55 protein-coding genes and 1 pseudogene (1 of these 56 running past the window's edge) are annotated in these 55387 nt (G+C 65.9%); 32 read left to right on the top strand and 24 right to left on the bottom strand.

What is annotated here, in order from left to right:
• Window positions 1-555, top strand: partial view of a hypothetical protein gene (locus tag ACXYMR_RS07415; protein WP_458942181.1) — the 3' portion only. 240 nt of this gene lie to the left of the window's left edge; 555 of the gene's 795 nt are visible here — the last part of the coding sequence; its start codon lies beyond the left edge, outside the window; it ends in the stop codon at window positions 553-555.
• Here the strand turns inward: ACXYMR_RS07415 and ACXYMR_RS07410 are convergent.
• Both ACXYMR_RS07410 and thiS read right to left on the bottom strand, forming a co-directional pair.
• Window positions 552-1355, bottom strand: coding sequence for a thiazole synthase (locus ACXYMR_RS07410; RefSeq protein ID WP_458942180.1), 804 nt, complete (start codon window positions 1353-1355; stop codon window positions 552-554). The two genes, ACXYMR_RS07415 and ACXYMR_RS07410, sit on opposite strands and share 4 nt — an antisense overlap.
• On the bottom strand, window positions 1355-1555 hold the full coding sequence (gene thiS / locus ACXYMR_RS07405) for a sulfur carrier protein ThiS (protein WP_458942518.1): 201 nt from the start codon (window positions 1553-1555) through the stop codon (window positions 1355-1357). Before thiS ends, ACXYMR_RS07410 begins: the two co-directional genes overlap by 1 nt.
• Before the next feature lie 73 nt (window positions 1556-1628).
• Between thiS and aroQ the strand changes: the two genes are divergently transcribed.
• From aroQ to aat, 4 genes are read left to right on the top strand one after another with little or no spacing between them, the layout of a single operon-like run.
• Window positions 1629-2069, top strand: coding sequence for a type II 3-dehydroquinate dehydratase (gene aroQ / locus ACXYMR_RS07400; protein WP_458942179.1), 441 nt, complete (start codon window positions 1629-1631; stop codon window positions 2067-2069).
• 21 nt (window positions 2070-2090) lie between these two features.
• A complete protein-coding gene (gene accB, locus ACXYMR_RS07395; protein WP_458942178.1) occupies window positions 2091-2579 on the top strand; it encodes an acetyl-CoA carboxylase biotin carboxyl carrier protein in 489 nt (162 codons plus the stop codon).
• A 27-nt stretch (window positions 2580-2606) separates the two neighbouring features.
• Window positions 2607-3959, top strand: coding sequence for an acetyl-CoA carboxylase biotin carboxylase subunit (gene accC / locus ACXYMR_RS07390; RefSeq protein ID WP_458942177.1), 1353 nt, complete (start codon window positions 2607-2609; stop codon window positions 3957-3959).
• A gap of 10 nt (window positions 3960-3969) precedes the next feature.
• Complete coding sequence (gene aat / locus ACXYMR_RS07385; RefSeq protein ID WP_458942176.1) at window positions 3970-4620, top strand: leucyl/phenylalanyl-tRNA--protein transferase; 651 nt, start codon at window positions 3970-3972, stop codon at window positions 4618-4620.
• Here the strand turns inward: aat and ACXYMR_RS07380 are convergent.
• Together ACXYMR_RS07380 and ACXYMR_RS07375 are read right to left on the bottom strand one after the other, a co-directional pair.
• Window positions 4587-5072 carry a DUF2155 domain-containing protein gene (locus ACXYMR_RS07380; protein ID WP_458942175.1) on the bottom strand — a complete coding sequence of 162 codons (486 nt, stop codon included), beginning with the start codon at window positions 5070-5072 and terminating at the stop codon, window positions 4587-4589. The two genes, aat and ACXYMR_RS07380, sit on opposite strands and share 34 nt — an antisense overlap.
• A gap of 50 nt (window positions 5073-5122) precedes the next feature.
• Window positions 5123-5533, bottom strand: coding sequence for an NADH:ubiquinone oxidoreductase subunit NDUFA12 (locus ACXYMR_RS07375; RefSeq protein WP_458942174.1), 411 nt, complete (start codon window positions 5531-5533; stop codon window positions 5123-5125).
• 154 nt (window positions 5534-5687) lie between these two features.
• On the opposite strand from ACXYMR_RS07375, the gene ACXYMR_RS07370 reads away from it, so the two are divergent.
• From ACXYMR_RS07370 to ACXYMR_RS07360, 3 genes are all read left to right on the top strand, one after another.
• A complete protein-coding gene (locus tag ACXYMR_RS07370) occupies window positions 5688-8588 on the top strand; it encodes a TSCPD domain-containing protein (RefSeq protein ID WP_458942173.1) in 2901 nt (966 codons plus the stop codon).
• A gap of 56 nt (window positions 8589-8644) precedes the next feature.
• Window positions 8645-9133 (top strand): pentapeptide repeat-containing protein, encoded by a 489-nt coding sequence (locus ACXYMR_RS07365; RefSeq protein ID WP_458942172.1) that lies wholly within the window; start codon window positions 8645-8647, stop codon window positions 9131-9133.
• 103 nt (window positions 9134-9236) lie between these two features.
• Entirely contained in the window at window positions 9237-10535 is a 1299-nt protein-coding gene (locus tag ACXYMR_RS07360) for a pentapeptide repeat-containing protein (protein ID WP_458942171.1), read from the top strand.
• 68 nt (window positions 10536-10603) lie between these two features.
• Here ACXYMR_RS07360 and aspS read toward each other — a convergent pair whose 3' ends face one another.
• Complete coding sequence (aspS, locus tag ACXYMR_RS07355) at window positions 10604-12418, bottom strand: aspartate--tRNA ligase (RefSeq protein ID WP_458942170.1); 1815 nt, start codon at window positions 12416-12418, stop codon at window positions 10604-10606.
• Between the two features lie 187 nt (window positions 12419-12605).
• Here aspS and ACXYMR_RS07350 point away from each other — a divergent pair, with 187 nt between their 5' ends.
• Window positions 12606-13013 carry a hypothetical protein gene (locus tag ACXYMR_RS07350; RefSeq protein WP_458942169.1) on the top strand — a complete coding sequence of 136 codons (408 nt, stop codon included), beginning with the start codon at window positions 12606-12608 and terminating at the stop codon, window positions 13011-13013.
• Window positions 13014-13100: 87 nt separating this feature from the next.
• Here ACXYMR_RS07350 and ACXYMR_RS07345 read toward each other — a convergent pair whose 3' ends face one another.
• Entirely contained in the window at window positions 13101-13925 is an 825-nt protein-coding gene (locus ACXYMR_RS07345) for a flagellin (protein WP_458942168.1), read from the bottom strand.
• A 544-nt stretch (window positions 13926-14469) separates the two neighbouring features.
• On the opposite strand from ACXYMR_RS07345, the gene ACXYMR_RS07340 reads away from it, so the two are divergent.
• The 6 genes from ACXYMR_RS07340 to rnd all read left to right on the top strand — a co-directional run bounded on the left by ACXYMR_RS07340 (window position 14470) and on the right by rnd (window position 20671).
• Window positions 14470-14892: a hypothetical protein gene (locus ACXYMR_RS07340; RefSeq protein ID WP_458942167.1), complete on the top strand. Its 423-nt coding sequence runs from the start codon at window positions 14470-14472 to the stop codon at window positions 14890-14892.
• A 679-nt stretch (window positions 14893-15571) separates the two neighbouring features.
• The gene (locus ACXYMR_RS07335; protein WP_458942166.1) at window positions 15572-16198 is read left to right on the top strand and encodes a TetR/AcrR family transcriptional regulator; all 627 of its coding nucleotides are present in this window, start codon (window positions 15572-15574) and stop codon (window positions 16196-16198) included.
• A gap of 29 nt (window positions 16199-16227) precedes the next feature.
• A complete protein-coding gene (locus ACXYMR_RS07330) occupies window positions 16228-17022 on the top strand; it encodes a lysophospholipid acyltransferase family protein (RefSeq protein WP_458942165.1) in 795 nt (264 codons plus the stop codon).
• Between the two features lie 28 nt (window positions 17023-17050).
• Complete coding sequence (locus ACXYMR_RS07325; protein WP_458942164.1) at window positions 17051-17803, top strand: lysophospholipid acyltransferase family protein; 753 nt, start codon at window positions 17051-17053, stop codon at window positions 17801-17803.
• On the top strand, window positions 17800-19122 hold the full coding sequence (locus ACXYMR_RS07320; RefSeq protein WP_458942162.1) for an MFS transporter: 1323 nt from the start codon (window positions 17800-17802) through the stop codon (window positions 19120-19122). The genes ACXYMR_RS07325 and ACXYMR_RS07320 overlap by 4 nt, the downstream gene beginning before the upstream one ends.
• A gap of 388 nt (window positions 19123-19510) precedes the next feature.
• The gene (gene rnd / locus ACXYMR_RS07315) at window positions 19511-20671 is read left to right on the top strand and encodes a ribonuclease D (protein ID WP_458942161.1); all 1161 of its coding nucleotides are present in this window, start codon (window positions 19511-19513) and stop codon (window positions 20669-20671) included.
• A gap of 540 nt (window positions 20672-21211) precedes the next feature.
• Here the strand turns inward: rnd and ACXYMR_RS07310 are convergent.
• The 4 genes from ACXYMR_RS07310 to ACXYMR_RS07295 are packed head-to-tail and all read right to left on the bottom strand — an operon-like array spanning window position 21212 to window position 26705.
• On the bottom strand, window positions 21212-22759 hold the full coding sequence (locus tag ACXYMR_RS07310) for a Ppx/GppA phosphatase family protein (RefSeq protein ID WP_458942160.1): 1548 nt from the start codon (window positions 22757-22759) through the stop codon (window positions 21212-21214).
• Window positions 22752-24923: an RNA degradosome polyphosphate kinase gene (locus tag ACXYMR_RS07305; RefSeq protein WP_458942159.1), complete on the bottom strand. Its 2172-nt coding sequence runs from the start codon at window positions 24921-24923 to the stop codon at window positions 22752-22754. The genes ACXYMR_RS07310 and ACXYMR_RS07305 overlap by 8 nt, the downstream gene beginning before the upstream one ends.
• On the bottom strand, window positions 24920-25630 hold the full coding sequence (locus tag ACXYMR_RS07300; RefSeq protein ID WP_458942157.1) for a P-loop NTPase family protein: 711 nt from the start codon (window positions 25628-25630) through the stop codon (window positions 24920-24922). Before ACXYMR_RS07300 ends, ACXYMR_RS07305 begins: the two co-directional genes overlap by 4 nt.
• 13 nt (window positions 25631-25643) lie before the next feature.
• Entirely contained in the window at window positions 25644-26705 is a 1062-nt protein-coding gene (locus ACXYMR_RS07295; RefSeq protein WP_458942156.1) for a DUF2066 domain-containing protein, read from the bottom strand.
• 132 nt (window positions 26706-26837) lie between these two features.
• Here ACXYMR_RS07295 and purM point away from each other — a divergent pair, with 132 nt between their 5' ends.
• The 3 genes from purM to arfB are packed head-to-tail and all read left to right on the top strand — an operon-like array spanning window position 26838 to window position 28983.
• On the top strand, window positions 26838-27881 hold the full coding sequence (purM, locus tag ACXYMR_RS07290; RefSeq protein WP_458942154.1) for a phosphoribosylformylglycinamidine cyclo-ligase: 1044 nt from the start codon (window positions 26838-26840) through the stop codon (window positions 27879-27881).
• 17 nt (window positions 27882-27898) lie between these two features.
• Window positions 27899-28549 (top strand): phosphoribosylglycinamide formyltransferase, encoded by a 651-nt coding sequence (purN, locus tag ACXYMR_RS07285; RefSeq protein ID WP_458942153.1) that lies wholly within the window; start codon window positions 27899-27901, stop codon window positions 28547-28549.
• A 17-nt stretch (window positions 28550-28566) separates the two neighbouring features.
• Window positions 28567-28983 (top strand): alternative ribosome rescue aminoacyl-tRNA hydrolase ArfB, encoded by a 417-nt coding sequence (gene arfB / locus ACXYMR_RS07280; RefSeq protein ID WP_458942152.1) that lies wholly within the window; start codon window positions 28567-28569, stop codon window positions 28981-28983.
• A 319-nt stretch (window positions 28984-29302) separates the two neighbouring features.
• Here arfB and ACXYMR_RS07275 read toward each other — a convergent pair whose 3' ends face one another.
• The 3 genes from ACXYMR_RS07275 to ndk all read right to left on the bottom strand — a co-directional run bounded on the left by ACXYMR_RS07275 (window position 29303) and on the right by ndk (window position 31548).
• On the bottom strand, window positions 29303-29923 hold the full coding sequence (locus tag ACXYMR_RS07275; protein WP_458942150.1) for a LysE family translocator: 621 nt from the start codon (window positions 29921-29923) through the stop codon (window positions 29303-29305).
• Between the two features lie 26 nt (window positions 29924-29949).
• Window positions 29950-30966 (bottom strand): adenosine deaminase, encoded by a 1017-nt coding sequence (locus ACXYMR_RS07270; protein ID WP_458942149.1) that lies wholly within the window; start codon window positions 30964-30966, stop codon window positions 29950-29952.
• A 159-nt stretch (window positions 30967-31125) separates the two neighbouring features.
• Window positions 31126-31548, bottom strand: coding sequence for a nucleoside-diphosphate kinase (gene ndk, locus ACXYMR_RS07265; RefSeq protein WP_458942148.1), 423 nt, complete (start codon window positions 31546-31548; stop codon window positions 31126-31128).
• Between the two features lie 112 nt (window positions 31549-31660).
• Here ndk and ACXYMR_RS07260 point away from each other — a divergent pair, with 112 nt between their 5' ends.
• Window positions 31661-33541 carry an ABC-F family ATP-binding cassette domain-containing protein gene (locus ACXYMR_RS07260; protein ID WP_458942146.1) on the top strand — a complete coding sequence of 627 codons (1881 nt, stop codon included), beginning with the start codon at window positions 31661-31663 and terminating at the stop codon, window positions 33539-33541.
• Window positions 33542-33765: 224 nt separating this feature from the next.
• Window positions 33766-34104 carry a hypothetical protein gene (locus ACXYMR_RS07255; protein WP_458942145.1) on the top strand — a complete coding sequence of 113 codons (339 nt, stop codon included), beginning with the start codon at window positions 33766-33768 and terminating at the stop codon, window positions 34102-34104.
• Window positions 34105-34115: 11 nt separating this feature from the next.
• On the opposite strand, the gene ACXYMR_RS07250 is transcribed toward ACXYMR_RS07255, so the two are convergent.
• From ACXYMR_RS07250 to ACXYMR_RS07235, 4 genes are read right to left on the bottom strand one after another with little or no spacing between them, the layout of a single operon-like run.
• Entirely contained in the window at window positions 34116-34526 is a 411-nt protein-coding gene (locus ACXYMR_RS07250) for an I78 family peptidase inhibitor (protein ID WP_458942143.1), read from the bottom strand.
• Between the two features lie 39 nt (window positions 34527-34565).
• Window positions 34566-34892: a hypothetical protein gene (locus tag ACXYMR_RS07245; RefSeq protein ID WP_458942141.1), complete on the bottom strand. Its 327-nt coding sequence runs from the start codon at window positions 34890-34892 to the stop codon at window positions 34566-34568.
• Entirely contained in the window at window positions 34889-35356 is a 468-nt protein-coding gene (locus ACXYMR_RS07240) for a DNA polymerase III subunit chi (RefSeq protein ID WP_458942140.1), read from the bottom strand. Before ACXYMR_RS07240 ends, ACXYMR_RS07245 begins: the two co-directional genes overlap by 4 nt.
• 49 nt (window positions 35357-35405) lie before the next feature.
• The gene (locus tag ACXYMR_RS07235) at window positions 35406-36890 is read right to left on the bottom strand and encodes a leucyl aminopeptidase (protein WP_458942138.1); all 1485 of its coding nucleotides are present in this window, start codon (window positions 36888-36890) and stop codon (window positions 35406-35408) included.
• A 122-nt stretch (window positions 36891-37012) separates the two neighbouring features.
• Between ACXYMR_RS07235 and ACXYMR_RS07230 the strand changes: the two genes are divergently transcribed.
• From ACXYMR_RS07230 to rsmA, 6 genes are all read left to right on the top strand, one after another.
• Complete coding sequence (locus ACXYMR_RS07230) at window positions 37013-38155, top strand: LptF/LptG family permease (protein ID WP_458942137.1); 1143 nt, start codon at window positions 37013-37015, stop codon at window positions 38153-38155.
• Window positions 38152-39252 carry an LptF/LptG family permease gene (locus tag ACXYMR_RS07225; RefSeq protein WP_458942135.1) on the top strand — a complete coding sequence of 367 codons (1101 nt, stop codon included), beginning with the start codon at window positions 38152-38154 and terminating at the stop codon, window positions 39250-39252. The genes ACXYMR_RS07230 and ACXYMR_RS07225 overlap by 4 nt, the downstream gene beginning before the upstream one ends.
• Before the next feature lie 83 nt (window positions 39253-39335).
• Window positions 39336-41528, top strand: a complete 2193-nt coding sequence (locus ACXYMR_RS07220) for an LPS-assembly protein LptD (protein ID WP_458942134.1) — start codon at window positions 39336-39338, stop codon at window positions 41526-41528.
• 81 nt (window positions 41529-41609) lie between these two features.
• On the top strand, window positions 41610-42884 hold the full coding sequence (locus ACXYMR_RS07215) for a peptidylprolyl isomerase (RefSeq protein WP_458942133.1): 1275 nt from the start codon (window positions 41610-41612) through the stop codon (window positions 42882-42884).
• Entirely contained in the window at window positions 42884-43897 is a 1014-nt protein-coding gene (pdxA, locus tag ACXYMR_RS07210; protein ID WP_458942132.1) for a 4-hydroxythreonine-4-phosphate dehydrogenase PdxA, read from the top strand. Before ACXYMR_RS07215 ends, pdxA begins: the two co-directional genes overlap by 1 nt.
• Window positions 43894-44760 carry a 16S rRNA (adenine(1518)-N(6)/adenine(1519)-N(6))-dimethyltransferase RsmA gene (gene rsmA, locus ACXYMR_RS07205; RefSeq protein WP_458942131.1) on the top strand — a complete coding sequence of 289 codons (867 nt, stop codon included), beginning with the start codon at window positions 43894-43896 and terminating at the stop codon, window positions 44758-44760. The genes pdxA and rsmA overlap by 4 nt, the downstream gene beginning before the upstream one ends.
• On the opposite strand, the gene gmk is transcribed toward rsmA, so the two are convergent.
• From gmk to fabD, 7 genes are all read right to left on the bottom strand, one after another.
• The gene (gene gmk, locus ACXYMR_RS07200) at window positions 44747-45403 is read right to left on the bottom strand and encodes a guanylate kinase (protein ID WP_458942129.1); all 657 of its coding nucleotides are present in this window, start codon (window positions 45401-45403) and stop codon (window positions 44747-44749) included. The genes rsmA and gmk overlap by 14 nt on opposite strands.
• Window positions 45393-46277, bottom strand: a complete 885-nt coding sequence (locus tag ACXYMR_RS07195) for a YicC/YloC family endoribonuclease (protein ID WP_458942128.1) — start codon at window positions 46275-46277, stop codon at window positions 45393-45395. The genes gmk and ACXYMR_RS07195 overlap by 11 nt, the downstream gene beginning before the upstream one ends.
• A 2-nt stretch (window positions 46278-46279) precedes the next feature.
• Complete coding sequence (gene mltG / locus ACXYMR_RS07190) at window positions 46280-47320, bottom strand: endolytic transglycosylase MltG (RefSeq protein ID WP_458942127.1); 1041 nt, start codon at window positions 47318-47320, stop codon at window positions 46280-46282.
• A gap of 20 nt (window positions 47321-47340) precedes the next feature.
• The gene (fabF, locus tag ACXYMR_RS07185; protein ID WP_458942125.1) at window positions 47341-48624 is read right to left on the bottom strand and encodes a beta-ketoacyl-ACP synthase II; all 1284 of its coding nucleotides are present in this window, start codon (window positions 48622-48624) and stop codon (window positions 47341-47343) included.
• Window positions 48625-48633: 9 nt separating this feature from the next.
• Window positions 48634-48870, bottom strand: coding sequence for an acyl carrier protein (locus ACXYMR_RS07180; protein ID WP_458942123.1), 237 nt, complete (start codon window positions 48868-48870; stop codon window positions 48634-48636).
• A gap of 157 nt (window positions 48871-49027) precedes the next feature.
• On the bottom strand, window positions 49028-49765 hold the full coding sequence (gene fabG, locus ACXYMR_RS07175; RefSeq protein WP_458942122.1) for a 3-oxoacyl-[acyl-carrier-protein] reductase: 738 nt from the start codon (window positions 49763-49765) through the stop codon (window positions 49028-49030).
• Complete coding sequence (gene fabD, locus ACXYMR_RS07170; protein ID WP_458942121.1) at window positions 49766-50719, bottom strand: ACP S-malonyltransferase; 954 nt, start codon at window positions 50717-50719, stop codon at window positions 49766-49768.
• Between the two features lie 242 nt (window positions 50720-50961).
• Between fabD and rpsF the strand changes: the two genes are divergently transcribed.
• The 6 genes and pseudogenes from rpsF to ACXYMR_RS07140 all read left to right on the top strand — a co-directional run.
• Entirely contained in the window at window positions 50962-51315 is a 354-nt protein-coding gene (gene rpsF / locus ACXYMR_RS07165) for a 30S ribosomal protein S6 (RefSeq protein WP_458942120.1), read from the top strand.
• A 12-nt stretch (window positions 51316-51327) separates the two neighbouring features.
• Window positions 51328-51582: a 30S ribosomal protein S18 gene (gene rpsR, locus ACXYMR_RS07160; protein ID WP_138510340.1), complete on the top strand. Its 255-nt coding sequence runs from the start codon at window positions 51328-51330 to the stop codon at window positions 51580-51582.
• Window positions 51583-51596: 14 nt separating this feature from the next.
• Window positions 51597-52238, top strand: coding sequence for a 50S ribosomal protein L9 (rplI, locus tag ACXYMR_RS07155; RefSeq protein WP_458942119.1), 642 nt, complete (start codon window positions 51597-51599; stop codon window positions 52236-52238).
• Window positions 52239-52564: 326 nt separating this feature from the next.
• Entirely contained in the window at window positions 52565-54052 is a 1488-nt protein-coding gene (locus ACXYMR_RS07150) for a replicative DNA helicase (RefSeq protein WP_458942118.1), read from the top strand.
• Window positions 54033-55151, top strand: a complete 1119-nt coding sequence (gene alr / locus ACXYMR_RS07145; RefSeq protein ID WP_458942117.1) for an alanine racemase — start codon at window positions 54033-54035, stop codon at window positions 55149-55151. The genes ACXYMR_RS07150 and alr overlap by 20 nt, the downstream gene beginning before the upstream one ends.
• A 63-nt stretch (window positions 55152-55214) precedes the next feature.
• A pseudogene (locus tag ACXYMR_RS07140) lies at window positions 55215-55387 on the top strand (DNA repair protein RadA); the annotation flags it as partial.

The following is a 55387-nucleotide window of genomic DNA, read 5'->3' as shown; positions in this document are numbered from 1 at the left end:
GCCCTTCTTGATCGCCTGCTCAGCGAGGACGAATCTGCGGACCCCGAGATCGATTACGAACCCTACTGGCTGGAATGGATCAGTTGGGTCGGTGTCTTTCATACGCCGGATTTGGGGCTCAACGTGTTTGAGGAAATGCGCTCGAACGGGGACCTGCCCTTGCTCGCTGACCATGAAGTCGCCGCCCTCATTTCACTGGCCAATGAATCGGAACACCTCCTGCGGGTCCTTGCGGCAAGTGCGGAGGATGCGAACCGCCACAACGGCCCGATCATGCAGCACTTCGATGTCGTGCCGGACCCGGAGGCCTGGACTGGCGTGACCTACACCACAGTCGACTCCGAAGCGGTGCTGTCGGACGCCGAGTTTCCGGTCATGCTGCGCCACTACAAGCTTGCCTACGGCAGCAACCGGCTCGCCCTGATAAACCATCGCTACAGGGTAGAGGCCACGCTTGCCGTGATGCGCGGCGAGATCAGCGGCGCCGACCAAGGTGCGCAGGCCTCCGCGGGCCCTGCAGACGCGACCGACGAGCAGCCTGACATCAACCCTTAGATCAACCCGCTCAGCGGGCTCGACGGATCTGCGTACTTCTTCTTCGGCATGCGGCCCGCCAGATAGGCCTCGCGTCCGGCAATGACGGCGTGCTTCATCGCCCGGGCCATGCGCACCGGGTCCTTGGCCTCGGCGATCGCCGTGTTCATCAGCACCCCGTCACAGCCCAGCTCCATGGCCACCGCCGCGTCCGACGCCGTGCCGACCCCGGCATCGACGATCACCGGCACTTTCGTCTGCTCGACGATGAGGCGGATATTGACCGGGTTCTGGATGCCCAGGCCCGAGCCGATCGGGGCGCCCAGCGGCATGATGGCGCAGCAGCCGGCCTGTTCCAGCTTGCGGGCATAGACCGGGTCGTCCGAGCAATAGACCATGACCTCGAACCCGTCCTTGATCAGCAGTTCCGCGGCGCGCAGCGTCTCCGCCATGTCCGGATAGAGGTGCTTGGGATCGGACAGGACTTCCAGCTTGACCAGGTTCCAGCCGCCCGCCTCGCGTGCCAGGCGCAGCGTCCGCACGGCGTCTTCGCCGGTGAAGCAGCCGGCCGTGTTGGGCAGGAAGGTGTAATCCTCCGGCGAAATGAAATCGACCAGGCGCGGCTCGTCCGGATTGGACAGGTTCACCCGCCGCACCGCGACGGTGATCATGTCGGCCCCGGAGGCCTTCAGCGCCTCGGCGTTCTGGGAATAGGTCGCGTACTTGCCGGTGCCGATGATCAGGCGGGACTGGAAGGTCCGGCCGGCCACCACGAGCGTGTCGTCAGCCGCGCCGGTCTCAAGCGTCTGCATGTCGTCCATTACCCACCTCCAACAAAGGCGACGATCTCGATCCGGTCGCCGTTTTCCAGTTGCGTGTCGCCATAGCGGGAGCGCGGCACGATGGCCAGATTGCGCTCCACCGCGATCTTGCGTCCGTCCAGTCCGAGCGCTTCGACCAGCCCCTCGAGGCGGGTTCCCGGCTCGACCGACCGGCTTTCTCCATTGACTGTGAGCTGCAGCACGGCTTGGCTTGACCTTTCCGAGTCCCTGTCGGGACCCTCCTATTACCCATAGAGGCGACAAAGCAAGGCCATGACGAAGCCGATCCACATCCTCAACGGCCCGAATCTCAACCTGCTTGGCCAGCGCGAGCCGGACATTTACGGCTCGCTGTCACTCGACGACATCGAGCGGCTGTGCGCCTCGCATGCACGGGAAATGGGGTATGACATCGTGTTTCGCCAGTCCAACCATGAAGGCGAACTGATTGACTGGCTGCATGACGCAAACGTCAACGCCAGTGCTGTTGTCTTCAACCCGGGTGCATTTACGCATACATCCGTCGCTTTGCATGACGCCGTTCGCGCTATAGAACCCATCGTCATCGAAGTGCACCTGAGTCAGACTGCGGCCCGGGAGGACTTCCGACAGCATTCCTTTATTGCCTCGGCAGCCCGGGGCTCCATCACGGGTTTCGGATACCACAGCTACCTTCTGGGCCTCGACGCGGCCATCCGATGCCTCGACAACTGACGGAACCAAAGGCTTTTCATCATGAGTTCTGATTCCCGCTCCCCTAGCCCGATCAACCCGGAAGTCGTCCGCGAGCTGGCCGAGATCCTGCGCGAGACCGACCTCACCCAGATCGAGGTCGAGCATGGCGAGCTGCGCCTGAAGATCGCCCGGAAGATCGAGGCGGCCCCTGTCGTCCAGCACGTGGCCGCACCGGCCCCGTCGGCCGCCGCCCCGGCTGCCGCTGCGCCAGCCCCGTCCGCCGCGCCGGCCGCGGCCTCGGTCCCCGCTGACAACGCTAATGCGGTGACGTCGCCCATGGTCGGAACGGCCTATCTCAAGCCGAGCCCCGATGCGGACAATTTCATCAAGCCGGGCGACAGCGTGAAGAAGGGTGACACCATCCTGCTGATCGAGGCGATGAAGACCTTCAATCCGATCACCGCGGAGAAATCCGGCACCGTTTCGCAAATCCTCGTCGAAGATGGCCAGCCGGTGGAATACGGCGAGCCGCTTTTCGTCCTCGACTGATATTCACGCCCAAACGCGAGCGCCGACATGTTCGACAAGATCCTGATCGCCAATCGCGGCGAAATTGCCCTCCGCGTCCACCGTGCCTGTCGCGAAATGGGCATCCGGACCGTCGCCGTCCATTCGGAAGCCGACGCCAATGCCATGCATGTCCGGCTTGCCGACGAAAGCGTGTGCATCGGGCCGCCGCCGGCCAACAAGTCCTATCTCAACATTCCGGCCATTATCACCGCTGCCGAGGTGACCGGCGCCCAGGCCATCCACCCGGGCTACGGCTTCCTGTCGGAGAATGCCCGCTTCGCCGAAATCGTCGAGGCCCACGGCCTGGCCTTTATCGGCCCGACCGCCGAGCACATCCGCATGATGGGCGACAAGATCACCGCCAAACAGGCCGTCATGGACGCGGGCATTCCCGTGGTCCCCGGCTCCGAGGGCGGCGTCGACAGCTATGAGGACGCCAAGCCGATCGCCGAGAAGATCGGCTATCCGGTGCTCATCAAGGCGGCGTCAGGCGGTGGTGGCCGCGGCATGAAGGTGGCCGAGAGCGCCGACAAGCTGAAGGAAGCCATGGACACGGCCTCCTCGGAAGCCAAGGCGGCTTTCGGAGACGGCACGGTCTACATCGAGAAGTATCTCGGCCGGCCGCGCCACATCGAGATCCAGATCCTCGCCGACACGCACGGCAATGTCGTGCATCTCGGCGAACGCGACTGCTCGCTGCAGCGCCGTCACCAGAAAATCCTCGAGGAGGCGCCCTCGCCGGCCCTCAATGACGAGGATCGCAAAAAGATTGGCGACGTCGTCCGCAAGGCCATTGAGGCGATCGGATATCGCGGCGTCGGCACCATCGAATTCCTGTGGGAAGACGGCGAGTTCTACTTCATCGAGATGAATACCCGCCTGCAGGTCGAGCACCCGGTCACCGAGATGATCACCGGCATCGACCTGGTACGCGAGCAGATCCGCGTTGCCAATGGCGAGACTCTCGGCATCAAGCAGTCCGACATCACCTTCGACGGCTGGGCCATCGAGTGCCGCATCAACGCGGAGAACCCGAAGACCTTCGCGCCGTCGCCGGGCAAGGTGACCGAATTCCACGCTCCTGGCGGGCTCGGCGTGCGCCTCGATTCGGCTCTCTATGCCGGCTATTCCATCCCGCCCTATTATGACAGCCTGATCGGCAAGCTGATCGTGCACGGACGGACGCGCACCGAAACGCTGCTGCGCCTGCGCCGCGCCCTCGAGGAAATGGTCGTGGGGGGTATCGAGACCACCATCCCGATCTTCCTGGACCTTCTGGAAGAGCCCGATTTCGTCAATGGGGACTACCATATCCGCTGGCTCGAGGACTGGCTCGCCGCCCGCGCGGAGACCAGCTGACGGAGGAGACATGCGGGGCTTCGGCGCCAAGGAATTGCTCAATTGCTATGCTCGCGGCGTCTTCCCGATGGCCGAGGGCCGCGACGACCCCCGCATCTACCTGCTAGACCCCGACGAGCGTGGCATCCTGCCGCTCGACGAGTTCCATATCTCACGCTCGCTGCGCAAGACGGTGCGTCAGGACGCCTTCGAGGTCAGCCTCAACCTGCGCTTCAGCGAGGTTGTCGAGGGCTGCGCCCAGACCGCGCCGGGTCGCGAGGAGACATGGATCAATGACGGCATCCGCAGTCTCTACACCGATCTGCACGAGCTCGGTTTCGCGCACAGCGTGGAGTGCTGGCAAGGCGACACCCTGGTCGGCGGCCTGTACGGCGTTTCGCTGGGCGCCGCCTTTTTCGGCGAAAGCATGTTCTCGCGCCGCCGCGACGCCAGCAAGGTTGCCCTGGTCCACCTGGTGGCGCGCCTGAGAGCGGGCGGCTTCAGCCTGCTCGACACCCAGTTCACCACCGAGCATCTGGAACGCTTTGGCGCCCGCACTGTCAGCCGTGCCGATTACCGGGCCCGGCTCCACTCAGCTTTGGAAAATCAGGCGGACCTGTTCGCCCTGCCCGCAGAAATAAGCGGCGCTCAGGCCCTGCAGTCCAGCACCCAGACGTCATAAATGGCGTGCTCGAGCGGGTTCTGGGCCGGCCGCGACGCCAGCATCCATCCGGAAAAGATCTGCTGACCCTCGTCCACGGCCCCGAAACCGTCCGTGCGCCGGTCGATGACCTGCAGGAATGCATAGGTTTCCGGCGTCTCTTCCGGCGGCCGCTTGCGGCAATAGTGCGCGGTGATCTGCAGCGCCCCGAATTCCAGCGTCTCGCCGATCGGCAGCTCGAAATCCCGCGTTTCCGCTGTCACCTTGTCGAGCCCGCGCAGCACGACAAGACTGCCCGGCTGGCTGGAGAGCGGCCCCTCATTGGGATAGGCGCGCAGATCGGGATCCTCGATGACATCCTCGGCCACGGTGCCAGAGGCGGTCGGCTCGATCTCGAGGTCCGGCTCGTCCTGAGCCATCGCGTGGAAAGACAGGCCGAGGGCGGCAATGGAAGCGGTGAACACGGTTTTCATGGCTCTCACACTGGCGCGCGATTGTGACTACGGCAAGGCCGTTGCGACCGTCACTTCTGGTCGGGCGACCAGGCTTCGTAATCCGACGCCGACGACTGGCGCCCCTGCGGTGTCAGCAGGCTGCCGTCCGGACGATAGGCATGCACCGTACCGGTCAGGTTGGGATGGTGATCCTTTTCCCAGGCCTGGCGCTTGAGCGGCACTTCACTGGGCGGCGTCTCGAACGTGTGGTGCAGCCAGCCATGCCAGTCCGAGGGGACCCGCGAAGCATCGGCGTAACCATTGTAGATGACCCAGCGGCGCTTGCGCCCGTCCGGTCCGGTATGGCCGCGTTCCTCGAAATAGCGATTGCCGTATTCGTCCTCGCCGACCTTGCTGCGTCCCAGCATGGCCATCGACAGGAAAGTGCCGGGCGTGGCGTCTTTCCACCAGACGAAGATCTTCGAGATGAATCCGAACATGGTCACGGGCTCCGAGTCGGTCGAGCAATGATGCGCCTATATGCCCGCGCGACGCGGCCGGGTCCAGTCTGGAACGCGGCAGGCTTCTGGCCCGGGCGGCGGCGCGGTAGACTGGTGGCAAGTCCGGGCGATTCGGGCACGAAAGGGTGGATCCATGCAGGTATTCGAGCGCTTTGCCGGCCAGCTTGCCGCACACCGCGATTCTGACAGTGCCGCCCCGGTGTCCTCACCCGAGGCGGGAGAGGCCGCCTGCCCGGCCGATCAGGTGCTGGCCGACCTCCTGTCCACGCCCCGCCCGGTCAAGACCGAAGCGCGCGCCGACCTCAAATCCTTCGGTCGTCTGTCGCCGCAGTGCGCGGTCGGTGACGAGCGGGCCCGGGAAGCCGGGCTCGACGCGGTCGGCCGCCGCCTCGGCGGATCCCTGGCCTGGTCGGCCGCGCGCCAGGGCGCCTTCGCTTCGCCGGCCGATGCCGACATCTTTGCCGTCGAGCTCGCCGCCTCGGTCACCGGCCGCTACGTCATGCCCGACGCCGAATGGTTGCGCCATGGCGGCGCCGACTGGGCCTATGGTGACCCCGTGCCGCCCCGCGCCCCGACCGTCCCCGCCCGTGCCGTGAGCGCGACCGGAGACCTGCGAGACCAGCTCGAGAGCATAGCCAGTGACGCCCTCAGGGCCTCCGTCATTGATACCGGTGCCCGCGTCACCCGCGACCGTCTCGACGCCATCGGCGAGGCCTGCCGACGCTGTTCGGGCGAGCCGGAGGACTGCTTCGATCCGCGCCGCAATGCCGCCCTCGCCCGCGCCATGCGACGCGCCCTGCAGGATGGCGTGCCGGAAGCCGCCGTCGAGCGCGCCCTGGCCCTCGCCCGCATGGGCGACGACAGCGCCTCCCTGGGCCCGGTGACTGCCGCCAGCGAGACCCCTGAAACCCCGCGACTCACCATCCCGCGCGACCTGGCCCGGGCCATCGAAACCGACACCGCCTGGCCGACCGGAGGCAGCGGGCTTCCCGCCCGCCAGCTGCGGACCGACCTGGCCCGCAGCATATGGAGCTTCGGCGCCCCGCATCTCGCCTTTGGCGGCGCACCCGACACCCCCGGCCCGGTCATTGCCATCAACCTGCCGGCCTTCCGCACCGCCGACGGCCAGTTTGACGCCGACCTGCTGGCTGACGCCGTGCGCTACTGGTCCGCGGCCCTGGTCTTCTCGGCCGACCGCGCCGCATCCCATGCCGGTACGCTTTCCCTGGAAGGCATGGGGGCGCTGCTGATGAGCCTCGGCGTGGCTTATGACAGTCCCGCCGCGCGCACCCTGGCCGCGGCCATCACCCGGCTTGCCACCATCGCCCTGCGCCAAACCGCCGCCGATACCGGAGCGGCCGCGCCCGGCCTCGGCCCGGATCTCGATCTCGACGAACTGCCGGTGACCGCCGCCGGCCTGGCAGACCATCTGGCCGACGCCGCTGCCTTCCTGCCGCGCGCGGCCCTGGCCCGCCCCGGCGTCAGCCTCGCCTGCGGCCTGGCCGATCCGGACATCCTCACCCTGATGGGCTGCGACAGCCACGGGGCAGCCCCCGTCGCCGACACGGTGATCAGCGACATCGAGATGCCCGGTGGCAACCGCCTGCGCACGTGCGCCCTGGACGGCCTGCACGCGCTCGGACTGGGCGCTGTCGAGATCGAACGCGTCGAAGACCATGCGGCCGGCCATGGCACGCTGCAAGGCGCCCCCTGCCTGTCGCTGGAAAGCCTCGCCGAACGGGGCCTGCCCGAGGACGTGCTCGAACGCCTCGACGCCGCGATCGGCGACGGGGTCGCCGTGCGCCACGCCTTCAACCGCTGGACGCTTGGCGAACGCGCCTGCCGCGACCATCTCGGCCTGACCGCCGATATCATCGCCGCCGAAGGTGCTTCGCTCTGGCTCGCCGCCGGCTATCAGCGGCACGAGATCGAGGCCGCCGAGCGTCACGCCCACGGCAGTGGCAGTCTGGCCGACGCGCCGGGCCTGTCCGACGAGGCGCGCGCCGTCTACGCCACCGTCTCCCATCGCGCGCACATGGAAATGAGCGCCAGCCTGGAACACCAGATCGGCGGTGCCAGCCTGACCCGGCTCGCCCTGGCCGGCGAGGCCACCATCGAGGACGTCGCCGAGCTCATCGACCTGGGTGCCGGTTTTGGCCTGCGCCGGCTGGAAATCAGCCGCACGGCTTCCGGCCTGTTCGACCTCCTGCCGGCCATCGATTTCGACAAGGGCGATTATGTGGCCTCGGCCCCGACCGAACGCATTGTCGAGCGCACGGTGGAGCGCACGGTCGACCGTGTCGTCGAGCGCCCGGCGGAACGCCGAAAACTGCCCGACCGCCGCAAGGGCTACATCCAGAAAGCCACGGTGGGTGGCCACAAGGTCTACCTGCACACCGGCGAGTTCGACGATGGCGAGCTCGGCGAGATCTTCATCGACATGCACAAGGAAGGTGCTGCCTTCCGCTCGCTGATGAACAATTTCGCCATCGCCATCTCGATCGGCCTGCAATACGGCGTGCCGCTCGAGGAGTTCGTCGATGCCTTCGTGTTCACACGCTTCGAACCCGCCGGTTCGGTCGAAGGCAATGACTCGATCCGCCACGCCACCTCGATCCTCGACTATCTGTTCCGCGAACTCGGTGTGTCCTATCTCGGCCGCGACGACCTCGCCGAGGGCGGCCGCGAGCCGGCCGACCCGGCCGGACTGGGCAAGGGCGTGGCCGAGGAGAAACTGTCGCGCGAGGACGCGGCCCGCTTCATTTCACGCGGTTTCTCGCGCGGCCAGGTGCCAGACAATATCGTCATGTTCGCCCAGGCCCCGCGCAAGGCGGTCCAGGTCGGAGCCCGCGAGACGGGGACCGGGCCCGACAAGGAGGTCACGCTGGAGCCACACCAGGCCACCCGCAGCACCAGCCGCAACCTTTCGGCCTATACCGGCACGCCCTGTCCCGATTGCGGCCATTTCACTGTTGTCGCAAGCGATCACGGACCGACCTGCGACGCCTGCGGCTGGGCCGGCCAGCCGGATTGAGCCCCCGGCGCAGCGCTTGCAGCCGTCTCCGTGAAAGCTATGCGGAGTGCATCAAAATGGAACGTCTGTTTTTGGCGCTGGCCCTGATGATCGCCGCCACCGGTGCGGCCTCGGCCCAGGACGCCTCCCAGATTGCCCGCGTCCAGGCGGGACAGTCCTGTCCGGGCTGCAACCTGTTCCAGGCCGACCTCGCCTACCGCGACCTGCCGCGCATCGATGTCACGGGAGCCCGCCTGCGCCAGGCCAATTTGGCTCTGGCGACCATGAATGGTGCCCGCTTCGACCGCGCCGACCTGTCGATCGCCAACCTGTTCGGCGCTCGCTTCACCGGTGCCAGCTTCCGTCAGGCCGATCTCAGCCGCGCCGTGCTCGTGGGCGCCCATTTCGGCAGTGCCAACCTGTCGGGCGCCAACCTGTCGGGAGCCATCCTGTCCGGCGCAGAGCTGAACGAGGCGCATGGACTGACCCAGGCCCAGTTGTCCGGAGCCTGTGGCGATGCGTCGACCCGACTGCCCGCCGGCCTGACCGTTCCGGCCTGCCGCTAGGCCAGCCCAAGCCCATGAATTCCTTGACCCGCGCGCGTTTTCGTGTGTCGGGTTACTGTGATTTAAGTCGTCATGCGGCGTCTGCTGTCCTATCCGTGAGCCTATGCGTCAACACCTGCTCGTCCTGTCCCTTGCGACCAGCGCCCTGATCGGGGCGCCATCCCCTGTTTTGGCAGGCGATGACGAGCACCCGCGGCGCGGCCTCGCGATCGGCGGCGAGTGCACGGAGTGCGACTTCTCGGAAAAGAATTTGGCCGGAGCCATTTTCATTGGGGCCAATTTCGAGGGCTCGACATTCGCCGACTCCGACCTGCCCGGCGCGACGATCGTGGAGAGCCGGTTCGACGATACCGATTTCGACAATGCCATGCTGGCCGGGGCCAATCTCACCGGCGTCACCTTCTCGCGCTCCAACCTGAGTGATGCCAACCTGTCGGCGAGCCGCATCGAGCGCGTCAATTTCTCCTCGGCCGACCTGTCCGACGCCACTTTTGCCGGTGCCGACATGGTTTTCGTCACCTTCATCGGCTCCAATCTCAGCGACACCGTGTTTGCCGATGCCCGCCTGCGCCAGGCCAACTTCCTGCGCGCCCGCATCGACGACAGCAATTTCCGCGGGGCCGACGCCCGCCACGCCAATTTCGCCGAAACCAGCGGCGATGATATCAGCTTTCGCCAGGCTGACCTGTCCGGCGCCAGCTTCGAGAACGCCGATCTCGGCGAAGTCGACTTCACCGGCGCCAATCTCAACCATGTCAATTTCTCCTCGGCCCGCATCGACACCGTCATCGGGCTCGGCAAGAGCAGTATGGGCGGCGCCTGCGGCAATGCCGACACCCGGCTGGGCGATCGCATCGGACTTCCGGAATGCGCCGACCGGTCCGGTCCGCGCCCCGGTGCGTCGACGGAAAGCTATGAATTCGTCCTGCGTTTCAGCGATGGCGATGACGAGGTGACCCGCTCCCAGCTGCGCTCCCTGGAAAGCGCACGCATCGAGATGCTGTCAGGCATCGGCGCGGCGCTCGAGGCGCACGCCCAGGATCTCGACCAGGATGCCATCCGGGATGCTGTCACCGAGGCCATGCGCGAAATCGCCCGGGCCGAACGCGATATCCGGCGCGCCCAGCGCGACCAGGCACGCATCGCTGCCGATATCGCCCGCGAGGAGGCCCGCCTGGAAGCCGAGATGGAACGGGAACAGGCGCGACTGGAAGCCGAGCTGGAGCGCGAGGAAGCGCTCCTCCAGTTCCAGCTCGAGGCCGAGCAGGCACGTCTCGACTGGGAAGAGCGACAGGATGAGCGCGCCGAGCGGCGTGAGCTCGGCCGTCACCGCTCCGTCACCATCGACACGCATGTCGGCCGCCACGACGATCTGCTTGGCGAGCCGCCGCGGCCCCACTGACCGGCCCGACCACAAAAAAAAGGCCCCGGACAGGTGTCCGGGGCCTTTTTGTTTCGGCAGGGCCCGGATCAGCTTTTCTTGGCGTCCGGCACAACGGTGCGCAGGTGCAGTTCGCGCAGCTGCTTCATCTCGACTTCGGCCGGGGCGTTCATCATCAGGTCGCGCGCCTGCTGGTCCTTCGGGAACATCACCACTTCGCGCAGGTTCTCCACGCCGGCCAGCAGCATGACGATACGGTCGACGCCCGGCGCGATACCAGCGTGCGGCGGGGCGCCATAGCGGAAGGCGTTGAGCATGCCACCAAACTCTTCCTCGACCGTCTCGGCATCATAGCCGGCGAAGGCGAAGGCCTTGAGCATGACGTCCGGACGGTGGTTCCGCACCGCGCCGGATGACAGTTCGACGCCGTTGCACACGATGTCGTACTGGAAAGCCTTGAGGCCCAGCAGCGCCTCGGTGTCCGCGCCGTCCATTTTCAGGAACTCGTCGGCATCGATCTGCGGCATCGAGAACGGATTGTGCGAGAAGTCGATCTTCTTGTTGTCCTCGTCCCACTCATACATCGGGAAGTCCACGATCCAGCAGAAGCGGAAGGTGTCTTTCTCGCACAGATCGAGCTCTTGGCCGATCTGGTCGCGGGCCCGTCCGGCGAAGCTGTAGAAATCCTTCGGCTGGCCGGCGGCAAAGAACACCGCATCGCCGGCGCCGAGGCCGAGTTCGGTGCGCAGTGCCTCGGTACGTTCGGCGCCGATATTCTTGGCGATCGGGCCGGCCCCGACGATCTCGCCCTCTTCCTCGCGGAAGAAGATGTAACCGAGGCCCGGCTGGCCTTCCTTCTGGGCCCAGGAATTCATGCGGTCACAGAAGGCGCGGCTGCCGCCCGTCGGGGCAGGAATGGCCCACACTTCGACCTTCGGGTTCTTCTCGATCATGCCGGCGAACACCTTGAAGCCGCTATCGCGGAAGGTTTCGGTGGCATTGCTCATCTTGATCGGGTTGCGCAGGTCCGGCTTGTCGGAGCCATAGAGACGGATGGCGTCGAAATACGGGATCTGCACGAAGGGCTCGTCCGGCACGGTCCGGCCGTCGGCGAACTCGTCGAACAGGCCCTTCATGACCGGCTCGATGACGCCGAACACGTCCTGCTGGGTGGCAAAGCTCATTTCCATGTCGAGCTGGTAGAATTCGCCCGGCGCCCGGTCGGCCCGCGCATCCTCGTCGCGGAAGCACGGCGCGATCTGGAAATAGCGGTCGAAGCCGGACACCATGATCAGCTGCTTGAACTGCTGCGGCGCCTGCGGCAGGGCGTAGAACTTGCCCGGGTGCAGGCGGCTCGGCACCAGGAAGTCGCGCGCGCCTTCCGGCGAGGAGGCCGTCAGGATCGGCGTCTGGTACTCGACGAATTTCTCGTCGACCATGCGGCGGCGGATCGAGTCGATGATCTTGGAGCGCAGCACGATGCGCTTGTGCAGGCTCTCGCGGCGCAAATCGATATAGCGGTGCTTCAGGCGCACCTCTTCCGACCAGTCCGGCTCGCCGAACACGGGCAGCGGCAATTCCTCGGCTTCCGACTGGATCGACAGATCGGCCAGGCGCACCTCGATCTCGCCGGTCGGCAGGTTCTCGTTGATCGTCTCGGCCGAGCGCGCGATGACCTCACCGGTCACCGTGATCACGCTCTCCACGCGCAGGCGCTCGAGGGTGGCGAAATGCGCGCTCTCCGGCTCCAGCACCACCTGGGTCAGGCCGTAATGGTCCCTCAGGTCGATGAAGAGCAGTCCGCCATGATCGCGCTTGCGGTGAATCCAGCCGGAAATACGGGCCGTCTGGCCGACATGGTCCTTGCGCAGTTCGGCGCAGGTATGGGAGCGATAAGCGTGCATGAAGAGCGTCCGGGAACGAGGTTTGACAATTGGCCGCGATGTGCCGGTCTGCGGGGCGATCTGTCAAGTTGAGCGGGGTTTCGGGCGCAGTTGGCGGCCTGCCCGCGAGGCCCGCGCCACGGGGCGGCTTGGCCCTGTCCGTGCTTGCGCCTATCCTTGCGACCGCCAAAGCGCGGAGGAGACGACCATGAGTGTGTTTCTTGCAGTCGTTACAGCGTTCACCCTGTCCCAGTCAGCCCCCCTGCCCGATGACGCTGTTGCCGTCGCGGAGCTGGCCGGCGAACAGGCGTCCCAGCGCCAGCAGAGCCGACCCGTCATCCCGCAGGCTCTGCGGCAGCCATCGCGCCCGCCACAGGCCACCCCGCGGGCGCGCCGGGTCTATTATGACGATATCGGCCGTCTGGTCTCGCCCGGCGATCCGACCGGCTATCAGTGCGAGCACGCGGCTGGCGCCACCGTGATCAGCTGCTGGTGCAACTGGAAGGAGGATGCCACGGACTGCCAGGCCATGATCAAGGCCAATGTATGCGGCGACAACGCGACCTGGTGGGGATCAGACGTGGAAGGCGAGTACGGCTGCGATTCCGGCGGCTGAGCCTGCCCGGCAGAAAAAATGGGGCGCCGGAGCGCCCCAGTTGCAACACCACCCCAAACGGGGTCGCACCGAGTTGTTGTTGGGCTCCTACTGGAAGAAGCCGAGAATGGTGGCCGGCGCCGAATTGGCGATGGCCAGGGCCTGCACGCCAAGCATCTGCTTGACCTGAAGGGATTGCAGGCGGGCGCTTTCCTGGGCCAGGTCGGCATCGACGAGATTGCCGATCCCCTGTTCCAGCGCGTCCGACAGCTTGCCCACGAACCCCTTGTGCACGCCCAGCGCCTTGGCCCCCGTTCCAAGGCGCGCCAGCGACGAGTTGAGATTGTCGATCGAACTCTCGATCGTGGTGACCAGTCCGGAGGCATCGCCGGCCGTAGCGAACGACGCCGCTGCCGTCACTGTCACCGTGGCCCCGCCCAGCGACATGTTCTCCGCCCCGATGGTGATCGTCGACGAACCGCCGGCATTGGCCAGCGCCGCAATCGAGGCCACCGACCCGTCGATCAGATTGGTCCCGTTGAACTCGGCGGTCTCGACGATCTTGGCGACCTGGTCGCGCAGCGACTTGAAGTCGGCATTGAGGGCATCGCGCGAGGCCTGGTCAAGCGAGGTGTCGGACCCGGCCAGGGCCTTCTCCTTCATCTCCACAAGCAGGTCGGAGATCGCCTCGCCGGCCGCCAGCGCCACATCGACCGTCGACGTCGACAGGTCGAGCGACTGGGTCACAGCGTCATAGCTGCGCACATCGGCCCGCATCGACTGGGCAATGGCGAACACGCCGCCATTGTCCTTGGCCGAGCCGACCGCCAGCCCGGTATTGATCCGGGCTTGCGTGCGTTCGAGGTCGCGATTGGTTTGATTGAGGCTGGAGAGGGCCAGCATGGCCCCCGGATTGGTATTTATCGTCGCCATTTCTTGGCTCCCATATTTTTATAGCTTCTGCCACCACCGGGCTGGCCCCGGCCAACCTTGTCGGTCGGTCTCGAGGGCCACTCGGTAAGGTGAAGCTACCGAGTAATATTAAATTATTCGCTAAACAGGCGGCCCGATTACCCTTGCTACACAGGGAATTTCGCGATTCCGGCAATCATTTCAGCTACTAATTGTGCCGAAAATACACTCTCGTTTGCCGCGAAAAAGACGCTCCATCGCCCTCGCCTCGAGACCTTTCGGGGCGGCAATTTCGACCTGCGAACAGAACTGGCAGGATATCGCCTTCACCCCTGCCCTGCCTGTTGCGGCCACTCGGCTCGTCGCCCTCACGACTGCCCCCGGTAGAGGCTTTTTTCGGTTTTGCAGCGCGCCACAACCGGCCGGACTCGGCCGCGATCCGATACCAGCAGGCCCGACCCGCCCCGCAACCTTGGGCACGCCATCTCCGGCCCGGGGCAGCTTGCCTCGCTCCCCAGACCTGACCATGATTGCGGGGACTAGGTTTTAGGTCACGAGGTCCCGTTTGTTTGATTCCCCGCGGCTCCACCGCCTGCTGTTCTGGCTTGCCCTGCTCCTGCTCACCATTGCGGTGTTGCGCTATGCGGGCGGTGTCTGGTTCACGCTGGGATACCGCGCTGGCCTGATCCCGCTGGAGCAGATGCCGGCCGGGCTGCAGCTCAGCCTGCCCACCATCCCGGCCTGGCGCGACGCCGTGTACTTGGCCGGCTTTGCCGGGACTTTGGCCGCCCTCGTCCTCGTCGCCCTGCGGCGCGCCCAGGCGGTCTGGGTCTATATTATCGGCGGTGCTTTGGCTCGCCTCGACTGGGCCCTGCTGCCCACTCCGCAGACCGCGACCGGCCAGCTGATGAGCTATTCCACCTTCGTCACCTACCTCCTCCTCGTCACCCTCCTCCTCATCCTGCGCCACAATCGCGTGCTGCGTTAGCGACCGGGTCGGGCAGTTGCGCAAGCGGGCCCGGACGGCCAGGTGGCCAACCGGTCAGCTTGCTCCGGCCAGGCAGGGACTTGTCGCGATCCGGGGCTCGGGACTAGGACATGACGTCCGAGCCCGTCGCTCTGATTGGCATCTCCGATCAACCCGCACGCAAATCGCCCGAAAGCCGTCACGGCCTAGCCCATCCCGCGGCACCGTACCGGCCTGCCCACTGGTACCGTCCGGGCCCGCATCTGACCTCTGGCCCCGGCCCCGAGCCGGCGCCCCGTCACCCACATCCCCCTCCCCCTTCCGTCCATCCTCTCATCCTCTCTCCCTCTCATCCTCACAATCACTCAGCCTCCCTTCCCCCTTTCTCCCTTCCCCGATCCTCTGATCCGCCCCGGCTAGCCTCAGCCCATCTGGTCCGCCCCCCCCCGCAGACTCGCCCCTGTTCGCGGCATGTAAGTAAATATTCACTTGCACACACCTCCCGCTGCCGCTATGTCAGATGTAAATAAACGTTCACTCACACCAGAGAGCGGATAAGCTAGAGGCCACCCCGAACCCGACCAAAGACCGCAGGGACCATGGATTCACCCACCAACCCGACCGCCAGTCCTCGCCAGTAGCCCTGCCCACCCCCGCTCGCCCCGCCAATCCGCCCCCACACCCCGCAAGGGAGCCCTCCATGACCGGCATGATCCGCCCCGACCTGTTTCCCGAGCGCCTCGCTGCGACCGGTGTCCTGTCCGCCCCCGGGACCACCAAGGCGCGCATCGAGCGGGCGGCGCTCAACCTGTTTGCCCGGCACGGGGTGAACGGCGTGTCGATCAAGCAGATCGCCGCCGCCGCCGGCCTGTCGGACGGTGCTCTGTACCGCCACTTCCCGGCCAAGGACGCGCTTGCCCGTGACATGTTCGAGACCATTCACGCCCGCCTGCTCGGCCTTGTCCAACAGCACCTTGCCCCATCCGCCTCGCTGGCCGACACGGCGCGCGCCCTGGTCACCGCCTATTGCGGCCTGGCCGATGAGGACCCGGCCCAGTTCGCCTATCACCTGACCCACCGCAATCTGTTCATCGCCGTCTCCGGCGATGGCGGGGCCGATCCGTCCGACGCCCTGACCGCTCGCGTTGCCGCTGCCATGCAGGCCGGCGACATTCCGGGTGGTGATGCCGAGCTGAAATCGGCGATGGCCCTCGGCGTTGTCCTGCAGGCCGCCGAATACTCCCTGTTCGGGCGCATCGACCGGCCGCTGTCAGAGCATGTCGAGACCTTCACGGCCGCCATCCTCGCCGTGCTGCGTACCGCCTGAGACCCGTGTCACCAAGAGGAGACCGCGCCATGCGCTCTGCCCTGTTCAATCTCGCCTACTGGACCCTGTCTGTCGTCTACGCATTGCTGTGCGCGGTCCTCGCCTGCCTGCCCAGCCGCCGCCTGCTGATGCATGGGCTGCGCTCCTATGCCCGCGCCACGGTCATCGCCATGCGCGTCATCGCCGGCATCCGCCTCGAAGTGCGCGGAACGCCGCCCAGGAACCAGCCCGTCATCATTGCCGCCAAGCACCAGTCCTGGGGCGACGGGCTGGTGATGATGGCCAAGGGCGGCGATCTCGCCTTTGTCACCGGCGACCACATGCTCAAGTTTCCGCTCATCGGCTTCGTGCTCAAGCGCTGTGGTGCCATCGTGCTGTCCAACCAGGGCGGCCTGGCGGCCCAGCGAAGCCTGGAGACCGGCATCGAGCGGGCCCAGGATGACGGTCGCGTGCGTCCGGTCCTGATCTATCCGGAAGGCCATCTGACCGAGGTTGGAACCGGCCTGCGCTACCGCTCCGGCGTCTGGCGTCTGGCCCGCGGGCTGGAGCGGGCCGTGGTCCCGGTGGCGACCAATCTCGGCCAGTGCTGGCCCCAGCAGAAATGGTCCAAATTCCGCGGCACCGCGGTCATCGAGTTTCTCGAGCCGATGCGGGCCGGCGCGGATCGCGACGCTTTTCTGGCCGAGCTGGAGCAACGCACCGAAGCGGCCAGCCGCGCCCTGGGGGCGGAATTTGCCGGGCCGAACGAAGCACAGCAAGCTGGCACACGCCCGGGTGATAGCCGCTGTGCACCGGCCGCCGGCCGCGTCTGCAGCCTCGCCTGACGGCTCGATCCGGGAGGGAGATATCGCTATGCGTGTCATGTTGTTCAACATCGCCTTCTGGACCAGTTGCGCACTCGCCGTGCTGGCCGGCTACGCCCTCTCATTCCTGCCCGGACGCGGCGCCCTGATCGCCCTGATGCGGGGCTATTGCGCCGTCGTGCGGGCGCTGATGCGATGGATCATGGGCATTCGCCTGGAGGTCCGCGGCCGGGTGCCGCGGCGCGAGGCGGTCATCGTCGCTGCCAAGCACCAGTCCTGGGCCGACGGCTTCATGATGATGGCCGTGCTCGGTGACATCAATTTCCTGATCGGCAATGACATCGAGAAATTTCCCCTGGTCGGCCGCATCGTCCGGCGCGCCGGGGCCACGATGATCAACACCCAGGGCCAGACCCGCGCCAACGGGGCGCTCGATACGGCGCTGGAGGCGGCCCGCGACGACCCGCGCCCGCTGCTGATCTATCCGGAGGGCGGGCTCGCCCCGGTCGGCGAGACCATGCGCTACCGCAAGGGCGTGCACGTGCTCTACGAGACGCTGGGCCGCTCCGTCGTGCCGGTTGCCACCAATCTCGGCCTGCGCTGGCCGCGCAATCAATGGCGCAAATATCCCGGCCCCGCCGTGCTGGACTTCCTCGAGCCGATCCCGCCCGGCCTGCCGCGGGATGATTTCCTGCCCCGCCTGATGCGCCGGATCGAGGCCCGCACCCGCACCCTCGAGGCCGAGGGCCGCGCCGCCGATGTGGCCACCGCTGCCGCTTCGACACCGGAGACCCCGTCATGAGCGCCCGCATTGCCGCCCGCCTGATGCGGCAGCGCCGCTTTGTGCCGCTACTCGCCGCCCAGTCCCTGGGCGCCTTCAACGATAATTTCTTCCGCTATGCCCTGGTCACCCTGGTCACCTATGGCGGGCTGACCCTGTTCGGACTGGATCGGCAAGTCCTGGTGCCGATCGCGGCCTCGATGTTCACCCTCGCCATCTTCGCCTTCTCCGCCCTGTCCGGCCGCCTCGCCGACAAGTTCGACCGCACGGCCATCATGCGCGTCGCCAAGTTCGCCGAGATCTGGCTGATGGCCCTGGTTGCGCTCGCCTTCTGGCTCGAACAACCCCTCCTGCTCATGCTCGCCCTGTTCTGCATGGGCGCCCAGTCGGCCCTGTTCACCCCGTCCAAGAACGCCGCCCTGCCAACCCTGCTGAACGATACCGAACTGGTCTCGGCAAACGCCCTGCTGAGCGGTTTCCTCAATGTCTCCGTCCTCCTCGGCGTGGGCCTTGGCACCGCCCTGGTGGTGCGCACGGGTGGCCCCGAGCTGGTCGGCCTGGGCCTCGTTGTCATGGCCATCATCGGCTGGCTCGCGATCCGGCAGCTGCCGCCGGCCCCGGCCGCCCGGCCCGACCTCACCCTGACCTGGAATTTCGCCGGCGAGACCTTCCGTGTCCTGCGCTTCGCCTGGCAAACCCCGGACGTGCTGCGCCCGCTCCTCGGCGCCGCCTGGTTCTGGATGCTGGCCGCCGCCATCATCACCCTGATGCCGGTCTTCGCCGCCGCCGTGCTGGGTGCCGACGAGACCGTCGTCCTCCTGTTCTCCGGCCTGTTCACCCTCGGTGCGGCCCTGGGCGCGCTGATCTGCGGCTCGCTCAGCGGCAAGGGCGACGCCCTTCCATTCTCCATCGCCGGCGCTATCGGCCTGGTCATCTTCCCGGCCGACGTGGCGCTGGTGACCTGGGCCAACCCGCTGGTGCCCGAAGGCGCGCCCCTGATCTCGGCCGACGCCTTCCTCGCTGATGCTGCCAACTGGCGCCTGGTCGCCGATCTGGGCCTCGCCGCCATCTCTGCCGGCCTGTTCGTCGTCCCCCTACAGGCCATGGCCCAGCGCCGCGCACCGGTCGAGCTGCGCGGCCGCCTGCTCGCCGCCGGCGGCATCATGAACGCCGCCACCGCCACGATGGGCCAGTTCACCCTTGCCTTCATCGCCCTCGCCGGCCTGCCGCTGCAGACCGCATTTCTGGTGATCGCAGGGGTCAGCCTGGGCGCAGTCGGCTTTATCGGCTGGCGATTGGCGAAACGGCGCGGCAAGCCGGCGAACACCACGACGGGTTGAGGTCGCGCAGGCTCCCGCGCCCCGCCGCTTCACGACTCGAAGCGGCGGGCGCCCACAGCGCCCGTACCGGCCCATTCATCTCTTGCCGAGAGTCCGCCTCAGGGGGATGTCCAACTCAAGGGGTTTACCCGCGAAGCGGCCCTGCGGGCCCTTGACTTGGAAATCCCCCTGAGGCCCGCTGGCCGACAAGAGATCAATGCCCTGCTCCGCGCCCTGGCGCGTCAAATGAAACTCAACCCTCAATTACCGTCATCCCACGGTCCCTGCGCCCCGCAGGTGCGCCCACCACGGGATGACGCCGGGTCGGTTACGGCGACGCCCCCCTCAAGAAACACCACACTCCCCTTCCCGATAGCCAAACCCGCCAACCCGCGCTAAACGCCAATACATGGAAATGATCACCACGACCGATGCCCTCGCCCGCGCCTGTGACGACCTGTTGCAGCACGATTTTGTCGCTGTCGACACCGAGTTCATGCGCGAAACCGTGTACTGGCCCCAGCTCTGCCTGATCCAGGCCGCTGCCGGGGACACCGAGATCATCATTGACCCCCTGGCCGACGGCATCGACCTGGAGCCGTTCTGGGAAGTCATGGCCGACGAGCGCATCACCAAGGTGTTCCATGCCGCCCGACAGGACCTGGAAATTTTCTTCCACCTGGGCGAGCACCTGATCCCGCATCCCATGTTCGACAGCCAGGTCGCCGGCATGGCCCTGGGGCTCGGCGATTCCATCGCCTATGACAGCCTCGTGCGGACGTTGCTGAACCGTCCCATCGACAAGGGCCCGCGCTTCACAGACTGGTCGCGCCGCCCGCTCAGCCAGGCCCAGCTCGACTACGCCATCGCCGACGTCACTCATCTGCGCGATCTCTACCCGATCATGCGCGAACGGCTGGAGAAGTCCGGCCGCGACAAGTGGCTGGCCGAGGAAATGAAGATCCTCACCAATCCGGAGACCTACCGCCTCGATCCGGAGCAGAGCTGGAAGCGCATGAAGCTGCGCAAGACCACCAAGAAGTGGCTCGCCGCCCTGCGCTGTGCCGCCGCCTGGCGCGAACGCGAGGCGCAGACCCGCGACATGCCGCGCCAGCGCGTGATGAAGGACGACGCCCTCTACGAGGTCGCCAATGTTGCCCCGACCGAGGAAAGCCAGCTCACCGGCCTGCGCGCCGTGCCCAAGGGCTTTGAACGCTCCGCCGCTGCCAAGCGGCTGTTCGAGCAGATGAAAACTGCTCTCGAGAACGCCGAGAGCTACGCCCCGGAAGCCAAGAAAGCCGCGCCCCCGGCCCAGGGCATCGGCCCGACCGTGGAGCTGTTGAAAGTCCTCCTCAAATTCGTCGCCGAGGATTCCGACGTCGCGCCGCGACTGCTCGCCACCACGGCCGACCTCGAACAGATCGCCTCCCAGGACGAGGCAGACGTGCCCGCCATGAAAGGCTGGCGCCGCTCCGTGTTCGGCCTGCCCGCCCAGCGCCTCAAGAATGGCGAGCTGTCCCTTACCCTGGAAAACGGTCAGGTGAAGGTCACCGAGGTGAAGCCGGGCTAGGGGCGGACACGGCACGGACCGACGCGTCGGTCCGCCGTGGTCCAATTCGCTTCCCCCAGTCACAAAAAAAGGGCGCCCTCTGCGCCCGCACCTGCCCATTCATCTCTTGCCGAGACGTCGCCTCAGAGGGCCAATGGCCAACAAGAGATCAATGATCCTTTCCGCTCCCCGGCGCGTCCCTCAAAACTCATGAAATGTCATCCCGGATGCATGCCCCGCGCACGCGGGGCGAAAGTCCGGGACCCATCACCCCGGTGCCCGCCGCATCGAGCCTCGTTCTCCCCGCATCGGCGCATGATAGTCCCGGTTCTGAATCCCTTCCCTCTCCCCTCGCGGGAGAGGGATCGAGGGTGAGGGGCGGCCGCGCCAGCGGCCGCTCTTAGCCCACCACTGTAAGCCTGCCGAATCCTATCCCCGGACAGACCCCGGCGGATTCTGCGCGCCAGAAAAATAACAAACCCTTGATATCGTTAGATAAAATTCTCAAACTCCCGGGGATGTCGCGAAAGTTTTCCCCGTTTTCAGACATGCGCGCCAGAGTCACACGTAGCGCACCACGCTCTCGCGGCCGATAATCCCGGCCAGATTGCCGAGCAGTGACACGCAGCGCTCGACATACAAATCGCGCAGCCCCTCATCGACTTCCAGCCGCACCTCGTACTCGGTCACCTCGAGTCGGAAGCGCCCCAGCAGGGGCGGCGACCGGCCCGACAGCTTGGCCGCCATGCGCAGCGTCATGCCCAGCATCTGGGCCCGGTCATGACGGTCCTCGTCGATCAGGTGTAAAACGTCCAGCTCCTCCAGCGCCGCTCGCTTGCCGGAGTAGCGATAATGGATGGCCGCGGCGAGGAAGACCCGTTCGGCGTGGGAGACCGCCGCGAACGGCGCGTACAGAACGCTGTCGCGGGCCAGGTCGGCGCGGTGGTCCGGATGCAGGCGGGCGCCCATGTCGGTGAGCCGGGCTGCCGCCGCGACGAGCACCGCGTCCCGCTCCTCGGAGAACACCGGCTGCAGGCCCGACAGGGCCGGCTGCAGCCAGGCCTCAAGGGCGCGCCCGAAATCCGGGCGCGGCGCCGCCGGCCGGGACAATGCCTCGGCGCCCTCCAGCAGCGGGTCCAGCTCCAGCACTTCGTCAGAAAAAGTGTGCGCCAACACCCCTTCACGCAGGCCGTGGGCGGAAAACACCAGGCGCCGAAATGCCCCGGCCTGCATGACCTGGCGCAGCAGCAGCGCCGCATAGGGCAGCGTCGCCACCCGGCGGTTGGAAATCCCCGGCGTGCCCTGCAGCGAGGCCGGGCTGAGCCGGATCGCCAGCCGCACCAGCTCCTCGACCTTCCTGGCATCGAGTTCGAATTCATGCACCAGGTGAAGCGGGTATCCGAAGCGGGCGAAGGCCAGATGGGCCAGCGTCCGCCACGCCCCGCCGACGGCGTAGAAAGTCCGTCCTGCCTCGTCGGCTCGCGCCAGCGCGCTGTCGGCCAGCCGGGCATCGATCTGCGGTGTCAGCGCGGCGACGTCGAGGCGGTCGCCATTGAGCATTTCCTGCGGCCCGAGGGCCAGTGTCTCGCCGGCTTCCGGGCGGCCCGAACGGATCGGCGTCAGCTCGAGGCTGGAGCCGCCCAGATCACCCATCACCCCGTCGGCATCGGGAATACCGGCGACCACGCCGAGGGCCGAGTACTCCGCCTCGTCAGGACCGCTCAACACCTCGATGCTCAACCCGGTGTGCTGGCGCACCCGCTCGACGAAATCAGGTCCGTCGACAGCATTGCGCACCGCCGCCGTGGCCACCACCCGGCGCTCGGTCACCTGTTTGGCGTCGAGCAGTCGCTGGAAGCGCTTCATGGTCCTGAGAGCGATCTCGACGCCTTCAGGATTGAGCCGCCGCGTCTCGCGCACGCCCTTGCCCAGACCCGCCATCACCTTCTCGTTGAACACCGGCCAGATGGCCCGCCCCTCGATGCGGTAATGCACCATGCGCACCGAGTTCGAGCCGACATCGATGACCGCGATATTGCGCGGTTCCGGATTGAGGTCTGAGATCAGGTCGACCGGGGGCACGGGCTCGGACAAGGTCGGGTCAGCCATTTTCCGCCAGCACCGGCGGCTGGTCGTTCTTGAGCGCGTGACCGCGCCCGGACAGGCTCGGATTGGTCATGAAATAGGCGTGTGCACTGAACCGCTTGGCGACCTTGGCCACGTCGACCCGACGGTAATCGCCCTCGCTGTCCATATACCAGCTCTGATCGGTGTCGTTGAGATTGGCGACCATGATCTGGTCGAGCACCTGGCGATGCACGGTCGGGTTCTGGATCGGGCACAGATGCTCGACCCGGCGGTCCAGGTTGCGCGGCATCCAGTCGGCCGAGGAAATATACACAAGGGCTTTCGACGACGGCATTTTCTCGCCATTGGCAAAGCAAACGATACGCGAGTGCTCGAGGAAGCGCCCGACGATCGACTTGACCCGGATATTCTCCGACAGGCCGGGTATACCCGGACGCAAACAGCAGATGCCGCGGACCACCAGCTCGACCTTCACCCCGGCCTGGCTGGCCGTGTAGAGGGCGTCGATGATCTCCGGGTGGACCAGCGAATTGAGCTTCGCCCAGACCGCCGCCGGCTTGCCCGCCTCGGCGTTCTCGATCTCGGTGCGGATGTGGGACACCAGCGTCTCCTTCATGCCGATCGGGGAGACCGAGAGGCGTTCCAGATTCTCCGGCCGGGCATAGCCAGTGACGTAGTTGAACACCCGTCCGGCATCGCGCCCGAAGGCCGGGTCGGCGGTAAACAGCGACAGGTCGGTGTAAATCCGCGCCGTGATCGGGTGGTAATTGCCGGTCCCGAAATGCGCATAGGTGCGCAAATCCGAACCCTCCCGGCGCACCACCAGGGAGATCTTTGCGTGGGTCTTGTACTCGATGAAACCGTAGACCACCTGGACACCGGCGCGCTCCAGGTCGCGGGCCCATTTCAGGTTGGCTTCCTCGTCGAAACGCGCCTTGAGCTCGACCAGGGCGGTGACATTCTTGCCCGACTCCGCCGCGTCGATCAGCGCTGCCACGATCGGGCTGTCTTTTGAGGTGCGGTACAGCGTCTGCTTGATCGCAATGACGTCAGGATCGGCTGCTGCCTGGCGCAGGAATTCCACCACCACGTCAAAGCTTTCATACGGGTGGTGGATGATGATGTCTTTCTCGCGGATGGCCGAAAACGCATTGCCCGCGTGCTCGCGCACACGCTCCGGATAGCGCGGTTCATAGGGTTCGAAGACGTGCTCGGGCCGGTCGTCCGGAATCAGCTGGTCGATCTGGGCGAGACCGAGAATGCCGCTCACCGGGACGATGTCCTGTGGCCCGGCGTGCAGGTGGTGCACCATCAGATCGCGCAGCACAGGCGGCATGTCGGCATCCATGGTCAGCCGCACCACGACGCCACGCCGCCGCTGCTTGAGCAGGTTTTCGAACTCCAGCATCAGGTCTTCGGATTCTTCCTCGACCTCGATATCGCTGTCGCGGATGACCCGGAAAGCCCCGCTGCCGATCACGTCATAGCCCGGGAACAGCGTGTCGACGAACATCGACAAGACGCTTTCCAGCGCCATAAAACGGCGATCCGGCTTGCCGCCATCATGGCGCGGACGGGTCGGCAGTTCGACGAAGCGCTTGACCCCGGACGGCAGCGGGATCAGCGCATTCATGATCTTCGACGAGCCCTGTCGCCGCAGTTGCAGGGCAAGGGCAAAACCGAGATTGGGAATGAACGGGAAGGGGTGCGCCGGATCGATCGCCAGCGGCGTGATCACCGGCAGGGTGTGCTTCAGGAAATCCCCGCGCAGCCAGGCCTCGTCGGCCTTGGAGACCTGCTTGGCGTCAAGCACCTTGACCCCGGCCTTGGCGATCTCGGCGCGCAGCTTGCGCCACAGGGTCTGCTGCTTGATCATCAACTCGCCGGCCAGGGCGTGGATCTGTTCCAGCTGCTCGGCCGGGCTCAGACCGTCCATCGAGGCCTTGGTCACGCCCGATTGCATCTGGGCTCTCAGGCCGGCCACCCGGACCATGTAGAACTCGTCCAGATTGCTCGCCGAAATGGACAGGAAACGCAGTCGCTCGAAAACCGGATGGCCAGGGTTTTCCGCCTCCTGTAGCACCCGCATGTTGAACCGCACCCAGGACAATTCCCGGTTCAGGAAGCGCCGCGGCGAGTCCTTGAGCGCTTCGGGATCGGGGAAGCTGCGGACCGGTGCGTTCATGCGATGTCTCCCTCGGCCTCCCGGCCCTCGCCCCATTCACTGAGGACTTCACGCGCCACGGCGCGGGTGATCGGCGTCTTTTTGACCAGGGCCAGCTTGTCGAGCCGGTCGACCAGGACGCGCACCGCGCTCACCGAGCGCTCCATACGTGGCAGCAGATACTCTATCACGCCCGGCCGGATCGGCGCGCCCCGATCCCTGAGCTGCTTCTCGATCAGCTGCGTCAGCACCTCGTCATCGGGCTCGGCGATCGGCGTGTGGGGCAGCGCACGCAGGCGCGACACAAGGTCCGGCAATCTGGCCGGCCACAGCACCGGGGTGCTGCGCGCGGTCAGCAACAGGCCGGGAATCTCGCCCTTGGCGGCCCGGTTGAGGACATGGAACAGGGCATCATCATCGCAGCCCCGGTCGACATCCTCGACGACCAGGCAATGCCCCTGCGGCAGGCTCGTCAGGCGATCCGCCAGCGTGCTTGCACGCAGTGTCGCGGCGGCCGTATCACGGGCCCAGATGGCGGCGATGTGCGACTTGCCGGCGCCCTCCGGCCCGGTCAGGGCCAGCACGTGCTTGGGCCAGCTTTGCCAACGCGACAGCGCCGCCAGCGCCGCGGAATTGGACGGGCCTTCGATCAGGCTGTCGGCGCTGAAGTCCTCGCGCGCCGGCCAGTGCAGTGCCAGTTGAGCTGTCATGCGGGTCTTGTCCGTCACCTTGCGCTCCCGTCTAGCGGGTCGCGGTCACCACCCAACCGAGGCCCGGCTGTTCTTCCAGGGCCGCGCCGCGTTCGGCCAGTTCGGCGGCCAGCTGGGCCCGGTCGCCGCGATGCCGGATCGTCATCAGCGCCCCGTCGCGCGACAGGGCATCGAGCTGGGCATCGGCGATCAGGGAAGTGCCGGCAATGACCGATTGCAGGCCGCGCCAGTCTGCGAGGCTGGAATAGAACACGGTCAGGCGCAACTCGCGCTCGCTCAGATCGCGCACGATAGTGTCCTGCTTCCACGCCAGTTCCTGGTCTCCCACGAACATCCGCGCGGCCTCTTCCCAACTGGCCACACTGACCGGGCCCCAGGTACTGACAGCCAGGCTGCCCTCGGCATCGATATCGACCAGATAGCCGCCAACCCGGCGCGCGTCCTCGCTTTCCGCCGCACGCAGAATGGCCAGGCGCGACACGCCATACATCGAGGCGAGATCGCGCAGTGCGACTTCATCGAGGTCGAGCGCCTGGCGCACCGAGATCAGCGGCGCTCCGCCGCGCTCGGCATCGGCCAGCACCATCGGCGTGAGATTGTAGCGGAAATTACTCTGCGCCCAGGCCTCGCGCCACGGGCTGTCTTCCCACAATACCAGACCGTCATTGGCCCCGTAGATCGGCAAGACCAGTCGTGGCCGGGCCTGGGCCTCGACGAAGGGAATGCCGTTATTGCGGAAGATCCGGCGCACGGCGGCAGGGTCGAAATTGACGTTCAGCCGGGCCAGGTAGCGCGTCGCGCTGCGCTGCTCATTGGTGATCTCGAAGCCGGCAATCAAGCCGGCAATGTCGGCGCCCTGCAGCGGCAGCGAGGTGTCCAGCGCCGTGCCGACACGGTCTTCCGGCAGGCTGAGCCGCTCGATGATGCGCCGGGCTGCCGCATACTGGCCTTCCTGCATGGCCGCGGTCTGGGCTTCCAGGGCGTTGGAGGCTGTGGCGTCGATCGGCACGCCGATGACGGTAAACACGTCATCCGCCCGGCTCGATCCGGTGCTAAAGATGACGAGAGAAAGGGCGGCGACGAGAAAGCGCACGGCAGCGACTCCACAAAAACGGACTTCAGGCCGCACTATACAAGCCCACTGCCCCGCGTGAAGCCCGCGACTTGCGTCGGAAGCCTGTTTCGACTGTACTCCGCCGCGCTTCTGACAGGCTGGAGAATCGGCATGGCCACGGACCACGACAAGACGACCCCGGGCAAGGGTCTCACCTATGCCGACAGCGGCGTCGACATCGATGCCGGGGATGCCCTTGTTGACCGTATCAAGCCGCTGGCAGCGATGACCCGCCGGGCCGGGGCTGCGGCCGATCTGGGTGGTTTCGGCGGTGCCTTCGATCTCAAGGCGGCGGGTTATGAGGACCCGATCCTGATCTCCGGAACGGACGGCGTCGGCACCAAGCTCAAGCTGGCCATCGCCACCGGCAAGGTCGACACGGTCGGCATCGACCTGGTGGCCATGTGCGTCAATGACGTCCTTGCCCAGGGCGCCGAGCCCCTGTTCTTCCTCGACTATCTGGCCTGTTCCAAACTCGACCCGGCGCGCGGCGAAGCCATCGTCTCGGGCATCGCGGCCGGCTGCAAGGACAGCGGCTGCGCCCTCATCGGCGGCGAGACAGCAGAAATGCCCGGCATGTATGAGGGCGATGATTTCGACCTCGCTGGCTTTGTCGTCGGCGCCGCGGAACGCGGCCGCCTCCTGCCCGACCATGACCACATGCAGGCTGGCGACGTGCTCGTCGGCCTGGCCTCGTCCGGCGTCCACTCGAACGGATTTTCCCTGGTCCGCAAGGTTGTCGACCATGCGGGCCTGGACTGGCAGGACGAGGCGCCCTTCGCCCCCGGCCAGAGCCTCGGCGAAGCCTTCCTCGCCCCGACCCGGCTTTACGTGCAGGCCTGCCTGCCCCTGATCCGCTCCGGCCTGGTCACCGGCCTGGCCCACATTACCGGCGGTGGCCTGGTGGAGAATCCGCCGCGCATGACGCCGGACCATCTCAAGCCGGTGATCGACTATTCCGCCTGGGACCTGCCGCCGGTCTTCCGCTGGCTCCAGCAGGCGGGCAATATCGACGACCACGAATTGCACCGCACCTTCAATTGCGGCATCGGCATGCTGCTGGCGGTTCCCGCCGACAAGGTGGACGCGGCAGTTGACGCGCTTGCCATGAGCGGTGAGACCGCCATGATCATTGGCGAACTCCAGTCCGCCTGACCGCGAGGACCAGACGAATGGCGAGAACCAAGATCGCCGTGCTCATTTCCGGGCGCGGTTCGAACATGCAGGCCCTGATCCGGGCCGCCGAATCCGACACCTACCCGGCCGAAATCGTGGTCGTGGTCTCCAACACGCCGGACGCGCCGGGCCTGCAGGTGGCCCGTGACGCCGGAATCGAGACCGAAGTCGTAGATCATCGTGAATTTGAAGATCGTGAAGCCTTCGAGGAGGCCCTCGACCAGACCATCCGCATGTACGAGGCGCGCATCGTCTGCCTGGCCGGCTTCATGCGCATCCTGACGCCCTGGTTCACCGAGCGCTGGCGCGACCTGCTGATCAATATCCACCCGTCGCTGCTGCCCGCCTTCAAGGGTCTGCACACGCACGAGCGGGCCCTCGAGGCCGGGGTACGCATCCATGGCTGCACGGTGCATTACGTGCGCCCGGAAATGGATGACGGCCCGATCATCGGCCAGGCCGCCGTACCGGTCCTGCCCGGCGATACGCCGGACGCGCTGGCCTCACGCGTGCTCGACGCGGAACACCTGCTCTACCCCCAATGCGTCGCCCTCGCCTGCACCGGCAAGGCCCGCGTCGCCGGCGAAAGGGTCCGCCTCCAGGCCCGCGAATTCGGCGCCGAACTGCTGATGAACCCGCACGACTGATCGAGGGTCGCCGGACCATGCGCATCACCGACACGCTGGTCCTCGACGAGGCGGAAATCGAGGAAAAATTCATCCGCGCCTCCGGCCCGGGCGGCCAGCACGTCAACACCACCGACAGTGCCGTGCAGCTGCGTTTCGACGTCGCGGCTTCACAGGCCCTGAGCCCGTCCGTCAAGCGACGTCTGGTCAGCCTCGCCGGCTCGCGCATGACCAAGGAGGGCGTGCTGGTCATCCGGGCCGACAATGAGCGCTCCCAGGACCGCAACCGCAGCGCCGCCCGCGCTCGCCTGCGCGCCCTCATCGAACAGGCCCTCACCCCGCCCAAACCGCGCCGCAAGTCGCGGCCCTCGCTCAGCTCGATCAAGCGGCAGAAACAGGCCAAGGCCCGCAAGAGCGAAACCAAATCCCTGCGCCGCAAGCCACCGACGGATTAGCGTCATTGCCGCCAGGCCATCCAGATTCCTTGAGATTCGCGCCCGGCGCAGACCGGACCATTCATCTCATGCCAGCCAGCCGGCCTCAGGGTCTCAGCGCTGTCAAGGCCGCCTCCAGCGCCGCTCCGCGGGCATGCGCCTTGACAGCGCTGAGACCCTGAGGCGAACTCCCGGCAAGAGATCAATGGGTTATCGTGCGCGGTCGCGCCGACCCTGCTTCCAATAAAGCTCCGTTTCCCCCGCCCTTATGGCGAGGCCTCAAGTCCTGACTTTGCAAAAGTGGGTGGCCGCCCAAGCCAGCCGCGTCAGGCGCTGCGATCTACCCCAGCAGCACCAGCACCGCCGTCACCGCGATGATGGCAGCAATCGCGCCATTGAGCATCCGTGCCCAGCGCGGATCGCCCATGACACGCTTCAGCGTGCCGCCGGCGAGAATCCACGCCAAGCCACAAGGCGCCCCGAACACCGCAAAGGTTGCCACCATGATCAGGGCCCGCTCGCCCGTGCTTTCGGCCAACGCGACATAGGCGCCGGCGGCGGAGACCGTCATCATCAGGGCCTTGGGATTGACCCATTGGAACAACGCCGCCTCGTGGATGCGAAACGGACGCGTCCGCGTCCTGCCCGCCTTGCGCGCCTCGACGGGCAGCGGGTTGAGCGCCGCCTTGGCGAACAGCCACGCCATCCAGCCCAGCCAGACCGCGCCGCCGAGTTTCACCACCAGCAGGGAAAGCGGATACCGCTCCACCAGCTCGCCGAGCCCGAACACCGCCGCCACCAGCATGATGTTGAAACCGATATTGATGCCCAGCCAGTGCGGCAGCGTCGCACGCATGCCGAACAGCGCGCTCGACGTCATCATCATCAGATTGTTCGGGCCGGGCGTGATCGACATGGCGAGCACGAAGCCCACCAGGCTGGCATACAGGGCCATGTCCATGGCGTACTCCGGACCGGGAACAGGCCTTACAGGCTGTAGGCGACGTGGTCGATCTCGCGCAGGTGACGCTTGATCGCATGGCTCGGCAGGAAAGCGCCCTTGAAGGAATTGCGCGCCAGCGTGACCATGTCGACCTCGCTCAAATCCAGGGCCTCGGCAATGCGCACGTAATTGTCGTTCACATAGCCGCCGAAATAGGCCGGGTCATCCGAATTGATGGTGGCGCGCAGGCCCAGGGCCAGCATGCGCTTGAGCGGATGGGCCTCCAGTGACGGCACACCGCACAGGCGCAGATTGGACAGCGGACACACGGTCAGCGTCATCTGTTCGTCGACCAGGCGCCGCGTCAGTTCGACATCCTCGAGCGCGCGGTTGCCGTGGTCGAGCCGGTCGATATCGAGCCGGTCGAGGGCCTCGATGACGTATTCCGGCGGCCCCTCCTCTCCGGCATGGGCGACCCGCTTGAGCCCCTTGTCCGCGGCCATCGAGAACACGCGTTCGAACTTGGACGGCGGATGGCCCATTTCCGAGCTGTCCAGCCCGACCCCGTCAATGCAGTCGAGAAACGGAATGGCCTCGCGGAAAGTGGCAATCGCCGCCTCCTCGCTGAGATGGCGCAGGAAGCACAGGATCAGCTGCGAAGTGATCCCCAGCTCGCTCTCCGCCTGCTTGAGCGCGGAGTGGATGCCATTGACCACGGTCTCGAAGGCGATGCCGCGATCGGTGTGACCCTGCGGGTCGAAGAAAATCTCCACGTGCCGGACATTGTCGGCCTTGGCACGTTCGAGATAGGCCCAGGTCAGGTCGAAGAAGTCCTGCTCGGTCACCAGCACTTTCATGCCGACGTAATAGACGTCGAGAAAGTCCTGCAGATTGGAGAAATCATAGGCCGCGCGGATTTCCTCCACCGAGTTGAACGGGATCGTCAACCCGTTGCGCTTGGCCAGCTCGAACATCAGTTCGGGCTCCAGCGTGCCCTCGATGTGGAGGTGAAGCTCGGCCTTGGGCAGGCGCTGGACGAGGTCCTTGATGGCGGCAGTCATGGGCAAGCTCCGGCAAGTCTGGCGGCGGTCATGTGAGATGGCGCAGAGTGCAACCGGCAAGCCGTGGCGGCAAGCGGCGGCGCGCAGCGGGCGGGACAGACCCAAAGAAAAAGGCCCGGCGCAATGGCCGGGCCCTGATCCGTGCGGAAAGCACGTGGGTTAGCCGACGATCTCGTCATCGGAGAAGAAGAACGGGATCTCTTGCGCGGCGGTTTCCGGAGCGTCCGAACCGTGCACCGAATTGGCTTCGATCGACTCGGCGAACTCCTTGCGGATGGTGCCGTCAGCGGCATCTTCCGGATTGGTCGCGCCCATCACGTCGCGGTACTTGGCAATGGCGTTCTCGCCTTCCAGGACCTGCACGACAACCGGGCCGGAGATCATGAAGCCGACGAGGTCGTTGAAGAAGGGACGCTCCTTGTGCACGGCGTAGAAGCCCTCGGCCTGCTCGCGGCTCAGGCGGATGCGCTTCTGGGCGATGATGCGCAGACCGGCTTCCTCGATCTTGGCATTGATGGCGCCGGTCAGGTTGCGGGCGGTGGCGTCGGGCTTGATGATGGAAAAGGTGCGTTGCAGCGCCATGATGGAAAGTCCTTGGTTTGGGAAGGGCCCGGCCTGGGACCGGACAGGAAGGATTTGCGCGGGCTTATAGCGGCGCTTGCGCCGGCCCACAAGCCACGCTAACCGCCTTCCCATGCTTCACGTCAACGACCTCACCTACCGCATCGAGGGCCGACAGCTCTTCGACCAGGCAACCTTCATGCTTCCGGCCAGGACCCGCATGGGCCTGGTCGGGCGCAACGGCACCGGCAAGTCGACCCTGTTCCGCCTGATCCGCGGCGAGGTGGCGCCGGAAAGTGGCGAGGTCAATCTGCAGAAGGGCGCCCGAATGGGCTGGGTGGCCCAGGAAGCGCCCGGTGGCGATGACAGCCTGATGGACGTCGTGCTGGCCGCCGACACCGAGCGCGCCGCACTGCTGGACGAAGCCGAGACCGCCACCGACCCGCACCGCATCGCCGAGATCCAGACCCGGCTGGCCGATATCGAGAGCCACACCGCCGAGGCACGCGCCGGCACCATCCTGGCCGGTCTGGGATTTTCCGGCGAGGACCAGCGCCGCCCGTGCCGGGAATTCTCCGGCGGCTGGCGCATGCGCGTCGCCCTTGCCGCAACGCTGTTTGCCCGCCCCGACCTGCTGCTTCTGGACGAGCCGACCAACTATCTCGACCTGGAAGGCGTGATGTGGCTGCAGAGCTACCTCAAGACCTTCCCCGGCGCCGCCCTGGTGATCTCGCACGACCGCGACCTGCTGAACGGCGCGATGCAGAAAATCGCCCACCTCAAGGACGGCAAGGTCACCGTCTTCGAGGGCGGCTATGATGACTTCGAATCCGCTCTCGCGGAGCGTCAGCGCCTGCAGATGAAGATGGTCGAGAAGCAGGAGGCCGAACGGCGCCACCTGCAGAGCTTCGTCGACCGCTTCAAGGCCAAGGCGTCGAAGGCCAAGCAGGCCCAGTCGCGGGTCAAGCGTCTGGAGAAGATGCAGCCCGTCGCCACCATGGTCGCCGACCCGGTCGCCCCCTTCGACTTCCCCAACCCGCAGCGCCGCATGGCCCCGCCGATCATCCGCATGGTCGACCTAGTGGCCGGCTACGAGCCCGGCAAGCCGATCCTGTCCGGCGTCAATCTCAATATCGATCCGGACGACCGCATCGGCATTCTCGGCCGCAATGGTGCCGGCAAGTCGACCCTGGCCAAGCTGCTCAATGACGCGCTGGCGCCGCAGGCCGGCCATCTTCGCAAGCACAAGAAGCTGCAGATCGCCTTCTTCGCCCAGCACCAGATCGAACACCTGTCGCCGGAAGTCTCCGCCTACCAGCACGTCATCGAACTGATGCCGGACGCCACCGAGGCCCAGCGCCGCTCGCGCCTGGCCCGCTTCGGCCTGCCCGGCGACCGCCAGGAGACCCCGGCCAAGAATCTCTCCGGCGGCGAGAAGGCCCGCCTCCTGTTCAACCTCATCACCTTCGAGGGCCCGCACCTCTTGATCCTCGACGAGCCGACCAACCACCTCGACATGGACAGCCGCGCCGCCCTGATCTCGGCCATCAACACCTATGAGGGCGCCGTCGTGCTGATCTCGCACGACCGCCATCTGATCGAGACCTGTGTCGACCGGCTGTGGGTCGTCGCCGACGGCACGGTGACGCCCTATGACGACGATATCGAGACCTATCGCCAGAGCCTGCTCGGCCGCGCCCCGCGCGACGGCAAGGCGAAGAAGTCCGTGGCCATGGACGAGAAGAGCCAGCGCCGCCGCGAAGCCGCCAATGCCCGCGAACAGCTCAAGCCGCTGCGCGCCGCCTCCGCCAAGTGGGAGAAGGAAGCCGACCGCCTGCGCGGTGTCATCGAGGTCATCGACAAGGGCCTCGCAGCCCCGGGCCTCTACGAAAAGGACCCCAAGGCGGCTACCGAACTGCAGATCAAGCGGGCCAGGGCCGTGGAGCTGCTGGACACGGCTGAGACGAAGTGGCTGGAGGCCGAGGAAGCCGTCGAAGCCGCGATGTCAGACTGAGCGTTCAGTGCAAGGCTCGGACGGCAAAGCCTTTATCAGGCGTTAATGGATTTTTTTCATTTTGAGTTATATCCTATGACCTCACAACCAGAAAGGGTGTGAGGTCATGCGATCCGCAAGCGCAGCACGCGCCGCCGCGGCACGACGCGGCACTGACGCAAGGACGGCGGCCAGCCGCTCCGCCCTCAGCGTCCATGGCCCGGCGACGAGCCGGAGGGACTGCCATGCGTGTTGACCCACCCCGCCCGGCTTTCCCGGACCGCTGGCGCAAGCCCGACGCTCACCCGGACAAGCAGCACCAATCCGATCACGGAACCGAGAAGCGGCGCCACGCCGAAGCGGACACCGAGGCCGACCCGACGGTCATGCCAGAGCTCGACTGGCTGGACCATTTCACCGCGCCACTGGCCGAGAGACTGATGCCGGACGGGCCCGACACACCGGTCCCCGGCCCCCTCGACGCCCTCGAGCTGGCCCGTAGCGCCAGCACGGAACTGGCTCTCATCCGCGGCAATATCGCCAGCGGCCGCCCGGCCCTGGTGCAGCGGCTTTTCCATTCATGACGAGCGGCGGCTCAGCCGCAGGCAATGCTTTCCACCACGTCCCGGTCATCGACACGGATGGTCACCCGGTGCGGCAGGTATTCCATGGTCGTGACGCTATCCGGCCCGAGCACGCGGTACAGGCCCGGGAAGGCCGTCGCCGGCACCTGAACGCGGGGCTGCCCGACGAAATGCTGCAGGTCTTCCATGCCGCAGTTTCCGGTCACCGGGGGCTGTACGGGCGCCGCGCCGACGTCCTGCGCTTCGGTTATCGGCTCGAGATCGCCCGGCATGGCCGCCGCTGACGGCACCGTTTCCACGGGACGCGCCGGGGCATGCTCGGCCTGCCCGGCTGGCAGCTGATGAACGGAATCAGCATGCGAACACGCCGCCAGCATCAGGCCGGCGGCGCACAGGATTACGCTTCTCTGGAACATCGACATGGTTGGCTCGCTTGAAAACCGGTCTGCCGGTGGCAAGGCCTAGCGGCAGGAGGTCGCCAGAATGACGCCGGCATCACTGACGTCAAGGCTCAACCGGTCGCTGCGCGGCTGGCTCGGAATGGGCGTGTCGGGATAGGCCACGCGCACATGCTGGGACAGGCTGGAGACGTCGACCTCGTCGACCTGCTGGCCGCGCAGATAGGTCATGTGTTCGGCACCGCAATCGCTCGGTGCGTCGCTGGCCAGCATTCCGAAATCCTGGCTGCCGGAGGCGGAGCTGGCGGTCGTCGCGGCGCCGGAAACACCGGACAGGGCATGGCCCGCGGTAAAGATCGAAATGGCAATCGCCGGAATGATCAGTTTCACGCTTTCTTCTCCCACCGTCCTTCGGGGGATTGCCGCCAATAGGACACGTCATGGCCCTTTGACACGGCGCGCTTCCACAGGGTGCGCGCTTCTGCGACGGCAATCTCGTCACGTCCATCAAACATGACAAGAATACGCGTGAAGCCGTCGAATGGTTCCGGTTCGGCACCGTCTAGCAGCACCAGGATCTGAGATTGGTTAAGATTGTCTTGCCGCGTCGCGAGCAAAACCGGCTGGGTGTCCGCCCGGTCTTCGTCAGCCTTTCCGTGCGGCAGGAAACTGCTGGGCCGCGCGGTCCACAACTGATCGTCGAGGCGTTCGATGCGGCGCGCGTCCGGTGATACGACGAGGGCCCGCCAGCCGCGCGCCAGGGTCTTTTCCAGCAGGTCCGGAAGAACCTCCTCCACCGGCGAATGTTCGAGGTGATAGAACCAGACCTCGCAGGCGGCAGGCGTCTCGGTCATGGTGCGTCAGGGGCGGTGCCGGCCGGCACCGCCCTCTCCCTGTCGAAAATCAGGACTCGTAGTTCTCGCGCACAAAGCGGTCGAGAATGCGCACGCCCCAGCCGGTGCCCCAGCTCGGCTGGCGCGGGTCGTCCTTGCCGCTCATGCCGCCCATCGCCGTGCCGGCGATGTCGATGTGGCACCACGGCTTGTCGTTGACGAAACGCTTGAGGAATTCGGCCGCCGAGATCGATCCGGCGAGACGACCCTCGCCGACATTGCGCATGTCGGCATTCTTGGTCTCGATGTGTTTCTCGTAGTCCGGTCCCAGCGGCATGCGCCACACCGGCTCGTCCGCCGCATCGCCGGCCTTGGACAACTGGGCCGCGATATCATCGGAATTGGTGAAGATGCCGGCGCGCGTATTACCAAGCGCGATCAGCATGGCGCCGGTGAGCGTGGCCAGGTCGATCATCAGCTTGGGATCGAAACGCTGCTGCGAGTACCACAGCACGTCGGCCAGCACGAGACGGCCTTCCGCGTCGGTGTTGAGGATCTCGATGGTTTGTCCGGACATCGACTGGACGATGTCACCCGGGCGCTGGGCGTTGCCGTCCGGCATGTTCTCCACCAGGCCGACAATGCCGATCGCATTAACCTTGGCCTTGCGGCCGGCCAGGGCGCGCATCAGGCCGACCACGGCGGCCGAACCACCCATGTCGCCCTTCATCTCGTCCATGCCGGCGCCCGGCTTGAGCGAGATGCCACCGCTGTCGAAAGTCAGGCCCTTGCCGACGAAGACCAGCGGCTGCTCGCCTTCCTTGCCGCCATTCCATTTCATGATGGCGATATGGCTCTCGAACTCAGACGCCTGGCCGACACCGAGCAGCGCGTTCATGCCGAGCTCGCTCATCTTGGCCTCGTCGAGGATCTCGATCTCCAGGCCGTGCTCGGCCAGGCCCTCGATCTTCTTGGCGTAGGTTTCCGGGTTGAGCACGTTGGGCGGCAGATTGGTGACGTCGCGCGCCAGGTCGACCCCGTCGGCCACGGCGCCCCAGCTCTGCCAGGCCGCCTCTGCCGCGCTGACATCGTCGACGACGAAGGTGACGGTGGTCAGGGAGGGTTTCTGGTCGTCCTTCAGCTTGGTACGAAACTCGTCGAAGCGGTAGGCCGCCATGCGGGCGCCGAGGCCCATCTGGGCCGCCCCGTCCGCGTCCGTCTCGCCGTCGGCGCGAATGGTCACCTCGGTCTCGCCGCCGAGCAGGAGTTTGGCGACCACGGCGGCACCGGCCTTTTCAAGTCCACCGGAATTGAGCTTGCCCTTCTCGCCGAGGCCGAACAGCACGACACGGCTGGCATCCGAGCCGGCCGGTGCCATGACTTCAAGCGTCTGCCCCGACTTGCCGGTGAAGCGCGAGGCCTTGATGGCGCGCATCAGGGCACCTGACCCCGCCTGGTCCAGTTCGGAAGCCGCGCTCGACAGCTGGGTGTCGGCAAACACGGGGACGGCGATGGCGCCGGTTCCGGTTCCGGAGGCAGCAAATTGGATTTTCATGGCGATCCCTTCTGGTCTGGAGGCCAGCCCGAACTGAACGCCGGGCCGAAAAGATATGTCGGGGAAGTGGTATCCGATCACGCAGTGAGATAGAAGGCGGATCGCGCAGCACAAGCCGGGTCATGATTCTCGTACAACGTTATTTCTTCAACCAGTTGCTCTGGCCCTTCCTGACCGCAGTCGCCGCACTGGCCGGTCTGGCCTTGCTGACCCAGAGCCTGTCGAACGTCGATCTGGTCTCGAGCTATTCGCAGACGGCGCTGACCTTTCTCAAGGTCACCGTGCTGGCCCTGCCCCACCTGACCGCGCTCCTCGTTCCGATCGCGCTCTTCGTGGCCGTTCTGGGAAGCCTGAACCGACTGACAGCTGACAGCGAGACCATCATCGCCTCTGCGTCCGGCATGAGTCGCTTCGCGCTGGTTTCGCCGGTGCTGCGTCTCGGTGTCTACGTGCTGCTGGCCAACCTCGCCATAAACCTGTTTGTCCAGCCGCTCGCCTACCGCGAAATGCGACGATCGATCCACGACCTGCGCTCGGATGTGGCGGCAAGCCTGGTGACACCTGGAGCGTTCACCCATCTGGGATCGGGGGTCACCATCTACGCGCGTGAGCGTGGTCGCGACGGTCGCATGCACGACATTCTGATCCACGATTCGCGCGGCAGCGAACCCACCACCTATACCGCCCGCCAAGGTGTGGTGGTGCGGACCGACACCATGTCGGCCATGGTTCTGATCGACGGCAATCGCCAGGAGATCGACAACAACAACCAGCTTACCTACACCACGTTCGATCGCACCGAGTTCGACCTGGCCGAATTCATCGGCCCTGCGGACGCCCTGTTCTTCAAGGACAGCGACCGCTTCCTGCACGAGCTGGTCTGGCCGGATGCCGCCACGATTGCCCGGGCCGGAGGCCCCGAGAGCGCGTGGGCGGAAGCGCACTACAGGCTGTCTTCTCCGCTCTACAATCTGGCCTTCGCGATGATCGCGGCCGCCGTCTTCCTGGCCGGGGACTATTCCAGGCTGGGATATTCGAGGCGGGTCATGGTCGCGGTCGGCTTCGCCCTGTTCCTGCGCCTCGTGGGTTTCGCCGTGCAAACCGCCAGTGAAGACGATGGCGCCGTCAATGTCGGCCAGTACCTGGTCCCCTTGGCCGGTGTGGCAGCCGCCTTCGCAGTCCTCTACTGGCCCTCCGGCAAGCGGCCGCCGGGTCCGCAGCCCGAGCGCGAGACACTCGCCTTGGATACACGGGGCGGCTCATGATCGGTGCGCGCCTCAATCGATACATGCTGCTTCAGACCCTTGGCGGTCTGGCTGTCGCGCTGGCGACCATCAGCACCGTGATCATTCTGGTCGACTTCGTCGAGCAATCCCGGTCCATCGGTACCCGGGCCGATGTCAGCGTGCTTGAAGTGCTGGCCCTGACCCTGCTCAGGGCGCCTTCGCTCATCGAGGAAACCCTGCCCTTCGTTTTCCTCTTCGGCATCCTGACATCACTGTTCCGGCTCAACCGTCGCAGCGAACTCATCGTGATGCGGGCCTCCGGGATGTCCGCCTGGCGGATTCTGGCGGCCCCCATGGCCTTTGCCCTGGTTGCCGGAGTGGTGGGGGCGCTGGTCCTCAATCCACTCGCGGCGGCCGGGCTTGCCGAGTACGAGGCCCAACGCAACGCGCTCATGAATATCCGGCCCGCTGGCGTGGAAGAGCCGGTCTGGTTGCGCGAGAGCAATATCGACGGTTTCACCGTCATCGCCGCGGAAAGCCTGGACGAGAACCGCCAAGAGCTGAACGAGCCGATATTCTTCATCTTTTCGGTTAGTGACGACAATGTCCCGACGCTCGAACGGCGCATAGATGCCGAAATGGCGAGCCTCAACGACCAATACTGGGAAATCGTCCGGGCCGTGGAGCGGGCACCGGGCGCCGATCGGCCGGCCCAGGAACTGGGCGACATTTCCATGCCCACCAGCATCAATCGCCAGGCCCTGTTCGAACGGTCGCGCTCGCCCGACGGAGTGCCCTTCTGGGATTTGCCGCAACTGATCGGATCGGCGCACAGCGCCGGCCTCGCCACTGAACGATATGAATTGCGTCTGCATACCCTGTTGGCGCTCCCGCTGACCCTGCTCGCAGCCACCTTGATCGCGGCCGCCGCGACCTTGCGTCTGCACCGGCTGGGGAATGCGGCGGCGTTCGCCCTTGCCGGTGGCATCGCCGGCTTCGTGATGTTCTTCTTTCAGGAATTGCTGCGTTCATTCGGCAATGCCGGAGCCCTCCCGCCACCGACTGCCGCCTGGTCCGCCCCGGCACTGACGGCTTTGATTGCGTTGATCTACATCGCCTCGACCGAGGACGGATGAGGACGTGGACGTGGGCGGACGGTTCGGCTAGTCATGACAAGACGATGCACGGCGGGGACCGTGGGTATGAGGGAGTTATTCGGATGACGTCATGCTATCGTCGCCTTGCGGCCATGCTGTGGGTCACCACCTCGCTGGTGATCGCAGGCCCCGCCCTCGGGCAAGACGTCGAAGTGTCCGACGCGCCGGTTTATCTGGAGGCGGACTCACTCGAGGACATTGCGGGGGTCGGCTATGTGGCGCGCGGCAATGTCCGGGTGCGCCAGCAGGGGCGGACCGTCCTCGCCGATGAACTGATTTACCGGCCCGACACCAATCGTGTCCTGGCCCGGGGCAATGTCGTCATTGTCGGCCAGACGCCCTACCCTCAATATGCCGACGAGGTTGAGCTCGACAGCGCCCTGTCGACCGGCGTGGCGCTCGGCTTCGCCAGCGAGCTGGAGAACCAGGGCCGGATCGCTGCCGCCGCGGCCATTCGCCGCGAGAACGGATCCTTGCAGCTGGATGACGCCTACTACACCGCGTGCGCGCTTTGCGAAGACGGCGAAGGCAACCCGACCTGGCGCCTGCGCGCCTCCGAGGTCGTCCAGGATGCGGAAGAACAGATGATCTACTACCGGGACGCCCGGTTCGAGGTTCTCGGCGTTCCTGTCCTCTACGCACCGGTTTTCGCTCATCCCGACCCCTCGTCGGAACGCCGCTCGGGCTTCCTCCTTCCTTCGGTCGGGGCCTCTTCACGGCTGGGTTTCGTCTATCAGCAGCCGTATTACTGGGCGATTTCAGAACATCAGGACCTGACCGTCGCGCCGCGCGCGATGACCAACGTCAACCCGCTCCTCTTCACCCAGTACCGCAAACGGTTCTGGTCCGGCTCGCTGGCCATGGAGGGCAGCCTGACCCGCGAATTCGAGATTGATGGCGATGGGGAACGCTACGGCGAGGAAGACTGGCGCTGGCACCTGTTCGGCGGCGGTCGGTTTGCCATCAACGAGGACTGGCGCTGGGGTTTTGGCGTGCAGCGCACCTCCGACGATTTGCACCTGCGGCGCTATGATTTTTCAGAGATTGATATTGATCGCGGCGCCCCGCTGATTGCGCCCACCCGCAGCCTCGTCAGCCAGCTTTATGCGGAGTCCCGAACGGAATCGCGCTATATTTCAGCGATTTCAGCGACATATCAGGACTTGAGACCGACCATCAATGACGACACTCTGCCGATTATCGCGCCGATGTTGCGCATCCATCAGATCCTCGATGGTGGCGACCGGCTCGGCAGGACCGAACTGACCGGCGACCTGACCGTCCTCGAACGCGAACAGGGAACCGATTACCGCCGGGCCAGCGTGGAGATCGACTGGCGCACACGCTGGGCGACGCCCCAGGGCCTCGTGATCGAGCCGTTCGCCTATGGTCGGACCGATTACTATTCCCTGTCCGACCTGCCCCTCACCGGCGCCCGGGCCTTTCCTGAAGAGGAAGACGATTTCTCCAGGGTTGTCGGCCTCGTCGGCACGGAATTCAGCTATCCGTTCTTCCGACCGGGCACCAATGTGGACTGGGTCATCGAGCCGGTTGCGGCGATTGTGGCATCCAGTGACGACACTGAGGCGAGCCGGATTTTCAATGAAGACAGCCAGGGCATCGACCTGAGCGAAAGCATGCTGTTCGAACCCAAGCGGGTAAGCGGCTTCGATGTTTGGGAGAATGGGGTTCGCGCTGATTACGGTGTCCGGGCGACCGCGCTGTGGGGCGACCGGGGACGGGCCCAGGCGTTCATTGGTCGCAGTGAACGCTTTGACGGCGATGCCGTTTTCGGTCCGTCCAGCGGGCTGTTCGAGGACAGTTCGGATTATGTCTTTGCCGGCGAGATCTTCATCGCGGGTTTTGCCGCGATCGTCGACACCCGCCTCGACACTGAGGATCTGGACATCAACCGGCTGGAAGTCGAAGCCAGCTATGTCAACAATTGGATGACGGCGACACTCGGTTACCTGGACTCCAGCGACGATGCCAGTCGCGGCCTGGAGCAGCGCGAGCTGCGCAGTTCTCTCGATCTGCGGCTGGTTCGCGACTGGTCGCTGATCGCGCGGGACACCTATGACCTGGACCGGGAGTTGCTGCGCGGCCGCGAAATCGGGTTTGCCTATCAGGATGACTGCACGCGCCTCGAGATCGTCTACCAGCGCGAGAATCTCGGCATTTCCCAGCTCGGACCGTCCGAGTCCATTCAGGTCCGGGTCACCCTGTTCACGCTAGGAAGTGTCGATCCCGACTGATTCCCTGACCCATTCACGGTGTCCTACGATTGCACCCGGTCCGAGTTCGGGTAATCTTCCGCGCCAAACAGCAAATTGCGAATGCCGATGACCTGCGTGAAATCCCTCGTTCTTGCCCTCAGCGCGTGCCTGGCCGTTCTCGGCCTCGCGACCGCCTCTGCCCAAACCACGGAGGGGGTTGCCGCGCTGGTCAATGACGAGCCAATCACCACGGTGGACGTGCGCAACCGCATGCGTCTGATCATCGCCTCGACCGGCATGACCCAGCTCGACGAGGAGACCCTGGCCCGCGTCCAGGACCAGGCCATCCGCGGCCTGATCGACGAGCACCTGCAGCTGCAGGCCGCCTCGGAATACGACATCACGGTCGAGGACGAGGAAATCAACCGCTCGCTGCTCGACCTGGCCAACCGCAATGGCACTACGATCGATACCATCATCGGCGACCTGCAGAGCTCTGGCGTCGACCCGTCGACCCTGCGCCACCAGCTGGAAGCCGAAATCGCCTGGCAGATCATCGTCAATGGCCGGTACGGCTCGCGCATCCGCATTTCGGAACAGCAGATCGAACAGGCCCTCGAGCGACTGGCGGCCAGCGCGTCGCAGCCCCAGTACCGGATTTTCGAGCTGTATTTCGAAGTCCCGGCGCCGGGCCAGGAACAGGCCACCATCCAGCGCGTGATCGCGGTCATGCAGCAATTGGAGCGCAACGTGCCTTTCCCGGAACTCGCACGCCAGTTCTCCGACGCCCCGTCGGCCGCCAGCGGCGGCGATATCGGCTGGATCACGGCCAATCAGCTGCAGCCGGAAGTGGCGGCTATCATGCCGCAAATGGTGCAGCAGTTTCAGGCCTCCAACCAGCAGGGCGCCCTGTCCAACCCGATCCAGGTTCCCGGCGGCTTCATGGTCATCGCCCTGGTCGGCGTGCGCGACGGCACCACGACGCTGCAATACGACCTGGTCCAGATCACCCTGCCGACCAGCGCCGTGACCGAGCAGAAGCAGATCCGTTTCCAGCGCGCCATGAGCGAAAACCCGACCTGCGCCGCTTCACAGTCCGTGGCCGATTCCCTCGAGGGGGCCCTGCACACGCCGCTCGGCAGTATCGGCACCGATGCCGTGCTGCCGCAGATCCGCGACGCCCTGGCCCCGCTCGATGCCGGCGACAATACCGGTGTCATGCAATCGGCCGCCGGCCTGCAGACCCTGATCGTCTGCGACCGTACCATTGCCGGACCGGGTGTCCCCAGCCGCGACGATCTCGAGGCCCAGCTGCGCGGCCAGCAATTGTCCCTGCACTCGCGCCGCTGGCTGCGCGACCTGCGTCGCGACAGCACCGTCGAGATCCGCGACTGATGACCCAGACCTCACCCATCGTCCTGTCGATGGGTGATCCGGCCGGTATCGGCCCCGAGATCATCCTCAAGGCATGGCAGGCCCTGAACGGGCACGGCCCGGTCCTCGCCTGTATCGGTGATCCGGGCACGCTGGCCGAGACTGCCAGACGCCTCGACCTGCCGACTCCGGTGACCATCTCGCACCCGACCGCCGCAGCGGCCTGCGCCGGCGCCCTGCCCGTCCTGCCAGCCGCCACCCTGCCGCACCGCCCGGTGCGCCCCGGCCAGCCCGACCCGGCCCACGCCGGCTTCATCCGCTCCGCCATCGAGTCCGGTGTCGAACTGTGCCGCGATGAGAGCGCCCGCGCCCTGGTGACGGCGCCGATCTCCAAGGCCGTGCTCTACGAGGCCGGCTTCGACTTTCCCGGTCACACCGAATACCTCGCCGAGCTAACCCGAGATCTGCCTGTGGACGGTCCTCGCGGGCCGGTCATGATGCTGTCGGGCGGAGGCCTGCGCGTGGTCCTGACCTCGATCCACCAATCGCTCAGGAGCGCCATCCAGTCGCTGTCGGCCGAGCGCATTGCGGAGGTCGCCCGCATCACCCATCACGCCCTGCGCCAGGATTTCGGCATTACTGCGCCGCGTCTGGCACTGGCCGGGCTCAACCCGCATGCCGGTGAAGGCGGCTCGATGGGCGATGAAGAGCATGACATCATCAATCCGGCCGCTGCGGCCCTGCGCGCCGAGGGCATCGACATCACCGACGCTCTGCCGCCCGACACCCTGTTCCACGCCGAGGCGCGGTCCGGCTATGACGCCGCCGTCTGCCTGTATCACGATCAGGGCCTGATCCCGGTCAAGACGCTCGACTTCCACGGTGGCGTCAATATCACGCTCGGCCTGCCCATCATCCGCACCTCGCCGGATCACGGGACCGCCTTCGCCATCGCCGGGAGCGGCAAGGCGCAGCCAGACAGCCTGATCGCCGCCATCCGCCAGGCCGACGAAATCGCGGAGCGCCGGCCATGAACCTCGATGCCTTGCCGCCTCTTCGCGACGTCATCGCCGCGCACGGCCTTGGCGCCAAGAAGGCGTTCGGACAGCATTTCCTGCTCGATCTCAATCTGACCGGCAAGATCGCCAGCCTGGCCGGCGATATGAGCGAGAGCGCCGCCATCGAGGTCGGCCCGGGTCCCGGCGGCCTGACCCGTGCCATCCTCGCCGCTGGCGCCGCCAGTCTGACCGTGGTCGAGAAAGACGCCCGTTTCCTCGACGCCCTGGCCGAGATCAACACCGCCAGCGGCGACCGGTTGCGCGTGGTCCAGGCCGACGCGCTGGACGTCGACGAGGCGAGCCTCCTGCCCGAGGCCAGCCGCCGGGTCATCCTGTCCAACCTGCCCTACAATGTCGGCACGCTATTGCTCATCAAATGGCTGGAAGCCGATCCGGTGTGGTGGCATCGCGCCGTGCTGATGTTCCAGCGCGAAGTGGCCGACCGCGTCGTCGCCACGCCGGGCAGCAAGGCATACGGCCGCCTTGCCGTGATCTGCCAGTCGCGCTGCGCCGTGCGCATGCCGCTGAAGATACCGGCTCGCGCCTTCACGCCGCCGCCCAAGGTCGAATCGGCCGTGGTGGTGCTTGACCCCTTGCCCGAAAGCCAGCGCTTCGACGATGTCGAGGCCCTTGGCATCGTCACCGCCTCCGCCTTCGGACAACGCCGCAAGACCCTGCGCCGCAGCCTCGCCCAGGCCGCAGGACAGACGTCTGCGAGCGCCGAGGACCTGCTCGCCACCGCCAGGATTGACCCTGGCGCGCGCGCCGAGACCATCAATGTGAAGGGGTTTCAGGCCCTGGCCCGCGCCTGGCGCGCGGCCCGGACTACTGGTCCATGATGGCGTCGACGAATTCCGCCAGCCAGGGATGCCGGATGCGCTTGAGGCGCTCGGCGTGGAGGATCTCCGTCAGCTTGTCGAGGGCCCGCGCGAAATCGTCATTGACGATGACATAGTCATACTCGGCCCAGTGGCTGATCTCGTCCTTGGCGCGTGCCATGCGGTCCCGGATGATATCGGGGCTGTCCTGACCGCGCTTGCGCAGCCGGTCCTCCAGCAGGGCCAGCGATGGCGGCAGGATGAACACCCGTACCACATCGTCCGGGGCCTGTGCGGCGAGCGCCTGGGCGCCCTGCCAGTCAATATCGAAGATCACGTCGCGGCCGACATCGATGGCGTCCATGACCGGCTTCTTCGGGGTGCCGTAATAGCGCCCGAAAACCTCGGCCCATTCGAAGAATTCGTCGCGCTCGATGGCGGCCTTGAAGTCTTCCACCGACATGAAATGGTAGTCCTCGCCATCGGTCTCGCCGGGACGCGGCTGGCGCGTGGTCGCGGACACCGACAGGATGACGTCGGGATTCTGGCTCAGCAGGCGCTTGGACAGCGTCGTCTTGCCGGCCCCGGACGGGCTCGACAGCGCCAGGAGGACACCGCGGCGGCGACCGCGGAAGATGGCGCCGGAAATACCGTCACTCGACATTCTGTACCTGCTCCCTGAACTGGTCGACCGTGTTCTTGATCGCCAGCCCGATCCTGGTGAGTGAAGAATCAGAGGACTTGGAGCATAATGTGTTTGCCTCGCGATTGAACTCCTGTGACAGGAAGTCGAGCTTGCGACCTGCAGGTGATCCGCCGGCCAGCAAGGCTCGCGCCGCCTCGACGTGGGCGTCCAGCCGTTCCAGCTCCTCACGAACATCCATGCGTACCGCCAGAGCCGCCGCTTCGGTGGCCAGGCGGTCGGCATCGAGCCCTTCTGGCAACAATTCGGTGAACTTGCCGGCAATGCGGTCACGGATCGCCTCTAGCCGCACGGCATCGCAGCGTCGTGCGTCGGCGGACAGCGCGGCCAGAGTGTCGACATGTCCTGCCAGGATATCGTGCAGCTGGCGACCTTCTTCCAGACGGGTCTGACGCAGGTCTTCCAGCGCGTGTTCAAGCCCCTTGAGAACCGCCGCGTCGAGGGCTTCGTCCTCCTCCGGGTCGCGCTCCGCATCGCGGCGTTCGATGACACCCGGCACGGCCAGAAGCCCGTCAAAGCGCGCCACATCCACCTGCCCCGCCTGGACATAGGCGTGCTGGGCTTCCAGCAACCGGTCGATCAGCTCGGTGTTGAGCGTGATGGCCGCCTCGCCCGCCTCCCGGCGCAGCTGCAGCGAGCACTGCAAATTGCCGCGATGGAAATACGCCTTGATACAGTCGCGAACCCGCCCTTCCAGGCGGTCGAATCCGGTCGGCACGCGACATCGGGCATCGAGCCCCTTGCCGTTGACCGAACGCACCTCCCAGCTCCAGGCCCAGTTGCCACACTGACCGTCGGCACGGGCAAAACCGGTCATGCCGGAGAGCTGGCTCATGGTCAATTTCCTTCGCGCCGCCGTTCGCGCTCGATGCGCCGCCACTGCGCCACATTACGCTGATGGTCGCGATAGTTCGAGGCGAAGGCATGCCCGCCAGTGCCGTCCGCGACGAAGAACAGGGCATCGCTCTCGGCCGGGTTGAGCACCGCGGCAATCGATTCGCGCCCCGGATTGGCAATCGCCGTCGGGGTCAGACCGGCATGGTGGTAGGTGTTGTAGAGGTTGTCGATATTGTCGAGTTCGGAGCGCCGGATGCCGCGGCCGAGCGGCATGCCCTGGCTGATGCCGTAAATGATCGTCGGATCACTCTCCAGCCGCATGCCGCGGCGCAGGCGATTGACGAAGACGGAGGCCACCAGCGGTCGCTCGCTGGCCACACCGGTCTCCTTTTCGACGATCGAAGCCAGGATGATCGCCTCCTCCGGGGTGTCGAAGGGCAGGTCCTCGGCCCGGTTGGGCCACAACTCCTCGATCAGCGCCTGCTGCGCCGCCATCATGCGCGCGATCACTTCGCTGCGCTCGGTGCCCCGGTCAACGAGGTAGGTCTCCGGCAACAGGCTGCCTTCGGGCGGAATCTCCGTGATCTCGCCTTCCAGCACATCAACGCCTTCAAGGGTGGCGACGATCATGGCGCTGGTCAGGCCTTCCGCGAAGGTCACAGGGTGACGGATCACGTCGCCGGACCGCAGCTTGTCGTAGATCTCCGCCATCGAGGCCCCGGCCGGGATCAGGTACTCGCCGGCACGCAAATCCCGATCACCCTTGTCGAGGGTCACCGCGACCCGGAAAATGCGGCGGTCCTCGATCAGCCCTTCGCGTTCCAGCTGGGCGGCGATCTGGATCAGCCCGGCCCCGCGCGGCAGCAGGATCACCCGGTCCTCGGCCACCGGACCCGGCTCGGTGAATTCGTGCTGCATCCAGCGATAGCCGCCATAGGTCGCGGCACCCGCAAGCAGGGCCATGACCAGAACGAAAATGAGAAAGCCGACCAGGTACCGGACGAGCCGGTTGCCGGTCTTCGGCGCAGCGGCCTCACCCATGCGGATACCCCTGATGCGATTTACTCGGCGGCGACAAATACCACGGAAGCATTTGTGCCTCCGAACCCGAAGGAATTGGACAGCGCCGCACGCAGCGGCCGCTTCACCGGCGCGTTCGGCGCCAGGTTTATCGGCGTCTCCACCGACGGTTGGTCCAGATTGAGGGTCGGCGGGCAGACATTGTCGCGCAGTGCAAGGATCGAGAAGATCGCCTCGATGGCACCCGCGGCTCCGAGCAGGTGACCGGTTGCCGACTTGGTCGCCGACATCACCAGCTCTCCGGCATGATCGCCGAACAGGCGCTCCACGGCCCGCAGCTCGATCTCATCGCCGAGCGGCGTCGAGGTCCCGTGCGCATTGACGTAATCGATGTCCGACGGTTCCAGGCCGGCATTACGCAGGGCCGATTGCATGGCCCGGTAGCCGCCATCGCCGTCATCGGCCGGGGCCGTGATGTGGTGCGCGTCTCCGGACAGGCCGTAGCCCTTGACCTCGGCATAGATGGTCGCGCCGCGTGCCTTGGCGTGCTCGTATTCCTCGAGTACCACGACACCGGCACCCTCGCCCATGACGAACCCGTCGCGGCCCTTGTCATACGGGCGCGACGCTTTTTCAGGCGTATCGTTATATCCGGTCGACAACGCCTTGCAGGCCACGAAACCGGCAATACCGAGACGGCAGATCGTCGCTTCCGCGCCGCCGGCCACCATCACGTCGGCATCGCCGTGGGCAATCAGGCGCGAGGCATCGCCAATGGCGTGCGCGCCGGTCGAGCAGGCCGTCACAACGGCGTGGTTTGGTCCCTTGAGCCCGTGCCGGATCGACACCTGGCCGGAGACCAGATTGATCAGCATGCCGGGAATCACGAAGGGCGAGAGCTTTCTCGGGCCCTTTTCGTGCAGCAGGACGGAATTGTTGTAGGTGGTCTCGAGGCCGCCAATGCCCGATCCGATCATCACGCCGGTACGGTACTGGTCCTCGTCGCTTTCGGGCGACCAACCCGAATCAGCCAGGGCCTCGTCGGCAGCGGCAATGCCGTAGAGGATGAAGTCATCCACGCGGCGTTGGTCGCGGGCGCTCATGACGGTTTCGGGGTCAAAGACACCCTCTTCGCCGGCGCGCCCGCCACCGCGTCCGTCGCTGCGCGGCACGAGGCCGGCGATCCGGCAAGCCAGATCACCTGTCTCGAAATGTTCAATCGGGCCGATCCCGGACTGGCCGGCGAGAAGTCGTTTCCACACGACTTCCCGCCCGCAACCCAGTGGCGTGACCAGCCCGATACCCGTGACAACGACGCGACGCATTGTGGGAGGCTAGTTCACCTTCGCGGAGATGAACTTCACGGCGTCCCCAACCGTCTGGATGTGCTCGGCGGCGTCATCCGGGATTTCGATATCGAACTCTTCTTCGAACGCCATCACCAGCTCGACATTGTCCAGCGAGTCGGCCCCGAGATCGTCGATAAAGCTCGCATTCTCGGTCACCTTCTCGGCGTCCACATCGAGATGCTCGATGACGATTTTCTTCACACGTTCGAGAACGTCAGACATTTCAGACCCTCATAGTAAAATACCGCGGCACTATAGCGGCGCAGGACAGGACGGGAAGCGCCGAAATACAGGCATTCCCAAGATGCGCGGGCAACTAGCACACTAACTGGCCTGTGACCAGAATGCGTAGCCGCCCGCAAGAACGGAAGTTACAAAATCAAATCATGGCCATACCGCCGTTGACGTGCAGTGTCTGCCCGGTGACGTACTGGGCTTCCGTGCTCGCCAGGTAGACGACTGCGGAGGCGATATCATCACCCGAACCGAGGTCGCCGGCCGGAATCTTGGTGAGAATCGCCGAGCGCTGCTCTTCGGTCAGAACATCGGTCATCGGCGAGGCGATGAAACCGGGCGCCACGCAGTTCACGGTGACGCCGCGCGCCGCCACTTCCTGGGCCAGCGACTTGGAGAAGCCGATCATGCCGGCCTTGGAGGCGCAGTAATTGGCCTGGCCCGGATTGCCGGTCACGCCAACCACCGAGGTGATGCCGATGATGCGGCCCCACCGCGCCTTCATCATGCCACGCAGGGCGGCGCGGGTGAGCCGGAAATAGCTTTCCAGGTTCACCTTCATCACCGTGTCCCAGTCCTCGTCCTTCATGCGCATGAGGAGCTGGTCCTTGGTGATGCCGGCATTGGCCACCAGAATGTCCAGCGATCCCATCGCCTCGGCCGCCTGCTTGGGCAGGGCGTCAACAGCGTCTGCATCAGACAGGTTGCAGGGCAGGACGTGGGCGCGCTCGCCCAGTTCGTCAGCCAGCTCCCCGAGCACGTTCTCGCGCGTGCCGGACAGAGCCACCGTCGCCCCCTGGGCGTGCAGCTGGCGTGCAATCGCATTGCCGAGGCCACCGGTCGCGCCGGTGACGAGAGCATTCTTGCCGTTCAGGTCAAACATCTACTGGGTCTCCTTTATCGAGGCCGCGAAGGCCTCCAGGTCGGCCGCGCTGTTGAGCGCCACGCCGCTGGCATCCTTGGTCGTCCGCTTGAGCATGCCGGTCAGGACCTTGCCCGCTCCGGCCTCGGCAAACAGGGTGATTCCGCCCTCGCCTGCCATCCACTCGACGCTTTCGCGCCAGCGCACCCGGCCCGTCACCTGCTCGACGAGCTGGCGGCGGATCGTCTCGACATCATCGGTCGGACGCGCCGTGACATTGGCCACCACCGGAACGGCGGGCACGTTGATCGTCGCCGCGGCGAGCGCCTCGGCCATGGCGTCGGCAGCCGGCTGCATCATGGAACAGTGGAAGGGCGCCGAGACCGGCAGTTTCATGGCGCGCTTGAGCCCCAGCTCGCCGGCCTTCGCAATGGCCGCGTCAATGGCCGCCGTGGCTCCGGAAATGACGATCTGGCCGGGCGCATTGTCATTGGCGATCTGGCACACGCCGGCGCTACAGCCGGCATCGACCGCTTGCTGCGCCAGCGCCTCGTCGGCCCCGAGCAGCGCCGCCATCGTGCCCTCGCCGACAGGCACCGCCTTCTGCATCGCCCGCCCGCGCAGCTTCAGCAGCTTGGCGGCATCGCGGATCGACAACGCCCCCGCCGCAGCCAGCGCCGAATACTCCCCAAGACTGTGACCAGCGACAAACCTCGCCGCCTTGACGTCTACGTCAAATTCGTGCGCCAGCACCCGCATGACCGCCAGGCTGGCCGCCATCAGGGCCGGCTGCGCATTCTCTGTCAGGGTTAGGTCCTCGATCGGCCCGTTGGCCATCAGACCCGACAGGTCCTGGCCCAGCGCGTCGTCGACTTCCGACAGCACGGCGCGCGCCGCGGCAAAGTCCTTGGCAAGGTCCTGCGCCATGCCGACGGCCTGGCTACCCTGGCCGGGGAAGACAAAGGCAAGTGTCATCGGTCGAGTACTCCCCTCGATTGATCCTTGTGCGCTCGATACAGCCTGCACCAGTCCGCGCGCAAGGGCGCTTGCGGCTTGCATCGCTTCGGGCTTTCCGCTATGGCCCGCGCTTCGCTTGGTTGCGGTCCTGTTCCGTACGCGTCGACACATGGTGTGCCGGCCGGGAAACAGGAGCCGCCGTGGACCTGCCCGACCCTTCGGCCTGTCCCACGCCGCAACCGCTTACGAAGGGAGCCAGCATGGCACTTTACGAGCACATCTTCATCGTGCGCCCGGACGTTTCCCCGGCGCAGATGGAATCTCTCCTGGAAGAGACCAAAGCCCTGATCGAAGAGAAGGGTGGCAAGACCGGCAAGACCGAATACTGGGGTCTGCGCAATCTTTCCTACCGCATCAACAAGTCCCGCAAGGGACATTACGGCCTCATCGACATCGACGCTCCGGCGGGCGTTGTCGAAGAGCTCGAGCGCATGCAGCGCCTCTCCGAAGACGTCATTCGTCACATGACGATCCGCGTCGAGGAGCACACCGAAGAGCAGTCCGCGATCCTCTCCAAGAAGGATGATCGTCGTGGCCGCCGTGACCGCAACTAGAAAGGGCTGACGATGTCTTCTGGCAATATCTCGAATCTGCCGGCGCGCCGCCCCTTCATGCGCCGCCGCAAAGTGTGCCCGTTCTCCGGCGAAAACGCGCCGAAGATCGATTACAAGGATCCCAAGCTGCTGCTCCGCTACATGTCCGAGCGTGGCAAGATCGTGCCGTCCCGCATCACCGCGGTTTCGGCCAAGAAGCAGCGTGAACTGGCCCGCGCCATCAAGCGCGCCCGCCAGCTGGCCCTGCTGCCCTACGTGGTCGATTAAGGAGGACTGAAGTCATGAAACTGGTTCTCCTGGAACGCGTAGAAAATCTCGGTGCCATGGGCGACGTTGTCAGCGTCCGTCCGGGTTTCGCCCGCAACTTCCTGCTGCCGCAAGGCAAGGCACTGCGCGCGACCGAGGGCAATATGGCCCGCTTCGAAGCCGAACGTGAAGCGCTCGAGAAGCGCAACGCGGAACGCGCCGCCGAAGCCGCTGAGGCCGGCAAGGTGATCGACGGCGAGTCGTTCGTCATGATCCGCCAGGCTGGCGAAAGCGGCCAGCTCTATGGATCCGTGACCTCGCGCGACGTTGCCGAGATCGTGTCCGAGAGCGGCACCAAGGTGGCCCGCTCGCAGGTCGTCCTGCACGCCCCGCTGAAAACGCTGGGCCTGCACGAGATCCGCATCAAGCTGCACGCCGATGTCTCCGTCACCGTGACGGTCAACATCGCGCGCTCGCAGGACGAGGCGGAACGTCAGGCCGCAGGCGAGGACGTCATCGCCTCGCAGGCTGACGAGGATCGCGCCATTGCCGATGCTCAGGCGGCTGAACTGTTCGAAGCCAGCGAAGAAGGCCAGGAACTGGCTGCTCGCCAGGCCCAGGACGAAGTCGCCGAAGCAGACGCCCCGGCCAATGCCGAGGAAAAGGCCGACAGCTGATCCTGTCGTCCTTGACTGCAATTCAGACGGGCGGGCCTTGCCAAAGGCCCGCCCGTTTTGCGTTTGGTGGCCCTTTGCCACGGCACGCCCAGAGCTGTGGATAAAGCCTGTGCGCAAGCCCTTGATCTGGGCCGTGCCCCGCGTCCGCTTTTGTCACCCTTGGCCCTGATACTGCTCCCGAATCGCCACTTGCCAACACTATCCACAGGGGGCGCCGCACGACTGCACAAAGCCGCCCAATCGCAGGACGCTCGCTGGCGAACCGCCAGCCGCCCCGTTAAGACTGGCCGGCTCGCCCAAGCGCGACGACCGGGGACCACAGAATTATGACCACTGCCTTGCAGCCGTTCATCGCGGACGACGCCGAAACGGCCCTTGCCGAAACCGCACCGCACAACCTGGAAGCCGAACAGGCCTTCCTGGGCGCCCTCCTGTATGACAACGAGATGTTTCACCGCGTCGCCGACTGGCTGAAAGCGGAGCATTTCTACGACCCGGTGCATGGACGCATCTTCGAAACCGCCACCGACCTGATCGGTCGCGGCTCGCTGGCCGACGCCGTGGTGCTCAAGACCCATTTCGACCGCGATGACGGCCTGCGCGAGATCGGCGGCACGACCTATCTTGCCGTGCTCATGGAAAGCGCCGTCACCGGCAATGCGGCCATCGAATACGCGCGCATCATCTACGAGCTGGCCCTGCGCCGCGAGCTCATCCGCATCGGCAACGACCTGGCCAATGCGGCCGGCACCGACGCCGAAGTGAAATCGCGCGAGCTGATCCAGGACATCGAGCAGCAGCTCTACAACCTGGCCGAAGAAGGCAGTGCCTCGCGCGGCTTCGTCAGTTTCAAGCAGGCCCTGGCCGAGTCGGTCGAGACGGCCGCTGCCGCCTATGAGCGCGATGGCGGGCTGTCGGGCGTCTCCTCCGGCCTGCAGGCGCTGGACGAGAAGCTCGGCGGCATGCACCCGTCCGACCTCATCATCCTCGCCGGGCGTCCCTCCATGGGCAAGACCGCGCTGGCCACCAACATCGCCTTCGACGTGGCGCGCAATTACGAGTTCGAGATTCAGCCGGACGGCACCAAGAAGACCACCAAGGGCGGCGTCGTCGGCTTCTACTCGCTGGAAATGTCCGCCGAACAGCTCGCGACCCGCCTGATCGCCGACTATACCGGCATCCCCGGCTACATGATCCGCCAGGGCACGATCGACGCGGCCCAGTACGAGGAGATCCGCGACGCCTGCCTCGAGATCCAGGGCCTGCCGCTGTACATCGACGACACCGGTGGCCTGCCCATCTCCGCCCTCGCCGCCCGCGCCCGCCGCCTCAAGCGCACCCACGGCCTCGACCTGATCGTGGTCGACTATCTGCAGCTGGTGACCAGTTCCAAGGTCCGTTCCGGCGGCAGCCGCGTGGAAGAGGTCTCCGAAGTGACCCAGAACCTCAAGGCCCTGGCCAAGGAACTCTCGGTCCCGGTCATCGCCCTGTCCCAGCTCTCTCGCCAGGTGGAGAACCGCGAGGACAAGAAGCCGCAGCTGTCCGACCTGCGCGAATCAGGCTCGATCGAGCAGGACGCCGACGTGGTGCTGTTCGTCTATCGCGAAGCCTATTACAAGGAACGCGAGAAACCCCGCGAGGACACGCCGGAATACCTGGCCTGGGAAGAGGAATTCCGCCGCATCGAGAAGCTGGCCGAGGTGATCATCGGCAAGCAGCGCCACGGCGCCATCGGCACGGCCAAGCTCGCCTTCGACGGCTCGCGCACCAAGTTCATGGATCTGGACAATCGATTTGACGACCCGACGGCCTGACACCTTCGCCGAGCCCGCCCCGCGCCTGATCATCGATCTGGCCACCATCCAGCAGAACTACGCCCGCCTGCAGGCCATGGCACCCGGCGCCGAGGTCGGCGCCGTGGTCAAGGCCAATGCCTACGGGCTGGGGGCCATGGAAGTCGTGCCGGCCCTCGCCGAGGCCGGCTGCCGGCATTTCTACGTGGCCCATACGGCAGAAGGCCACGAGGCGCGCCGCGCCCTCGCCGGACGGCCCGCCGACATCTACGTGTTCAACGGCTTCTGGCCGGCCGACCTGCCGGCCTTGGTCAGCGGCAAGCTGTTCCCGGTGATCAACGACCTGGCCCAGCTCGACCAACTCGTCGCCATCGCGCCGGGCCTGCCCTGCGCCATCCATTTCGATACCGGCATGCACCGGCTCGGGCTCGATGCCGGTGAAACCGACCGATTGATGGCGCATCCCGAACGCCTGGCCGGCATCGATGTGCGCCAGATCATGAGCCATCTGGCCTGCGCCGATGCCCCGGACCACCCGCTCAACGAGACCCAGCGCCAGCGCTTCGAGCGCATCCGCGCCGCCTTCCCCGACATCCCCGCCAGCCTGTCCAACTCCGCCGGCACGCTGCTCGGCGCGGACTATCATCACGATGTCCTGCGTCCTGGCCTCGCCCTGTACGGAGGCGCCCCGGCCCCGGGCGGCGACAATCCCTTCCGCCCCGCCGTTCAGATCGAGGCGCCCATCCTGCAGGTGCGCACCCTGCCCGCCGGGGAAAGCATCGGCTATGGCGCCACCTATGTGGCCGACACGCCGCGCCGCATCGCCACCGTGGCCACCGGCTATGCCGACGGCCTGCTGCGCGCTTTCGGCGAAGGCGGATACGGCCGCGTCGGCGGAACACGGGTGCCCGTCCTGGGCCGCGTCTCGATGGATCTGATCGGCGTCGACGTCACCGGTATCACTGACACCCTGCATGCCGGCCAGTGCGTCACCTTCCTCGGCGACGATATCGAGGCGATGGCCGACAGCGCCGACACCATCTCCTACGAATTCCTCGTCCGTCTGGGCCTGCGTTTCCACCGCATCTACAAGCCGGCCCGCCCCTTCGCCAAAGCCTGAGACGCGCCCTTGCCGACCGGCCCCCGGGGCGCACAATCGCCGCATCCACAGCGAGACTGATTCATGGCCAAATCCGACACCGTCTATGTCTGCCAGACCTGCGGCGGCGTACAGCCCAAATGGGCCGGCAAGTGCGATGCCTGCGGCGACTGGAACACGCTGGTCGAGGAAGCCCCGTCGGCGCCGCTCGGCACCCAGGCCAGCGCGCCCAAGCGGCGCGGCCGCGCCGCCCGGCT

The sequence above is a fragment of the Maricaulis sp. CAU 1757 genome (genome assembly GCF_054482675.1).
Note: the sequence above shows the minus strand (reverse complement) of the source record. Positions and strands in the feature narration are given on the sequence as shown.

Excerpts from the sequence above, each read along its gene's own strand:
- ACXYMR_RS07360 (WP_458942171.1), top strand. The coding sequence starts at position 9,237 with ATGCGTCAACACCTGCTCGTCCTGTCCCTTGCGACCAGCGCCCTGATC.
- ACXYMR_RS07380 (WP_458942175.1), bottom strand. The coding sequence starts at position 5,072 with ATGAAAACCGTGTTCACCGCTTCCATTGCCGCCCTCGGCCTGTCTTTC.
- rplI (WP_458942119.1), top strand. The coding sequence starts at position 51,597 with ATGAAACTGGTTCTCCTGGAACGCGTAGAAAATCTCGGTGCCATGGGC.
- accC (WP_458942177.1), top strand. The coding sequence starts at position 2,607 with ATGTTCGACAAGATCCTGATCGCCAATCGCGGCGAAATTGCCCTCCGC.
- ACXYMR_RS07375 (WP_458942174.1), bottom strand. The coding sequence starts at position 5,533 with ATGTTCGGATTCATCTCGAAGATCTTCGTCTGGTGGAAAGACGCCACG.
- rpsF (WP_458942120.1), top strand. The coding sequence starts at position 50,962 with ATGGCACTTTACGAGCACATCTTCATCGTGCGCCCGGACGTTTCCCCG.
- fabF (WP_458942125.1), bottom strand. The coding sequence starts at position 48,624 with ATGCGTCGCGTCGTTGTCACGGGTATCGGGCTGGTCACGCCACTGGGT.
- ACXYMR_RS07240 (WP_458942140.1), bottom strand. The coding sequence starts at position 35,356 with ATGACCGAGACGCCTGCCGCCTGCGAGGTCTGGTTCTATCACCTCGAA.
- ACXYMR_RS07150 (WP_458942118.1), top strand. The coding sequence starts at position 52,565 with ATGACCACTGCCTTGCAGCCGTTCATCGCGGACGACGCCGAAACGGCC.
- rnd (WP_458942161.1), top strand. The coding sequence starts at position 19,511 with ATGGAAATGATCACCACGACCGATGCCCTCGCCCGCGCCTGTGACGAC.
- ACXYMR_RS07255 (WP_458942145.1), top strand. The coding sequence starts at position 33,766 with ATGCGTGTTGACCCACCCCGCCCGGCTTTCCCGGACCGCTGGCGCAAG.
- gmk (WP_458942129.1), bottom strand. The coding sequence starts at position 45,403 with ATGTCGAGTGACGGTATTTCCGGCGCCATCTTCCGCGGTCGCCGCCGC.
- ACXYMR_RS07410 (WP_458942180.1), bottom strand. The coding sequence starts at position 1,355 with ATGGACGACATGCAGACGCTTGAGACCGGCGCGGCTGACGACACGCTC.
- ACXYMR_RS07275 (WP_458942150.1), bottom strand. The coding sequence starts at position 29,923 with ATGGACATGGCCCTGTATGCCAGCCTGGTGGGCTTCGTGCTCGCCATG.
- fabG (WP_458942122.1), bottom strand. The coding sequence starts at position 49,765 with ATGTTTGACCTGAACGGCAAGAATGCTCTCGTCACCGGCGCGACCGGT.
- aat (WP_458942176.1), top strand. The coding sequence starts at position 3,970 with ATGCGGGGCTTCGGCGCCAAGGAATTGCTCAATTGCTATGCTCGCGGC.
- ACXYMR_RS07320 (WP_458942162.1), top strand. The coding sequence starts at position 17,800 with ATGAGCGCCCGCATTGCCGCCCGCCTGATGCGGCAGCGCCGCTTTGTG.
- ACXYMR_RS07325 (WP_458942164.1), top strand. The coding sequence starts at position 17,051 with ATGCGTGTCATGTTGTTCAACATCGCCTTCTGGACCAGTTGCGCACTC.
- ACXYMR_RS07370 (WP_458942173.1), top strand. The coding sequence starts at position 5,688 with ATGCAGGTATTCGAGCGCTTTGCCGGCCAGCTTGCCGCACACCGCGAT.
- ACXYMR_RS07215 (WP_458942133.1), top strand. The coding sequence starts at position 41,610 with ATGCCGATGACCTGCGTGAAATCCCTCGTTCTTGCCCTCAGCGCGTGC.
- ACXYMR_RS07180 (WP_458942123.1), bottom strand. The coding sequence starts at position 48,870 with ATGTCTGACGTTCTCGAACGTGTGAAGAAAATCGTCATCGAGCATCTC.
- ACXYMR_RS07350 (WP_458942169.1), top strand. The coding sequence starts at position 12,606 with ATGAGTGTGTTTCTTGCAGTCGTTACAGCGTTCACCCTGTCCCAGTCA.
- ACXYMR_RS07250 (WP_458942143.1), bottom strand. The coding sequence starts at position 34,526 with ATGTCGATGTTCCAGAGAAGCGTAATCCTGTGCGCCGCCGGCCTGATG.
- ACXYMR_RS07195 (WP_458942128.1), bottom strand. The coding sequence starts at position 46,277 with ATGAGCCAGCTCTCCGGCATGACCGGTTTTGCCCGTGCCGACGGTCAG.
- ACXYMR_RS07270 (WP_458942149.1), bottom strand. The coding sequence starts at position 30,966 with ATGACTGCCGCCATCAAGGACCTCGTCCAGCGCCTGCCCAAGGCCGAG.
- aspS (WP_458942170.1), bottom strand. The coding sequence starts at position 12,418 with ATGCACGCTTATCGCTCCCATACCTGCGCCGAACTGCGCAAGGACCAT.
- ACXYMR_RS07220 (WP_458942134.1), top strand. The coding sequence starts at position 39,336 with ATGACGTCATGCTATCGTCGCCTTGCGGCCATGCTGTGGGTCACCACC.
- aroQ (WP_458942179.1), top strand. The coding sequence starts at position 1,629 with ATGACGAAGCCGATCCACATCCTCAACGGCCCGAATCTCAACCTGCTT.
- ACXYMR_RS07260 (WP_458942146.1), top strand. The coding sequence starts at position 31,661 with ATGCTTCACGTCAACGACCTCACCTACCGCATCGAGGGCCGACAGCTC.
- ACXYMR_RS07305 (WP_458942159.1), bottom strand. The coding sequence starts at position 24,923 with ATGAACGCACCGGTCCGCAGCTTCCCCGATCCCGAAGCGCTCAAGGAC.
- ACXYMR_RS07365 (WP_458942172.1), top strand. The coding sequence starts at position 8,645 with ATGGAACGTCTGTTTTTGGCGCTGGCCCTGATGATCGCCGCCACCGGT.
- rsmA (WP_458942131.1), top strand. The coding sequence starts at position 43,894 with ATGAACCTCGATGCCTTGCCGCCTCTTCGCGACGTCATCGCCGCGCAC.
- ACXYMR_RS07345 (WP_458942168.1), bottom strand. The coding sequence starts at position 13,925 with ATGGCGACGATAAATACCAATCCGGGGGCCATGCTGGCCCTCTCCAGC.
- ACXYMR_RS07335 (WP_458942166.1), top strand. The coding sequence starts at position 15,572 with ATGACCGGCATGATCCGCCCCGACCTGTTTCCCGAGCGCCTCGCTGCG.
- ACXYMR_RS07235 (WP_458942138.1), bottom strand. The coding sequence starts at position 36,890 with ATGAAAATCCAATTTGCTGCCTCCGGAACCGGAACCGGCGCCATCGCC.
- ACXYMR_RS07225 (WP_458942135.1), top strand. The coding sequence starts at position 38,152 with ATGATCGGTGCGCGCCTCAATCGATACATGCTGCTTCAGACCCTTGGC.
- purM (WP_458942154.1), top strand. The coding sequence starts at position 26,838 with ATGGCCACGGACCACGACAAGACGACCCCGGGCAAGGGTCTCACCTAT.
- ACXYMR_RS07310 (WP_458942160.1), bottom strand. The coding sequence starts at position 22,759 with ATGGCTGACCCGACCTTGTCCGAGCCCGTGCCCCCGGTCGACCTGATC.
- rpsR (WP_138510340.1), top strand. The coding sequence starts at position 51,328 with ATGTCTTCTGGCAATATCTCGAATCTGCCGGCGCGCCGCCCCTTCATG.
- arfB (WP_458942152.1), top strand. The coding sequence starts at position 28,567 with ATGCGCATCACCGACACGCTGGTCCTCGACGAGGCGGAAATCGAGGAA.
- ACXYMR_RS07330 (WP_458942165.1), top strand. The coding sequence starts at position 16,228 with ATGCGCTCTGCCCTGTTCAATCTCGCCTACTGGACCCTGTCTGTCGTC.
- pdxA (WP_458942132.1), top strand. The coding sequence starts at position 42,884 with ATGACCCAGACCTCACCCATCGTCCTGTCGATGGGTGATCCGGCCGGT.
- ndk (WP_458942148.1), bottom strand. The coding sequence starts at position 31,548 with ATGGCGCTGCAACGCACCTTTTCCATCATCAAGCCCGACGCCACCGCC.
- fabD (WP_458942121.1), bottom strand. The coding sequence starts at position 50,719 with ATGACACTTGCCTTTGTCTTCCCCGGCCAGGGTAGCCAGGCCGTCGGC.
- ACXYMR_RS07230 (WP_458942137.1), top strand. The coding sequence starts at position 37,013 with ATGATTCTCGTACAACGTTATTTCTTCAACCAGTTGCTCTGGCCCTTC.
- accB (WP_458942178.1), top strand. The coding sequence starts at position 2,091 with ATGAGTTCTGATTCCCGCTCCCCTAGCCCGATCAACCCGGAAGTCGTC.
- purN (WP_458942153.1), top strand. The coding sequence starts at position 27,899 with ATGGCGAGAACCAAGATCGCCGTGCTCATTTCCGGGCGCGGTTCGAAC.
- mltG (WP_458942127.1), bottom strand. The coding sequence starts at position 47,320 with ATGGGTGAGGCCGCTGCGCCGAAGACCGGCAACCGGCTCGTCCGGTAC.